General features: G+C 65.5%; 54 protein-coding genes, 5 tRNA genes and 1 pseudogene (1 of these 60 only partly in view). 36 read left to right on the top strand and 24 right to left on the bottom strand.

Annotated features, from left to right (window positions below):
- The 10 genes from ACV22V_RS28510 to ACV22V_RS28465 all read left to right on the top strand — a co-directional run.
- Nucleotides 1-1320, top strand: partial view of a type II and III secretion system protein family protein gene (locus ACV22V_RS28510; RefSeq protein ID WP_448016171.1) — the 3' portion only. The gene continues 12 nt to the left of window position 1, outside the view; only the last 1320 of its 1332 coding nucleotides appear in the window; the start codon falls outside the window, past its left edge; its stop codon occupies nucleotides 1318-1320.
- 60 nt (nucleotides 1321-1380) lie between these two features.
- Nucleotides 1381-2655 carry a fimbrial protein gene (locus ACV22V_RS28505; protein WP_059533120.1) on the top strand — a complete coding sequence of 425 codons (1275 nt, stop codon included), beginning with the start codon at nucleotides 1381-1383 and terminating at the stop codon, nucleotides 2653-2655.
- Nucleotides 2656-2658: 3 nt separating this feature from the next.
- Nucleotides 2659-4026, top strand: a complete 1368-nt coding sequence (locus ACV22V_RS28500) for a CpaF family protein (protein ID WP_448016170.1) — start codon at nucleotides 2659-2661, stop codon at nucleotides 4024-4026.
- Nucleotides 4019-5011, top strand: coding sequence for a type II secretion system F family protein (locus tag ACV22V_RS28495; RefSeq protein WP_059532993.1), 993 nt, complete (start codon nucleotides 4019-4021; stop codon nucleotides 5009-5011). The genes ACV22V_RS28500 and ACV22V_RS28495 overlap by 8 nt, the downstream gene beginning before the upstream one ends.
- 4 nt (nucleotides 5012-5015) lie before the next feature.
- Nucleotides 5016-6011 (top strand): type II secretion system F family protein, encoded by a 996-nt coding sequence (locus ACV22V_RS28490; protein WP_448016169.1) that lies wholly within the window; start codon nucleotides 5016-5018, stop codon nucleotides 6009-6011.
- Nucleotides 6012-6029: 18 nt separating this feature from the next.
- On the top strand, nucleotides 6030-6872 hold the full coding sequence (locus ACV22V_RS28485) for a pilus assembly protein (protein ID WP_448016168.1): 843 nt from the start codon (nucleotides 6030-6032) through the stop codon (nucleotides 6870-6872).
- A gap of 26 nt (nucleotides 6873-6898) precedes the next feature.
- Nucleotides 6899-7225 (top strand): DUF3613 domain-containing protein, encoded by a 327-nt coding sequence (locus ACV22V_RS28480; RefSeq protein ID WP_059691800.1) that lies wholly within the window; start codon nucleotides 6899-6901, stop codon nucleotides 7223-7225.
- Between the two features lie 11 nt (nucleotides 7226-7236).
- Nucleotides 7237-9276: a pilus assembly protein TadG-related protein gene (locus ACV22V_RS28475; RefSeq protein WP_448016167.1), complete on the top strand. Its 2040-nt coding sequence runs from the start codon at nucleotides 7237-7239 to the stop codon at nucleotides 9274-9276.
- Between the two features lie 110 nt (nucleotides 9277-9386).
- Nucleotides 9387-10778, top strand: a complete 1392-nt coding sequence (locus ACV22V_RS28470) for a sigma 54-interacting transcriptional regulator (RefSeq protein ID WP_059532978.1) — start codon at nucleotides 9387-9389, stop codon at nucleotides 10776-10778.
- A gap of 55 nt (nucleotides 10779-10833) precedes the next feature.
- Nucleotides 10834-11541 (top strand): DUF2968 domain-containing protein, encoded by a 708-nt coding sequence (locus ACV22V_RS28465; RefSeq protein ID WP_059691798.1) that lies wholly within the window; start codon nucleotides 10834-10836, stop codon nucleotides 11539-11541.
- An 83-nt stretch (nucleotides 11542-11624) separates the two neighbouring features.
- On the opposite strand, the gene hfq is transcribed toward ACV22V_RS28465, so the two are convergent.
- A complete protein-coding gene (hfq, locus tag ACV22V_RS28460) occupies nucleotides 11625-12218 on the bottom strand; it encodes an RNA chaperone Hfq (protein WP_059701435.1) in 594 nt (197 codons plus the stop codon).
- Nucleotides 12219-12511: 293 nt separating this feature from the next.
- Between hfq and ACV22V_RS28455 the strand changes: the two genes are divergently transcribed.
- Nucleotides 12512-12793, top strand: a complete 282-nt coding sequence (locus tag ACV22V_RS28455; RefSeq protein WP_059533118.1) for a PXPV repeat protein — start codon at nucleotides 12512-12514, stop codon at nucleotides 12791-12793.
- 27 nt (nucleotides 12794-12820) lie between these two features.
- Here the strand turns inward: ACV22V_RS28455 and ACV22V_RS28450 are convergent, their stop codons facing one another.
- The 4 genes from ACV22V_RS28450 to ACV22V_RS28435 all read right to left on the bottom strand — a co-directional run bounded on the left by ACV22V_RS28450 (nucleotide 12821) and on the right by ACV22V_RS28435 (nucleotide 18008).
- Nucleotides 12821-13735, bottom strand: coding sequence for a DUF1571 domain-containing protein (locus ACV22V_RS28450; protein WP_059691838.1), 915 nt, complete (start codon nucleotides 13733-13735; stop codon nucleotides 12821-12823).
- A 28-nt stretch (nucleotides 13736-13763) separates the two neighbouring features.
- The gene (locus tag ACV22V_RS28445) at nucleotides 13764-15518 is read right to left on the bottom strand and encodes an AMP-binding protein (protein ID WP_059532966.1); all 1755 of its coding nucleotides are present in this window, start codon (nucleotides 15516-15518) and stop codon (nucleotides 13764-13766) included.
- 233 nt (nucleotides 15519-15751) lie between these two features.
- A complete protein-coding gene (locus tag ACV22V_RS28440) occupies nucleotides 15752-16570 on the bottom strand; it encodes a TetR/AcrR family transcriptional regulator (protein WP_059691795.1) in 819 nt (272 codons plus the stop codon).
- 217 nt (nucleotides 16571-16787) lie between these two features.
- Nucleotides 16788-18008 carry an MFS transporter gene (locus tag ACV22V_RS28435; RefSeq protein ID WP_059701433.1) on the bottom strand — a complete coding sequence of 407 codons (1221 nt, stop codon included), beginning with the start codon at nucleotides 18006-18008 and terminating at the stop codon, nucleotides 16788-16790.
- 281 nt (nucleotides 18009-18289) lie between these two features.
- Here ACV22V_RS28435 and ACV22V_RS28430 point away from each other — a divergent pair, with 281 nt between their 5' ends.
- The 3 genes from ACV22V_RS28430 to ACV22V_RS28420 all read left to right on the top strand — a co-directional run bounded on the left by ACV22V_RS28430 (nucleotide 18290) and on the right by ACV22V_RS28420 (nucleotide 21326).
- Entirely contained in the window at nucleotides 18290-18832 is a 543-nt protein-coding gene (locus tag ACV22V_RS28430) for a GNAT family N-acetyltransferase (RefSeq protein WP_448016166.1), read from the top strand.
- A gap of 115 nt (nucleotides 18833-18947) precedes the next feature.
- On the top strand, nucleotides 18948-19574 hold the full coding sequence (locus ACV22V_RS28425) for a ParB-like protein (RefSeq protein ID WP_059691792.1): 627 nt from the start codon (nucleotides 18948-18950) through the stop codon (nucleotides 19572-19574).
- 24 nt (nucleotides 19575-19598) lie between these two features.
- Complete coding sequence (locus ACV22V_RS28420; RefSeq protein WP_059691791.1) at nucleotides 19599-21326, top strand: SulP family inorganic anion transporter; 1728 nt, start codon at nucleotides 19599-19601, stop codon at nucleotides 21324-21326.
- 42 nt (nucleotides 21327-21368) lie between these two features.
- Here ACV22V_RS28420 and ACV22V_RS28415 read toward each other — a convergent pair whose 3' ends face one another.
- The 6 genes from ACV22V_RS28415 to ACV22V_RS28390 all read right to left on the bottom strand — a co-directional run bounded on the left by ACV22V_RS28415 (nucleotide 21369) and on the right by ACV22V_RS28390 (nucleotide 27757).
- A complete protein-coding gene (locus ACV22V_RS28415) occupies nucleotides 21369-22319 on the bottom strand; it encodes a carbohydrate kinase family protein (RefSeq protein ID WP_448016165.1) in 951 nt (316 codons plus the stop codon).
- A 128-nt stretch (nucleotides 22320-22447) separates the two neighbouring features.
- Nucleotides 22448-23392, bottom strand: a complete 945-nt coding sequence (locus tag ACV22V_RS28410; RefSeq protein WP_059701426.1) for an ABC transporter substrate-binding protein — start codon at nucleotides 23390-23392, stop codon at nucleotides 22448-22450.
- 86 nt (nucleotides 23393-23478) lie between these two features.
- Nucleotides 23479-24516 (bottom strand): ABC transporter permease subunit, encoded by a 1038-nt coding sequence (locus ACV22V_RS28405; protein WP_448016164.1) that lies wholly within the window; start codon nucleotides 24514-24516, stop codon nucleotides 23479-23481.
- 40 nt (nucleotides 24517-24556) lie between these two features.
- Nucleotides 24557-26110, bottom strand: coding sequence for a sugar ABC transporter ATP-binding protein (locus ACV22V_RS28400; RefSeq protein ID WP_448016163.1), 1554 nt, complete (start codon nucleotides 26108-26110; stop codon nucleotides 24557-24559).
- Complete coding sequence (locus tag ACV22V_RS28395; RefSeq protein WP_059691837.1) at nucleotides 26097-27344, bottom strand: ROK family protein; 1248 nt, start codon at nucleotides 27342-27344, stop codon at nucleotides 26097-26099. Before ACV22V_RS28395 ends, ACV22V_RS28400 begins: the two co-directional genes overlap by 14 nt.
- Nucleotides 27345-27670: 326 nt before the next feature.
- Nucleotides 27671-27757, bottom strand: a tRNA-Leu gene (locus tag ACV22V_RS28390).
- A 434-nt stretch (nucleotides 27758-28191) separates the two neighbouring features.
- On the opposite strand from ACV22V_RS28390, the gene ACV22V_RS28385 reads away from it, so the two are divergent.
- On the top strand, nucleotides 28192-28755 hold the full coding sequence (locus ACV22V_RS28385; RefSeq protein ID WP_059532936.1) for a flavodoxin family protein: 564 nt from the start codon (nucleotides 28192-28194) through the stop codon (nucleotides 28753-28755).
- Between the two features lie 290 nt (nucleotides 28756-29045).
- Here ACV22V_RS28385 and ACV22V_RS28380 read toward each other — a convergent pair.
- Both ACV22V_RS28380 and ACV22V_RS28375 read right to left on the bottom strand, forming a co-directional pair.
- Nucleotides 29046-29132 (bottom strand) — tRNA-Leu (locus tag ACV22V_RS28380).
- 558 nt (nucleotides 29133-29690) lie between these two features.
- A tRNA-Leu gene (locus tag ACV22V_RS28375) sits at nucleotides 29691-29777 on the bottom strand.
- Nucleotides 29778-30026: 249 nt separating this feature from the next.
- Here ACV22V_RS28375 and rnr point away from each other — a divergent pair.
- The 6 genes from rnr (at nucleotide 30027) to ACV22V_RS28345 (ending at nucleotide 37248) form a co-directional block, all read left to right on the top strand.
- Nucleotides 30027-32489, top strand: a complete 2463-nt coding sequence (gene rnr / locus ACV22V_RS28370) for a ribonuclease R (protein WP_059532933.1) — start codon at nucleotides 30027-30029, stop codon at nucleotides 32487-32489.
- 151 nt (nucleotides 32490-32640) lie between these two features.
- Nucleotides 32641-33384: a 23S rRNA (guanosine(2251)-2'-O)-methyltransferase RlmB gene (rlmB, locus tag ACV22V_RS28365; RefSeq protein ID WP_059467602.1), complete on the top strand. Its 744-nt coding sequence runs from the start codon at nucleotides 32641-32643 to the stop codon at nucleotides 33382-33384.
- Between the two features lie 103 nt (nucleotides 33385-33487).
- Nucleotides 33488-34360 (top strand): N-acetylmuramoyl-L-alanine amidase, encoded by an 873-nt coding sequence (locus tag ACV22V_RS28360; protein WP_448016162.1) that lies wholly within the window; start codon nucleotides 33488-33490, stop codon nucleotides 34358-34360.
- Between the two features lie 107 nt (nucleotides 34361-34467).
- Nucleotides 34468-35160 (top strand): ribose-5-phosphate isomerase RpiA, encoded by a 693-nt coding sequence (gene rpiA, locus ACV22V_RS28355; protein ID WP_448016161.1) that lies wholly within the window; start codon nucleotides 34468-34470, stop codon nucleotides 35158-35160.
- Between the two features lie 283 nt (nucleotides 35161-35443).
- The gene (locus ACV22V_RS28350) at nucleotides 35444-36160 is read left to right on the top strand and encodes a FadR/GntR family transcriptional regulator (protein ID WP_059532924.1); all 717 of its coding nucleotides are present in this window, start codon (nucleotides 35444-35446) and stop codon (nucleotides 36158-36160) included.
- A 101-nt stretch (nucleotides 36161-36261) separates the two neighbouring features.
- A complete protein-coding gene (locus ACV22V_RS28345; protein ID WP_448016160.1) occupies nucleotides 36262-37248 on the top strand; it encodes a Gfo/Idh/MocA family protein in 987 nt (328 codons plus the stop codon).
- Nucleotides 37249-37310: 62 nt separating this feature from the next.
- Here ACV22V_RS28345 and ACV22V_RS28340 read toward each other — a convergent pair whose 3' ends face one another.
- The 7 genes from ACV22V_RS28340 to ACV22V_RS28310 all read right to left on the bottom strand — a co-directional run bounded on the left by ACV22V_RS28340 (nucleotide 37311) and on the right by ACV22V_RS28310 (nucleotide 42674).
- A complete protein-coding gene (locus tag ACV22V_RS28340; RefSeq protein WP_009695834.1) occupies nucleotides 37311-38003 on the bottom strand; it encodes an amino acid ABC transporter permease in 693 nt (230 codons plus the stop codon).
- Nucleotides 38004-38125: 122 nt separating this feature from the next.
- Nucleotides 38126-38920, bottom strand: coding sequence for a cystine ABC transporter substrate-binding protein (locus tag ACV22V_RS28335; protein ID WP_448016159.1), 795 nt, complete (start codon nucleotides 38918-38920; stop codon nucleotides 38126-38128).
- A 102-nt stretch (nucleotides 38921-39022) separates the two neighbouring features.
- Nucleotides 39023-40060, bottom strand: coding sequence for a quinone-dependent dihydroorotate dehydrogenase (locus ACV22V_RS28330; protein WP_448016158.1), 1038 nt, complete (start codon nucleotides 40058-40060; stop codon nucleotides 39023-39025).
- A gap of 179 nt (nucleotides 40061-40239) precedes the next feature.
- Nucleotides 40240-41070, bottom strand: coding sequence for an arginyltransferase (locus ACV22V_RS28325; RefSeq protein ID WP_059532913.1), 831 nt, complete (start codon nucleotides 41068-41070; stop codon nucleotides 40240-40242).
- 33 nt (nucleotides 41071-41103) lie between these two features.
- A complete protein-coding gene (gene aat, locus ACV22V_RS28320; RefSeq protein WP_059532910.1) occupies nucleotides 41104-41868 on the bottom strand; it encodes a leucyl/phenylalanyl-tRNA--protein transferase in 765 nt (254 codons plus the stop codon).
- Nucleotides 41869-41879: 11 nt separating this feature from the next.
- Nucleotides 41880-42425, bottom strand: coding sequence for an NUDIX hydrolase (locus ACV22V_RS28315; protein WP_059532907.1), 546 nt, complete (start codon nucleotides 42423-42425; stop codon nucleotides 41880-41882).
- 172 nt (nucleotides 42426-42597) lie between these two features.
- Nucleotides 42598-42674, bottom strand: a tRNA-Met gene (locus ACV22V_RS28310).
- 215 nt (nucleotides 42675-42889) lie between these two features.
- Here ACV22V_RS28310 and ACV22V_RS28305 point away from each other — a divergent pair.
- Genes ACV22V_RS28305 through ACV22V_RS28295 form a run of 3 tightly spaced genes read left to right on the top strand, consistent with a single transcriptional unit; the run spans nucleotide 42890 to nucleotide 44909 of the window.
- Nucleotides 42890-43387 (top strand): heme-degrading domain-containing protein, encoded by a 498-nt coding sequence (locus ACV22V_RS28305; protein WP_059524536.1) that lies wholly within the window; start codon nucleotides 42890-42892, stop codon nucleotides 43385-43387.
- Nucleotides 43388-43390: 3 nt separating this feature from the next.
- On the top strand, nucleotides 43391-43729 hold the full coding sequence (locus ACV22V_RS28300) for a DMT family transporter (protein WP_034186989.1): 339 nt from the start codon (nucleotides 43391-43393) through the stop codon (nucleotides 43727-43729).
- Nucleotides 43730-43760: 31 nt separating this feature from the next.
- Nucleotides 43761-44909 (top strand): enoyl-CoA hydratase/isomerase family protein, encoded by a 1149-nt coding sequence (locus ACV22V_RS28295; RefSeq protein WP_448016156.1) that lies wholly within the window; start codon nucleotides 43761-43763, stop codon nucleotides 44907-44909.
- Between the two features lie 125 nt (nucleotides 44910-45034).
- On the opposite strand, the gene ACV22V_RS28290 is transcribed toward ACV22V_RS28295, so the two are convergent.
- Nucleotides 45035-45463: a hypothetical protein gene (locus ACV22V_RS28290; RefSeq protein WP_059524561.1), complete on the bottom strand. Its 429-nt coding sequence runs from the start codon at nucleotides 45461-45463 to the stop codon at nucleotides 45035-45037.
- Nucleotides 45464-45804: 341 nt separating this feature from the next.
- Here ACV22V_RS28290 and ssuD point away from each other — a divergent pair, with 341 nt between their 5' ends.
- From ssuD to ACV22V_RS28235, 11 genes are all read left to right on the top strand, one after another.
- On the top strand, nucleotides 45805-46962 hold the full coding sequence (ssuD, locus tag ACV22V_RS28285) for an FMNH2-dependent alkanesulfonate monooxygenase (RefSeq protein WP_059818122.1): 1158 nt from the start codon (nucleotides 45805-45807) through the stop codon (nucleotides 46960-46962).
- Between the two features lie 16 nt (nucleotides 46963-46978).
- Nucleotides 46979-47791, top strand: coding sequence for an aliphatic sulfonate ABC transporter permease SsuC (gene ssuC, locus ACV22V_RS28280; protein ID WP_059691777.1), 813 nt, complete (start codon nucleotides 46979-46981; stop codon nucleotides 47789-47791).
- Nucleotides 47788-48747 carry an ATP-binding cassette domain-containing protein gene (locus ACV22V_RS28275; protein WP_059524528.1) on the top strand — a complete coding sequence of 320 codons (960 nt, stop codon included), beginning with the start codon at nucleotides 47788-47790 and terminating at the stop codon, nucleotides 48745-48747. Before ssuC ends, ACV22V_RS28275 begins: the two co-directional genes overlap by 4 nt.
- A gap of 57 nt (nucleotides 48748-48804) precedes the next feature.
- Nucleotides 48805-49020 carry a TOBE domain-containing protein gene (locus ACV22V_RS28270; RefSeq protein WP_006400187.1) on the top strand — a complete coding sequence of 72 codons (216 nt, stop codon included), beginning with the start codon at nucleotides 48805-48807 and terminating at the stop codon, nucleotides 49018-49020.
- A gap of 140 nt (nucleotides 49021-49160) precedes the next feature.
- Entirely contained in the window at nucleotides 49161-49358 is a 198-nt protein-coding gene (locus ACV22V_RS28265; protein ID WP_059467585.1) for a hypothetical protein, read from the top strand.
- A 54-nt stretch (nucleotides 49359-49412) separates the two neighbouring features.
- On the top strand, nucleotides 49413-49667 hold the full coding sequence (locus ACV22V_RS28260) for a hypothetical protein (RefSeq protein WP_059524526.1): 255 nt from the start codon (nucleotides 49413-49415) through the stop codon (nucleotides 49665-49667).
- A gap of 126 nt (nucleotides 49668-49793) precedes the next feature.
- Complete coding sequence (gene dusA / locus ACV22V_RS28255; RefSeq protein ID WP_059691775.1) at nucleotides 49794-50780, top strand: tRNA dihydrouridine(20/20a) synthase DusA; 987 nt, start codon at nucleotides 49794-49796, stop codon at nucleotides 50778-50780.
- A 59-nt stretch (nucleotides 50781-50839) separates the two neighbouring features.
- A tRNA-His gene (locus tag ACV22V_RS28250) sits at nucleotides 50840-50915 on the top strand.
- Nucleotides 50916-51169: 254 nt separating this feature from the next.
- Nucleotides 51170-51658 (top strand): hypothetical protein, encoded by a 489-nt coding sequence (locus tag ACV22V_RS28245; protein ID WP_448016154.1) that lies wholly within the window; start codon nucleotides 51170-51172, stop codon nucleotides 51656-51658.
- A 37-nt stretch (nucleotides 51659-51695) separates the two neighbouring features.
- A complete protein-coding gene (locus tag ACV22V_RS28240; protein ID WP_448016153.1) occupies nucleotides 51696-52070 on the top strand; it encodes a hypothetical protein in 375 nt (124 codons plus the stop codon).
- 7 nt (nucleotides 52071-52077) lie between these two features.
- Nucleotides 52078-52614 (top strand): hypothetical protein, encoded by a 537-nt coding sequence (locus tag ACV22V_RS28235; RefSeq protein WP_448016152.1) that lies wholly within the window; start codon nucleotides 52078-52080, stop codon nucleotides 52612-52614.
- 42 nt (nucleotides 52615-52656) lie between these two features.
- Here the strand turns inward: ACV22V_RS28235 and ACV22V_RS28230 are convergent, their stop codons facing one another.
- The 3 genes and pseudogenes from ACV22V_RS28230 to ACV22V_RS28220 all read right to left on the bottom strand — a co-directional run.
- Nucleotides 52657-53778, bottom strand: coding sequence for a hypothetical protein (locus tag ACV22V_RS28230; RefSeq protein WP_448016151.1), 1122 nt, complete (start codon nucleotides 53776-53778; stop codon nucleotides 52657-52659).
- Nucleotides 53775-54020: a DUF4224 domain-containing protein gene (locus tag ACV22V_RS28225; protein ID WP_448016150.1), complete on the bottom strand. Its 246-nt coding sequence runs from the start codon at nucleotides 54018-54020 to the stop codon at nucleotides 53775-53777. Before ACV22V_RS28225 ends, ACV22V_RS28230 begins: the two co-directional genes overlap by 4 nt.
- Nucleotides 54017-54289: pseudogene (locus ACV22V_RS28220) on the bottom strand (hypothetical protein); the annotation flags it as partial. The pseudogene ACV22V_RS28220 and the gene ACV22V_RS28225, both read right to left, overlap by 4 nt.
- Nucleotides 54290-54360: 71 nt before the next feature.
- Here ACV22V_RS28220 and ACV22V_RS28215 point away from each other — a divergent pair.
- Nucleotides 54361-54660 carry an H-NS histone family protein gene (locus ACV22V_RS28215; protein ID WP_448016149.1) on the top strand — a complete coding sequence of 100 codons (300 nt, stop codon included), beginning with the start codon at nucleotides 54361-54363 and terminating at the stop codon, nucleotides 54658-54660.
- Nucleotides 54661-54963: the final 303 nt, after the last annotated feature.

Genomic DNA, 54963 nt, shown 5'->3' with positions numbered 1-54963 from the left:
CTGATTGCATTCGCGATTGCGCTCTGGACCCTGACATTCGCCTCCATTGCAAGCGCGAGCGGCACGATCGAGCTCGCCGTCGGCGCGCAGCGGCAGATTTCCGCCGGCCACGCGCTGCAGCGGGTCGCCGTCGGCGATCCGGCAATCGCCGATGTGCTGATCATGAAGGGCAGTCGTTCCGGTTCGGTGCTGCTGACCGCGAAAGCGCCGGGTGCGACGAACGTGATGTTGTGGGAGCGCGGTCGCGACGAGCCGACGGTGTGGAGCGTGGAAGTCGTCGACGCGGCGGCGCAAGCGGTACTCGACGGTTCTACGCCGCAGGTGAAGGCGTACGGCGGGACGTCGGTGCTGCGGGGAACGTCGGCATCGCTCGATGCTCACGATCGGGCCGCAGCGGTCGCCAAAAACATGAGCCCCAAAGGCACGGTGATCGATCGCTCGACGCTGGCCGGCAAGAACGTCGTGCAGGTCGATGTGCGGGTGGTGGAATTCAGCCGTTCGGTGCTCAAGCAGATCGGCTTCAATTTCTTCAAGCAGAGCAACGGCTTTTCGTTCGGTTCGTTCGCACCGGGCGGCGTGCAATCGTATAACGGCGCAGCGGGCCCGGGCACGGGCTCATACATTCCGACGCTTGGCGCGCCGGTCGCGTCAGCGTTCAACCTGGTTGTGAACGCAGCAGGACGAGGCATCTTCGCCGACCTGTCGCTGCTCGAAGCGAACAACATGGCGCGCGTGCTCGCGGAGCCGACGCTCGTCGCGCTGTCCGGTCAGAGCGCCAGCTTCCTCGCGGGCGGCGAGATTCCGGTGCCGGCGCCGCAGGGACTCGGCTCGACCGCGATCCAGTGGAAGCAATACGGCGTCGGGCTGTCGCTGACCCCGACGGTGTTGAGCCCGAGCCGGATCGCGCTGAAGGTCGCACCGGAATCGAGCCAGCTCGATTTCGTGAACAGCGTGACGATCAGCGGCGTCGCCGTGCCGGGGATCACGACGCGTCGTGCCGATACGACGGTCGAACTCGGTGACGGCGAGAGCTTCGTGATCGGCGGACTGATCGATCGCCAGACATTGTCGAACGTGAGCAAGGTGCCGCTGCTCGGCGACCTGCCGATCATCGGCACGTTCTTCAAGAACCTGAACTACCAGCAGAACGACAAGGAATTGCTGATCATCGTGACACCGCATCTCGTCGCGCCGATTGCGAAGGGGGCGGTATTGCCTGCGACGCCCGGCGAGTTGTCGGAGCAGCGTGACGGGCCGGTGTGGCGATCCTATCTGGGCGGTGCGGCGTCGCCGGATGCGGCACCGGGGTTTTCGAAATGAATCTGAAGCATTGCGCGTCGCGGCACATCGCTACGCCATGCGTAATCGGGGGTGTTCGACATGAATGCACGAACCCAATCATTGTGTGAACCCGCCGTGACCGACTACTTCGTTTGTGCGTCGACAAAGGAAGCGCATGTGCGCTGGTTGGCCGATACGCTGGTTTCGGCCGGTGCGGTCGAGGCCGCGTCGCTGGAACCGGGTGTGCTGGCACAGCGCATCACCGGGCTCAATCCGGCCCTTGTGTTCATCGACTTCTCCGAACGCAGCGAAGCGGCGAGCGTCGCCGCGGCCACGGTGCGTGCGGCGCATCCGGGGTTGCCGATCGTCGCGCTCGGCTCGCTCACCCAGCCGGAGAGCACGCTCGCCGCACTGCGCGCGGGCGTGCGCGACTTCATCGACGTGTCGGCATCGGCCGAGGACGCGCTGCGAACGACGCGTGGCTTGCTGTCCCACGTCGGCGAGCCGACGAGCCGCCACGGCAAGGTCGTCGCGTTGCTCGGCGCGCGCGCGGGCATGGGCGTCAGCACGCTTGCCGCGAATCTCGCGGTCTGGCTGCAGAAGCGGGCGCTCGGCCCGGGCGCGACGGGCGGCCCGGACGGCGGCGTGCCGGCCGGTCGCCAGACCGCGCTGATCGACCTGGGATTGCCGGCCGGCGACGGCGCGCTGTTCCTGAACACGCGCTGCGAATTCCACTTTATCGATGCCGTGCAGAATCTGCGCCGCATCGATCGCACGTTCGTGAACACCGCGCTCACGCGACACCAGAGCGGCGTCGCACTGACGACGCTGCCGCCGGACCTCGGCGGATTGCGCGACGTGTCCTATGCGTCGTGCATCGGATTGCTGAACCGTTTCCGTGCATTCTTCGACCAGCAGGTCGTCGATCTCGGCGGGTTCTCGAATCGGGAGTTCGTCACGCAGATCGCGGCATCGGCCGACGAGGCGTGGCTTGTCTGCGACCAGGGCGTCGCGTCGATCGTTTCGGCCGCCGACCTGCTCACCGGGCTGCGCGATGCGGGCGTCGATACCGATCGCGTCAAGCTCGTGGTCAACCAGTACGATTCCGCGCTGGACCTGATGCCCGGACAGATCGCCGAGCGTCTCGGGTTGTCGCTGGTCGGCACCTTGCCGGCACGTCGCGTCGCGATCGGCCATGCGGCAAACCAGGGGCGGCTCATCATCGACGCGGCGGAGCGCGATCCGTATGTGCGCGCACTCGAATCCCTCGCCACGCGGCTGCCCGGCGTATCGGGCGTGGCGGGCGCGTCGCGCGCGGCGCCCGGCCTGTCGGCGCTCAAACGCTTCATTCAACCCTCGTCCAAGCGGTCATAACCGATGGCACACGACATTCAATTCGCCGACGGCGCAGCGCCGTTCTCCCAGACGCAGCAATTCCACGACATCAAGAATGCGGCGCACGAGCATCTGCTGACGCGTATCGAGGAACTGGGCGCCGAGTTCGGCCGATGGTCGCGCCAGGCGATCAATCAGTTCGTCGATCTCGAGATCGACAGCTTCGTCCGCCTGCGCCGCATTCCGCTCAACGAGAACGAGGTGCGGGCGATCGCCGAGGCGCTGACGAAGGAACTCGCCGGCTTCGGGCCGATCGAGGACCTGCTCGCGGATCCGGCAGTCGAGGACATCCTGATCAACGGCTACAACGACGTGTACGTGTCGCGGCACGGGATTCTCGCGAAGCTGCCGGTGCGTTTCACCGATAACGCGCACTTGCTGCGGATCGTGCGCCGGATCCTCGCGCCGATCGGGCGTCGTCTCGACGAATCGAACCCGATGGTCGACGCGCGACTGCCCGATGGCGGCCGCGTGAACGTCGTGATCGAGCCGCTGTCGATCGACGGCCCGATCGTGTCGATCCGCAAATTCCGCAAGGATCCGCTCAAGCCCTCGGACCTGCTCGGCAACGGCACGTACAACGACGAGATCGGCGCGCTGCTCGAGGCGGCGGTCGAGGCACGCTGCAACGTGCTCGTGTCGGGCGGCACGAGTTCGGGCAAGACGTCGCTGCTCAACGCGCTCGCATTCCACATTCCGGAGGCCGAGCGCGTCGTGACGATCGAGGATACGGCGGAGCTGTCGCTGAACCACCCGCACGTCGTGCGGCTCGAAAGCCGCCCCGGCGGATTCGACGGCAACGGTGTCGTGACGATTCGCGACCTGCTGCGCAACACGTTGCGGATGCGTCCGGACCGGATCATCGTCGGCGAAGTGCGCGGCGGTGAAGTGCTCGAAATGCTGCAGGCGATGAACACGGGCCACGACGGCTCGATGGGCACCGTGCACGCGAGTTCGCCGCGCGAGTGCCTGTACCGTCTCGAGATGCTCGCCGGGTTCGCCGGCTTCCAGGGGACCGAGTCGAGCTTGCGTCGCCAGATCGCGAACGCGATCGATTTCATCGTGCAGATCGGCCGGCTGTCGAATGGACGCCGCCGGATTCTGTCGATCACCGAGGTGACCGGGCTGTCCGACAACATCATCGCGACGCAGGAGCTGTATCGCTACGAAGCGCGCGTGACGCCGGAAGGCGAGGAAATCGATCACTGGGAATCGCTCGGCATCCATCCGCATTCGCCGAAGCTCGCGCGCTTCCGCCAGACGCTGACGAACAGCGCGATGGGCGGGGGCGGTTTCGGTGGCGGCTTTGGCGGCGGCGGGTTCGGCCGCGGCGGGGGCTTCAATGTATAGCGCGATGATCTGGGTGCTCGCGGTCGCGATGCTGTGCGTGGCATCGGCACTGATGCTGTGGCGACATGCGGAAACCCGGCGCGTGCGCACCGATGCGAAGCGCTTCATCGACAGTCGGCTCGAACCCGGCGTGCGCGTGGCGGCACCGGCTGCACGATCGGCGGCATCCGCCGCGTCGCGGGCCGTGTCGTCGTCCGGTGGCGCGCACAATGCCGCGTCTCGTGCGTTCTGGGCGCACTGGTATGCGCTCGCAACGGAGTATCTGACCAACCTCGTGAACCGTGCGGGGATCGAAGGCGCACGCGGCAAGGCGATCGTCGCGCTGGCCGCTCTCGCCGCGGTGGCGGCAATCGCGGGCAGCCGCGGCGGCGTGCTTGCGTGTTTCGCGGCGCTTGCGTGCGGCGGCGCGATCTTCGGCGTCTGGCTCACGTCGCGAATCCAGAAGCGGCGACTGAAAATCGTCCGGCAGATCCCGTCGTTTCTCGACGGGATCGTGCGACTGGTGACGCTCGGCAACAGCGTGCCGGCCGCATTCCAGGCAGCGCTGCTGACGACGGAGGAGCCGCTGCGGGGGTGTCTCGATCACGTGTCCCGGATGCTGCGCTCGGGTGTCGAGATCGATCGCGCGATGCTTCACATCGCCAAGATCTACCGGACCGAGGAGTTCGAATTGCTCGGCTCGGTACTGCGGTTGTCGGTCAAGTACGGCGGTCGCGCGGACGTCATGCTGGAGCGGATGGCCGTCTTCATGCGCGACCTCGAGCAAGCGGAGCGCGAGCTGACGGCGATGTCGGCGGAAACGCGGCTGTCGGCATTCGTGCTCGTGATGTTGCCGATCGGGATCGGCAGCTTTGTCGTGATGACCAACCCGAAATACCTGGAAGGGATGTGGAACGATCCGAGCGGGCAAATGCTCCTCATGTTCGCGTTCCTGGCACAGGTTGCGGGCAGCGTATGGCTGTATCGAATGGCTCGACTCAGGTGATGCGATGACAGCAACTCAGATCGGATCGGTCGCACTGGCACTTGGCGCGCTGGGCGTGCTGTTGTTTGGAATGATCGCGTTGTTGCGTGCGAGTGCCGCGTCGCGTGCAGAACGTGCGCTGGCCGATGCGCTCGATCAGCGCATGGCGGCGCTGGAGGCAGCCAAGGCGCGGACCACGGCGGACGAGGTTCCATCCGCGAAACCGGATACGCGCGGGCGCGAGCGCATCGAGCGCATGCTTGCGCGATTCTCGGCAACAGGGATGCGCTGGCTCGATACCGGGTTCGGCAAGCACATCGTCGCGGAAGAGGACCGTCGTCTGCTCGAGCAATGCGGTTACGTCGACGCGCGTACGCGCGGGCTGTTCCTGATCGCGCGAATTGCATGCGGGATCGCGTTGCCGTTGCTGTTCGCGATATTCGCGAGCGGGCGAACGACGAGAGGATTCTGGATGATCGGCATGTTCGCCGCATTCGGGTTCGGCTTCATGCTGCCGAAGCTCTACCTGCAGCGTCGTGCCGCCGCGCGGCGCCAGAGTGTCATCGACGAGCTGCCGTTGCTCGTCGACATGCTGCGCTTGTTGCAGGGCGTCGGATTGTCACTGGATCAAAGCCTGCAGGTCGTGACGAACGATTTCCGCGGGATGATGCCGGTGCTGTCGTCGGAGGTCGGAATCGCGCAGCGTCAATTCGCAGCGGGCCGCACGCGCGAGCAGTCGATGCAACGGTTGTCGAGCGGATTCGACAACGAGGACTTGCGCGCGATCGCGCGGCTGATGGTGCAGGTCGACAAGCACGGCGGCGCGGTTCAGGAGCCGCTCAAGCAGTTCGGCGACCGGCTTCGGGAAACGCGCCGCGCGATGCTGCGCGACCGGATCGGTCGGCTGACCGTAAAGATGACCGGTGTGATGGTGGTGACATTGCTGCCCGCACTGCTGATCGTGACGGCCGGACCGGGGTTGTTGGCCGTGATGCGTGCGCTGACGGCGCATCATCATTGACGGACGGAAGGAAATACGATGAAGCGGATCGGCGGAATGGCGAGGCACGCTGGCGTGGTGGCGGTGGTAGCGCTGCTCGGCGCATGTGCGACCAAGGAGGGCGGGTACGGCGTGAACGCGCAGGCAGAACGCGCGGCGCTGATTCAGGCGGCCGACCAGAAGCAGGCGGTGCCGGATACGCCTGCGATGTATCTCGGTCTGATCCAGCGGATGCAGGCGCAGGGCCTCTATTACGCGTCGCTCGCGCACATCGACGCTTACGACAAGGCCTACGGCGTGTCGCCGGACACGATTCTGCTGCGCGCGGACGCGCTGCGGATGACCGACCAGCCGGCTGCCGGCGCGGCTGCGTATACGCAGTTGCTGAAGACGCCGCTGGCCTCGCGTGGTTACCGCGGGCTGGGGTTGATCGCCGGTGCGGCCGGCGATTTCGGTCTGGCTGTACAGGCACTGACGCAGGCGTCGGAGCTTGCGCCGACCGACGCGTCGCTGCTGTCCGATCTCGCTTATGCGAAATTGCGTAACGGCGATGTGGTCGGCGCGCGGGTGCCGTTGATGAAGGCAGCGGAACTGGATCAACGCAATCCGAAGATCGTCAGCAACCTCGCACTGTATCTGCTCGCGTCCGGGCGCACGCAGGATGCGCAGCGACTGATGAATCAGCAGCGTCTACCGGCGGATATCCGCAAGGACATTCTTGGCGATGCCGCAAGGATTACGGCCGCGGCGCGTGCACAGCAGCGTGCGGTCGCAACGCCGCCGGTGGTGTCGCGGCACGCCGCGACCGCGCCGATCACGCCGATGGCGAACAATTTCGGCTATGACCAGACCGTGCCGCTGCTGCAACGGTTTGCACAATGAACAGAACGAACAGGCGGGGGAACGACATGAACAACAATGATCGTCGGAACATGCATGCGGGGCGCGTTGCGATGCTGGCGGCGGTTGCCTGCATGGCGCTGGGAACCGTCACCGCATACGCACAGCAGGATGCGGCACCGGTGGCGTCCGACGTGGGGCGCTCGACCAGGGACTGGCTCACGATGCAGGGCGAAAATCGGGCGGCAGCGCCGACGCAACCGTTGCTTGGCGACGTCGCGTCGTTGATCTACCAGCGTTATCTCGATTCGTTCAAGAACAAGATTCCTGAGTCGATGAGCACGCAGCTCGGTTCGTCAGGTGGCATGTCGGGTAACGGACAGGGTGCGCAGTAAGCGAAATGGCGATGCGCGCGGATCAATCACGGGTGGGGCGGCGACACGGTACTGACGGGCCGGCGGGGCAGCGTCAGCGCGGCTCCATCGCGATCATGGCGGCGATCTGGCTGTCGGTTGCCGTCATCGTACTCAGCGGAATCGACATCGGCCGCTTTTATTCCGAACGACGCCATATGCAGGCGGCTGCCGATCTGGCCGCGCTCTCGTCGGTCATGAAAGCCAGCGCGGATACGACCTGTTCGGCGGCGAAGACGGCGGCCCAGCAGGTCGCGAGCCCTTCGGCGAATTCCGTACCGGCAAACGCCACCATTTCCGTAACGTGCGGCGTGTGGACTGCGCCTCAGACCAGTGGCGGTGCCGCGCTGTTTACGCCGACCGCGGGCGACCCGATGAACGGTCAATGCGGCGGCTTGTCGGCAGGGCCGGCCGGATCAACGACCGGCCAGTCGGCCAACGCCGTGTGCGTGAGCGTTTCCGAACCGGTGACGGGCTTTTTCCGCGGCGTGAAGTCGATCAGTGCGTCGGCCATGGCGAAGAGCACGCCGACCGATACCTTTACGCTGACCACGTCGCTCGCCGCGTTGAATGGCGGGCTGGCCAATCAATTGCTCCAGACGCTGACCGGGTCGCCCAAAACGTTGAGCCTCAACGCTGTCGATTATCAGGGGCTGGCGCAGGTCAACCTGAAGCTGGCAGGCATTCTCGCCAATCTGCCGGTCGGCTCGAGCACGGCCGTACTGAACGGCTCCGTGACCCTTGGTCAGTTGGCCAACGCGGTGGTGCAGGCGGCGACCCAACAGAACCTGGTGGGCGCGAACCTGAACGTGCTGAATGCGATCGTCGTCGCGCTTTGTTCCGGCAGCGTCTGCGGCGGGCCGCAGATCGCGCTTAACCAGCTGGTTTCGGCCGCGGTGGCCAACGGCAGCTCTGCAGTCGACGCCAGCGTCAACGCGCTCGGACTGTTGTCGACCGCGCTACAGGTCGCGAACGGCACGAATGCCGTTGCCATCCCGAGCATCACGGTCCAGACGCCGACCGCGCTCGCGCCGCTGCTGAACGCGACAGTGTCGGGTTCCGTATCACTCGCCGGAACGCCGCCGGCCACCGCAAGCGGGCCGCCCGGACCGTCGAATTGCGGGACGTCGAATTGCTTGACCAATACGTCGACAGCGCAAGGGAACGTGTTCCTGAATACGTCGATATCGCTGCTGTCGACGTGCTCGAACGGATCGCTGGTCTATCCGGGAGGCACCTGCCCGTCAGGCAATGCGACGCCGCTGGCCGTCGTGCGACTGCCGATTACCGCGTATGTCGCGCCGGCGAAGGCCGGGCTCGCCTCCGTCACCTGTTCCGCGAACGGCACGAAGAGCGCGACGGTGAACGTGCAGACCGGCGTGGTCGCCGTCTATATCGGTGGGACGGCGAATACGCCGATCAACCTCAATGCGTCCAGCGGTTATGTTCCGAACGGCGGCGCATCGCCGATCACGTTGGTGTCCGTCAACTTGCAGAGCCTGCTGAATCTGCTCAACCTCGGCGGCTTGACATCGGCGCTGACAACGTTGCTCAGCGTCGCCACGCTCGGGCTCCTCAACGTGAACGACATCTCGGTCAACGTCAATTTGCAGCCCGGCCAGTTGACGGTTCCGGTCGCCAATCAAAATCCGACGTCGCTGGTGTTCACCTATCCTGGGCCTGGATCATCCGCGTCGCCGAGTCCGGCATCGCCGTACATGCTTTCCGTGGGAACCGATCAGTTCCTGTCGCCCGCGGTTCAGGGTATCGCCAACGGTGGTCTGACGCTGTCGCTGTCTGCCCCACAGGGCAGTCTGGCAGGATTGCTGGCCGGTATATTGAATCCGGTGGTGAGCCTCATCACCGGCCCGCTTCTGACCGCACTGGCGAGCACACTCGTTCCGCTCCTGCTGCAACCGATCGATTCGCTGCTGACTTCGGTCACCGGCTTGCTCGGCTTGAGTCTGGGGAACGCCTATGTCACAAATACACCGGACTCGATCAAATGCGGCAATCCGATGCTCGTGCAATGAAAACCGCGGCGTCCACTTGCGTCGGGAGCGCGGGCAGCGCTTCGGCCCATGCCCCGCGCCTGACCCGCAGTGCCGCATCACTCGTCAATAACCGTAGCCGCACCTGAATCATGAGAACCACCTCCGCAATCGCAGAACTCGACCTGTACGTCTGGGAAGGCAAGGCGGACATCGTCGACCGCGTTGCCCGCTGCATGGCGAGCTTCGACGTCGAAGTGATCCGCGCCGACAATGCGGAAATCTCGCCGGAGCGCGCCGCGTTGCGGCCGTCGCTCGCGATCATCAGCGTGACGATGATCGAAACCGGCGCGGCATTCCTGCGCGACTGGCAGGCCAACATCGGCATGCCGGTCGTCTGGGTCGGCGCGGCGCGCGACCACGACGCGTCGCAGTATCCGCCCGACTATTCGCACATCCTGCCGCTCGACTTCACCTGCGCCGAACTGCGCGGGATGATCGGCAAGCTCGTCACGCAGCTGCGCGCGCACGCGGCCGATACGCTGCAGCCGTCCGAACTCGTCGCGCACTCGGAGTCGATGCAGGCGCTGCTGCACGAGGTCGATACGTTCGCCGACTGCGACACCAACGTGTTGCTGCACGGCGAAACCGGCGTCGGCAAGGAACGTATCGCGCAATTGCTCCACGAAAAGCATTCGCGCTACCGGACCGGCGAATTCGTGCCGGTCAACTGCGGCGCGATTCCGGACGGCCTGTTCGAATCGCTGTTCTTCGGGCACGCGAAAGGCTCGTTCACCGGCGCGGTTGTTGCGCATAAAGGCTATTTCGAGCAGGCGGCGGGCGGCACGTTGTTCCTCGACGAAGTCGGCGACCTGCCGTTGTACCAGCAAGTCAAGCTGCTGCGCGTGCTGGAGGACGGCGCCGTGCTGCGGGTCGGCGCGACGACGCCGATCAAGGTCGATTTCCGTCTCGTCGCGGCCAGTAACAAGAAGCTGCCGCAGCTCGTGAAGGATGGCCTGTTCCGCGCGGATCTTTACTATCGGCTCGCGGTGATCGAGCTGAGCATTCCGTCGCTGGAAGAGCGGGGCGCGGTCGACAAGATCGCGCTGTTCAAGTCGTTCGTCGCGGAGGTTGTGGGCGACGAGCGGCTCGCGCAATTGTCCGACCTGCCTTACTGGCTCGCGGACGCGGTAGCGGACAGCTATTTCCCCGGCAACGTGCGCGAACTGCGCAACCTTGCGGAGCGCGTCGGGGTGACGGTGCGGCAAACGGGCGGCTGGGATGCCGCGCGACTGCAGCGGCTGGTCGCACATGCACGCAATTCGGCGCAGCCGGTGCCGGTGGAGAGTGCGGCAGAGGTCTTCGTCGACCGCAGCAAGTGGGACATGAACGAGCGCAGCCGCGTGATCGCCGCCCTCGACGCAAACGGTTGGCGGCGTCAGGATACGGCGCAGCAGCTCGGCATCAGCCGGAAAGTCCTGTGGGAAAAGATGCGCAAGTATCAGATATTCGACGAAGAGCCCGAGACTCGCGAAAGCGAATAATTAATGAGATAAAATCGCGCTGAATTACAACGACACGGGCGGGGAATCGAAATTCATGAGCCATATGACGGGGTTGGGGCGGGCGTGTGTGTTGCTCGCCATGATGGGAGGCATGCAGGGCGCGTTCGCGCAGGGGTTGGCCGGCAACGCATCGCCGGCGGTGCAGCAGGCGTCGGCGCCGGTGGCGACGATTCCGGTGATCGATCAGCAGGTTCAGACGTCGGTACAGCCGCAGGCGGGCGAGACGACCGGGCAGAGCACGGTCGACGAACTGCAGCGCCAGATCCAGGCGCATTCGCTGACGGAAATGCGCACCAGCTATAACGGCAGCTACGGCGCGAGCCTGCTGTTCAGCGTGAAGGACGGTTCCTATTTCGTCGCGCTGTTCCAGCAGAAGGCGTTCTGGCGGGTGATCAAGACTTACGACGAAACGCGGGCCGAGACGATCTATCGCGATTTCTCGCGTCAGGCGGAACGGCTGGCCGTCAACGAACTGCGTGCGGCGAAGCTGGAATCGCAAAAGGCGCGGATGGACCGGCAGATCGAAGTCACGCAGGAACGGGCGCGGCGTCTGCAGGCGGACATCTCGATCGCACGCGAGCAGCAGGCAGCGGTCGCGGATCGCCAGAAGAGCGTCCGCACCGAAACGGCGGCGTTGCAGGCGCAGCAGGCGCAGCTTCAGTCGCAACTGCGCGCATTGCAGCAGCAGGTGCGTTCGCTGCAGCGCGAGGCCGACGCAGGCTTGCCGACGACGGCGCACTGAGCGATCACGGCACGGCCGGTGCGGCGACATGCCGCGCCGACCCACCAGAAAAAAGGGCAAGCCGCTTGGCTTGCCCTTTCGTTTTACTGGCCGTCCGGCACGATTCGCCGGCGGCGCGTGACGATCACCGGCCCGTTGCCGCCGCGTGCGTCGGACGGCGACGTGTTGCCCGATGCGTCGCCGGCGTCGCGCGGTGCGCCGTAGCTTTCGCGCGGGGCGCTGTAGCCTTCGCGGGGTTCGCGCGGCGCGCCATAACCCTCGCGCGGTTCGCGCGAGCCATAGCCTTCGCGCGGTTCACGGGAACCGTAACCTTCACGCGGTTCGCGCGAGCCGTAGCCGCCGCCGTCGCCGCGCGATTCGCGGGCGCCGCCGTGCGAGCCGTACGGGCTGTGCCCGCCGCCTTCGCGGCCGCCCGGCCGACCGCCGGTACGCGGGCCGCGGGGGCCGCCGCCGCCCGGGCGCGAGCCGCCCGTGTCGAGCTGGATCGTGGAAATCGCACGCTTGTAGATGCCTTGCAGACCCACGGGGGTGCGCAGCATCACCAGGTACTGGTCGAACGACTCGATACACCCCGTCAGACGAATGCCGTTGACGAGATAGATTTCAACACGCTTACGTTCCTTGCGCGCCGAATTGATGAAGTCGTTTTGCGGATGGGATTCTGCGGGATTGGCCATTGAGGTGCGGCAGGAGCCTGCGTCAGAGAATATGTTGTGCGTGTGTGGCGTGGTTGCCCACCAAGTGTTTGGCGGGATTTTACCCTGTTCGTTCCACCAGTGCGCAGTCGCGATTGTGTCGAACCGTAACCCACTATAGACGTTCCCGTGCATTTTCGCGATTCGGTCGAATGGCTAATGCCGTTTCGTTACGTCGCGTTACGACTCTCGCAACGGCGTAGCACCTGGCGGCGCGCGGCGCGATTACATTCGACGCGCGTGCCGGGCTGGCCGGCGGATCCGGGAAGGGGAACATGAACAAGAGGGGATTGGCGGTGTGGATCGGGAGTGTGGCGTTGCTCGCTTCCGGCAGTGCAATGGCGGGGCACGTCGACTTGTCGGTGGGCATCGGCGTGCCGGTCGCGCCGGTCTATGTCGAGCCGGCGCCGGTCTATGTGGCGCCGCAGCCGGCGGTGGTCGCCTATCCGGGTTACGGATACGGCTACTACGGCGAAGAGGACGACGACGGTTACCGGAAATGGCGCAAGCACTATTACAAGCATTGGCGCAAGCATCACGACGATGACGACGATTGAGCGCGACCTGCGCGGCGCCGGTGACGTTCAGAACGCGTAATCCGGATTCTTCGGGTCGAACGCGGATTCGTCGAGCGTCACCGGCGCGATTTTCTCGATGACGATCCGTTCGAAGATCTTGCCGTCGTTGTCATACGATTCGACGGTCCTGAAGTACGGCGCGTGCAGGTCGAGCCCGAGGGTTTCCTTCTTCGCGTAGAACTGCGGGCGGCCGGTCGGCGTCTCGTAGGTGAGCGCGACGACGCGCACGCCGCCGATCGTCTTCGCTTCCACCTGCGTCGGCCGCTGCACGCCGGCTTCCTGGTATTTCTTTCCTTCGGTCAGGTACAGGTTCGTGATGAACTCGGTGCCGAGATCCTTCACCTGGTGATTCGACTGGGCGCGTGCGAGTGCGCCGTCGAGCGCCGTCCACAGCGGAATCTTGCCGAGCAGGCCGCCGAGATGGCCGTACATCTCGTCCTTGCGCTGGGTCGTGTCATAGATCGTCTCCTGTCCGGCATGCGCGCCGCCCGGCAGCCATTTCGCGTACACCCGCAACGGTTCGCGGGTCGTCTTCACGAGCATGCGGTCGGGCGTGTCGGACCATTTCCCGCTGATGCGCTCCTGGCGCACCATCGTGAACTGGTACGACGGATAGCCATTGGGACCGTTGCGGATATAGAGCGGGACGGCGAGCGGATCGAGTGTCTTGAACAGCGCCGTGAGCGTCGCGTCGTCAAGTTGTGCGAGCGTGCCGCGCTGGGCGGCCGTGCGCAGCCAGCGCGCCTGCTGCGCGACCGGCTCGCGCGTGACCTTCGCCAGGTCCGCCGGCAGTGCGGCCTCCTGGGCCGCGCTCGCGGCGGCGGCGGTTTCCTGCGCATGCAGGCCGGCTTGCGCGAGCGACAGCATGCACGCGACGGCCGCGGCCGCGTGCCGCGTGCGGCGCTTCGTTCCTTCGTTCATCGACAGCATCTCCGGGGCGATGGATCGTTCAGCCTTGCTTCGCGGCCTTGAGCTTGGCGAGTTCCTCGTCGCGCAGCGCGCGGCGCAGGATCTTGCCGACGTTCGTCTGCGGCAGCGCGTCGCGGAATTCGACGAACTTCGGCATCTTGTAACCGGTCAGGTTTTTGCGGCAATGCGCGAGCACGTCGTCGACCGTCAGCGTCGGGTCGCGGCGCACGACGAAGACCTTGATCCGTTCGCCCTGGACTTCGTCCGGGATGCCGATCGCGGCGGCTTCGCTGATGCCCGGATGCATGACCAGCACTTCCTCGATCTCGTTCGGATACACGTTGAAGCCCGAGACGAGGATCATGTCCTTCTTGCGGTCGATCAGGCGGATGAAGCCGCGCTCGTCCATCACGCCGATGTCGCCGGTGCCGAGCCAGCCGTCGGCGTCGATCACCTTCGCGGTCTCGTCGGGCCGCTGCCAGTAGCCGCGCATCACCTGCGGGCCGTGCACGCACAGCTCGCCCGGCTCGCCGACGGCGGCCCAGGTGCCGTCCTCGCGCCGGAAGCGCACGAGCGTCGACGGGGCGGGCAGGCCGATCGAGCCGCTGAACGCGGCCATGTCGGTCAGATCCACCGGATTCATCGTGACGATCGGCGAGCATTCGGTGAGCCCGTAGCCTTCGACGACCGGCCGCCCCGTGACCGCCTGAAAGCGCTCCGCGACCGCGCGCTGCATCGCCATGCCGCCCGCCATCGCGAGCTTGAGCTTCGAGAAGTCGCGCTTGCGGAATTCCTCGTTGTCGAGGAACGCGTTGTACAGCGTGTTGATCCCGGTGATTCCGGTGAACGTCTCGTTGCGGATGATCTTCATCACCATGTTCATGTCGCGCGGATTCGCGATCAGGATGTTGCGCCCGCCGAGCCCCATGAAGATGAACGCGTTCACCGTCAGCGAATAGATGTGATAAAGCGGCAGCGGCGTCAGCACGGTCTCGACGTCGCCCGAGACCTGGTCGGCGATCCACGCCTTGGCCTGCAGCAGGTTCGCGATCAGGTTGCCGTGCGTGAGCATCGCGCCTTTCGCGACGCCGGTCGTGCCGCCCGTGTATTGCAGGAACGCGAGATCGTCGCGCGTCGTCTGCACCGGTTGCGGTTTGCCGCGTGCGCCGAGCGCGAGGGCGGCGCGCAGCCGGATCGCCTGCGGCAGGCTGTAGGCCGGCACGAGCTTTTTCACGTGCTTCAGCACGAAATTGATCAGGCGTCCTTTTGCATTGAAGCCGTCGGCGAGCAGGTCGCCGAGCGCGGTGACGACGATGTTCTTCACCTGCGTTTCCGGCAACGCGTCCTGCAGCGTGCGCGCGAAGTTCTCGAATACGACGATCGTCTGCGCGCCGCTGTCCTTCAGTTGGTGCGCGAGTTCGCGCGCGGTATAGAGCGGGTTGACGTTGACGACGATCGCGCCGGCCTTCAGCGTCCCGAACAGCGCGACCGGGTACTGGAACGTATTCGGCAGCATGATGGCGACGCGGTCGCCTGGCTTCACGCCGGTGCTTTGCAGATACGACGCGAACGCATCGACTTTTTGCGCGAGCGTGCGATAGGTCATCGATGCGCCTGCGCTCACGTAGGCGACGCGCTCGGCGAAGCGCGAGGTGCATTCGTCGAAGAATTGCACGAGCGATGCGTATTGCGTGACGTCGATTTCGTGCGGCACGCCGGGCGGATACGAGGCGTACCAGATGCCGTCGGTGTTCGGCGGGAGTTGGGCCGCTGCGGTTGCTGCGGATGAGGACATGATGTGTCTCCGGTGTCGACGAGCGTTAGCGCTTCAGCGCTTACGCTCGTCCCATGCTTCGCGGTCGACAAGAGTTGGCGCTTCAGCGCTAACTCTCGTCCCATGCTTTTTCGTCGACGAGCGCAAGCCAGCCCTGGCTCCCGCCGCATGACATTCGTTCGGCCCGGGCCAGCGTGTCAACGCCGGCCCGGGCCGCCAAAATCGTGAATCGCCGCCTGCGCGGCCTCGTGCGATCAGCTCGCCGAATGCACCGTCGCCGGATCGGCGGCCGGCGCGCTCGCGGGCAGCCCGAACGCTTCGCTCGCACCCGCATCGTCGAGCACGGCCGCGAAGATTGACAGCTGCGCGCTGTCGGGCATCGGCGCCTTCAGCGCGGCGACGATCAGCGAGGACAACCGCGCGATCATCTGCACGTCGTTCATCGTGCGGCCTTGCGAGAATTCGTCGATGAGGCTTTCGGTTTCGGCCCCGGCCAGCGCACCGGACAGCGCACCGATCGCGAAGTGCAGCCGCCAGCCGAGCTCCGTGCGCGGCAGGTGCGGCAGCGCGCGCTGGAATGCGTCGAAGAAGCGGCCCGCGACGCTCGCGTAGTGCGCGGTCAGGAAGTTGCGCACGAATGGCGACGGGTCGGTGTACGCGCGGCCGATCAGCCGCAGGAACGCGGGGCCGCCGCGCTCGGGGTCGCGCGACGCCTTCAGCGCGGGAATGAACATCGCGCCGAGCACGTGTTCGCAGGTGATGTGTGCACCGAGCTGCGCATCGAAGCGGTCGAGAATGCCGAGACGTTCCTGGTTGAGCTGATCGAGCCGACGCGACAGCATCGCGTGGATCAACGCTTCCTTGCTGCCGAAGTGATAGTTGACCGCGGCGAGGTTCACCGCCGCGCGCGACGTGATCTGCCGCATCGACATCGCTTCGAAGCCATGTTCGATGAACAGGTCCTCGGCCGCATCGAGAATGCGCGCCTTCGTCCCGCCGGTCTGCCGATTTCCGGATGACCGCGTCCCGGACGGCCGTCCCGCCGACGGTCGCCCCTCCTGACTGACTGCCATGTCCCGCCTCCCAATGCCGGTCGCCCGGCCGCGAACAGGTGATTTGATTATCTGATTCAAACAGCCGTTTTTATTAAGATAAAAAAACGCGGGCGGCGCGGGCAAGCGCGGAATCTGGACAAATTCCTCTAGTTCGATGTGCGAATGCGGAAAGTCTGTCGCGCGGCCCCGGCGGGGATAGGGCGCGCGCGATGGTGCGATGCGGCAATGCGCAGGTTCAGCCGACGGTGCTACGCGTATTGACCGATTGCGTCATGTCGATGCCGCGCCGTTCGCGGCTGAACAGGATCAGCACGGCGATCACGACGGCCACGATGCCGGCCACGAGCGCCAGCGCGAAACCGTAGTTGTCGCCCTGGGAAACCGCGAGCGACGCCTGCATCGTCGCGTTGCCGGACGCGAGCAGGTTGCCGAGCTGGTAGACGACGCCGGGGAACGTCGCACGAATCTCGTCGGGCGAGATCTCGTTCAGGTGGACGGGGATCACGCCCCACGCACCCTGTACGGAGATCTGCATCAGGAACGCGCCGGCGGCGAGCGCGACCGGGCCGCTCGAGAACGCCCACAGCGGCAGCACCGGCAGCGCGATCAGCGCGGCGACGAAGATCGCGCGACGGCGGCCGATCTTCTCCGAGATCGCGCCGAACGACAGGCCGCCGACGATCGCGCCGATGTTCAGCACGATCGTGATCCACGACACGGTATGCGGATCGAAGTGATGCTGTTCGCGCAGGAAGGTGGGGTAGAGGTCCTGCGTGCCGTGCGAGAAGAAGTTGAACGCGGTCATCAGCACGATCGCGTAGATCGTGAGTTTCCAGTTCTGCTGGATCGTGGTCGCGAGACTCGGCCGCGGACGCTTTTCCATCTGCTTCCAGGCCGGCGATTCGGGCACGTGCGTGCGCACATACAGCACGAGCAGCGCGGGCAGCACGCCGACCATGAACATGCCGCGCCAGCCGATGTACTGGTAGAACAGGCCGAACACGACGGACGCGAGCAGGTAGCCGCTCGGATAGCCGGCCTGCAGCAAGCCCGACACGAAGCCGCGCGCGTGGGTCGGCACGGTTTCCATCGTCAGCGCGGAGCCGACGCCCCATTCACCGCCCATCGCGATGCCGAACAGCGCGCGCAGCGCCAGCAGCGCGGCGAGGCTCGGCGCGAAGCCCGACGCGAGTTCGAGCAGCGAATAGCACGCGATGTTGACCATCAGCGTCGGACGGCGGCCGAACCGGTCGGCGAGCCGGCCGAAGATCAGCGCGCCGATCGGGCGCATCGCGAGCGTGAGCGTCAGCGCGAACGCGACCGCGGGAATCGTCGACGCGAATTCGGCGGCGATGTCCTTCAGCACGAAGACCATCAGGAAAAAATCGAACGCGTCGAGTGTCCAGCCCAGGTAGGCGGCGATCGTGACGTTGCGTTGTTCGCGGGTCCAGCTCATGTCCGAGGTCTCCTCGTAGGCTTGCGCGCTCACGATCCGCTGGCGGATGCCGGCCCGGCTTGCGCGCGGTGCGGGGGCATGGATCGAGTGTAGGCCGCGGCTCCGTGCGACGTGGGGTGCGATAACCGCGAATCGGGAATAATCCCTATGAAATGGATTGTTGAGAAAATGGAAATGAGCGTGCGCGAGACGGGCGACAGGCGTCTGTATCATTCCGGAAGGCTTTTTGTATCAGTCATGTAATGTGCGCGACGCGCATCGCCACCGAATCAGGAGTCCAGATGACCGAACCATCCGTTGCCGCGTTGCCCGTCCTGGAGACCGGGCGGTTGTGGCTGCGCCCGCGCGTGCTGGCCGATCTCGACGCGAGCATCGAGATGGATCGCGATCCCGAGGTCACGCGCTACATCGCGGGCCCGTGGCACGACCCGGACGAACATCGCCGCTTCGTCACGCATCGGATCACGCGCGCGTATCCGCCGGGCCTCGGCTACTGGTCGATCTTCGAGAAGGCCGCGCCCGATGCGTTCATCGGATGGATCCTGCTGATTCCCGACTATGCGGGCGGCGCGCGCGACGTCGAGATCGGCTGGCGGCTCATGCGCGCGGCGTGGGGGCGCGGCATCGCATGCGAGGCTGCCGCGGCCGTCGTGCGTCATGCGTTCGACACCGTGCGGCTGCCGCGCGTGATCGCCGATATCGCCGAGGCGAACACGGGTTCGCTGAACGTCGCACGCAAGCTCGGGATGCGCCGCGTGAGCGTCGTTCACGACGGGATTCCTTACGTGCGCCACCGTCTCGAGCGCGACGACCTGCGTGCATAGTGTTGCGTCCGGTTGTCAGAGATGGTCAAGCACAGGCATATCGAGGCCGTGACGTATTAACGGCTCGTCAGATCAGGAGTATCGTTGCCGGAAATTCGTAACATGGGGTACGACCATGGCACTCGGCAACGACGTTCATCTCATTCCCGTCCGGCTCGACGCACTGCGTCCGACGCAAATGACGGTCGGCTATCGCGAAGTGAAAGCGAAGCGCAAGCACTGGAAGACGCTCGACAAGCGCGCGCGCAAGGCCGCGATCGAGTCGCACTGGTTTCCGGCCGTCCTCGGCCCGGGCGGGCTGCACTACATCACCGATCATCACCACCTCGGCCTCGCGCTGATCGAGGAAGGGGAGACGCGTGTGAACGCGATGCTGCTGAAGGATCTGTCCTGGCTCGACGACACGATCTTCTGGCGGATGATGGAACACAACCAGTGGGTGCATCCGTTCGGCGCGGACGGTTCGCGTCGCGACTACGCACATCTGCCGAAGGCGCTGACGGGGCTCGAGGACGATCCGTACCGGAGCCTTGCGGGCGAGCTGCGCACGGCCGGCGGCTACGCGAAGGATGCGACGCCGTTCAGCGAATTCCTGTGGGCCGACTACCTGCGCCAGCACGTGACGCTCGACCAGATCCGCAAGAACTTCTCGAAGGCGCTCGACCTCTCGCTGCGCCGTGCGCACGAGCAGGACGCGCGCTATCTGCCCGGCTGGTCGGGCGTCATTGCCGTCAAGCCCTGATACGCGCCCGGTGCCTGCCACTTCATGACGACCGTCCCGCCCCGTCCGGATGCCGGCCCGCAGCATCCCGAGCATTTCGCTGCACTCGATGCGGCAACGTCGCCGCCCATGCGGCGCATCGGCCTCGACGCGCTGGCCGGCGTATCGATCGCCGGGCTGCTGATTCCCGAGGCGGTCGCGTACGCGGGTCTCGCCAATCTGCCGCCGCAGGCCGGTCTCATCGCGCTGCTGTCGGGGCTCGTCGTCTATGCGCTGACCGGCAGCAGTCGCTTTGCGATCGTGTCGTCGACGTCGTCGTCGGCGGCCGTGCTCGCCGCGACCGTGCTGGCCGAGTCCGGGATGGCGCTTGCCGCGCAACTCGCGCTCGCGGCCGCGCTCGTCGCGATGACCGGCGTGCTGTTCATCCTGGCGGGCGCCGCGCGACTGGGCGGCATGTCGGATTTCGTCGCGCGTCCGGTCCTGCGCGGTTTCACGTTCGGCCTGGCGCTGACGATCGTCATCAAGCAGTTGCCGAAGATTCTCGCGATCTCCGTGCAGCACAGCGACGCGCCGCATGTCGCGCTCGAGCTCGTCGCCGGCGCGCCGCATGCGAACCTCGCGAGCGTCGCGCTCGGCGCGACCGCGCTCGCGTTGCTGTTCGTGCTCGGCCGGCGCTCGCGCGTGCCCGCGACACTGGTCGTGATCGTGCTGTCGATCGCGGCCGGGTATATGGTCGACTGGCAGCACTACGGAATCGCGATCGTCGGGCACATCGATTTCCGGCACATCGAATTCGGCCTGCCGCATCTCGACCGCAATGCATGGATGCAGACGGTCGAACTTGCTTTCGCGCTGATGCTGATCCTGTATGCGGAGTCGTACGGATCGATTCGCAACTTCGCGCTGAAGCACGGCGACAGCGTGTCGCCGAACCGCGACCTCGTCGCGCTCGGCTGCGCGAACCTCGTGTCGGGGCTGCTGCACGGGATGCCGGTCGGCGCCGGCTATTCGGCGACGTCCGCGAACGAGGCGGCCGGTGCGCGGTCGCGTTTCGCGGGCTTGTGGGCGGCCGGCGTGGTCGCGCTGATCGTGTGGCTGCTGTTGCCGCAGCTTGCGCGCACGCCGGAGCCCGTGCTCGCGGCGATCGTGATCTTTGCGGTCAGCCACTCGCTGCATCCGACGGTGTTCCGGCCGTACTGGGTCTGGCATCGCGACCGGCTCGTCGTGATCGCCGCGTTGCTCGCGGTGCTCGTGCTCGGCGTGCTGCACGGCCTGCTCGCGGCCATCGGCGTGAGCCTGCTGCTGACGCTGCGCAAGTTGTCGGAGCCGAACGTGAGCGTGCTCGGCCGGTTGCGCGACGGGCACGACTTCGTCGACGTCGCGAACCATGCCGATGCGACGCCGGTACCCGGCGTGCTGATCGTGCGGCCCGAGGCGCAGCTGTTCTTCGCGAACGCGGACCGGATGCTCAATCGCGTGCGTGCGCTGATGAAGGCCGCGCCCGATACGCGTACCGTGCTGCTGAGTCTCGAGGAAACGCCGGACGTGGACGGCACGACGATCGAGTCGTTGCGCACGTTCGCGGCGGAATGCGCGGCGCGCGGGCTGCAGTTCGCGATCGTGCGGCTCAAGGAGCACGCGCTGCATGCGCTGCGCCGCGCGGCCGACGAGACGCTGCGCGACGACGCGATGTCCGAACTGAGTGTCGACGAGAGCCTGCAACTGCTGCAGGCGCGCGGTAATGGCGGGAAGGGCGCGCAGGGCGGTGCGTGACGATGCGAGGCGAACGCGCCGTCCTGCGCGTTCCGGTGCCGCCTAGTGCGACAGCGCGGCGTCGGCCGCTTCGGCGGTCGCGGGGTTGGCCATCACCTCTACCACCTCGGCCGCCGTCGGCGCATATGCGCCCGCATGCGCACAGGCGACCGCCGCACAGGCGGCCGCATAGCGCAGATGATCGGCGGCCGATGCGCCGGGGCGCGTGAGCTGGCTGGCGAGCCAGCCACCGATGCTGGCGTCGCCGCAGCCGACGGTATCGGCGACCTCGGTCGCGAACGCCGGTTGGAACAGCGCGGAATCGCGATGCAGGAGCTGCATGCCGGCCGCGCCGCGCGTGACGAGCACGCTCGCATCGGGCGCCCACGCGCGCAATTGCGCGAGCGCGGCGGTTTCGTCGCGCTCGGGGAACAGGCCGCGCAGATCTTCGTCGGAGACCTTGATCCAGTCGGCGAGACTTGCCAGCCGCCGCAGGGTGGCGCGATACGACGGCGCGGCCATCGGCGCGCGATAGTTCGGATCGAACGAGATTCGTTTGCCGGCGGCGCGTGCAGCCTGCACGACGTCGATCAGGCGCGATGCAAGCGGCTCGCGCACGACGCCGAGCGAGCCGACGTGCACGATCTCGGCCGCGTCGAGCGCGCCGTCGGGCAAGTCGGCCGGATCGAACGCGAGATCGGCGCTGTTTTCGCCGATGAAGAAATAGTCGGGCGGCTGTTTCGACACGACCATCGCAAGCAGCGGCGCACGATCGACCTGCCGGATGAAGCGCGGGTCGAGCCCGGCATCGGCGCTCCTGCGCATCAATTCGTCGCCGAAGATGTCGCGGCTGACCGTGCCGGCGAAGGCGGTCGGCACGCCGAGCCGCGCGCCGACGCGCGCCACGTTCCAGCACGAGCCGCCGGCGACGCTGCGCCAGTGCTGCGCGTCGTCGCGGATGAAATCGGTCAGCGCTTCGCCGAATACGATCAGGCGGGGGAACGTCGTCGTCATGTCGAAACCTTGTGCCGTGGCGTGTCGCGCGGCGGTGCAGCGGTTGAGGTGAGCGGACGGGCGGGGCCGGGCGCCGCGCGCGGCGACGCTGCCCGGCACCGCCCGGGATCGCGGGTGGCGTCGCGCGATCAGCGCGGGCTGCTCCAGCCCTTGTAGCCCTTCACGTTGTCGCGCGTGACGAGCGTCGGCTCGATCAGGATCATCGGATTGGCCGGCTTCTGGCCGTTCATGATCCCGTAGCCGACGTTGACGGCCTGTTGCGCCATCGCCCACGGGTCCTGGCTCGACGACGCCTGCACGAGCGTGTTGGACTTCAGCGCCACCTCGATATCCGGCGCGCCGTCGACCGACGTGATCACGATGTTCGGGCGATTCAGCTGCTTCGCCGCGAGATCGCTGCCGATCGCCTGCGGGTCGTTGATCGTGAACACGCCGTCGAGCTTCGGAAAGCGCGTCAGGTAGCCCTGCATCGCGTTCATCCCGCCTTCGCGCGAGCCCTTGCCGTCCTGGTCGCTCGACAGCAGCTTGATGCCCGGGTTTTTCGCGAGCACGGTCTTGCAGCCGTTCACGCGATCGATCACGGCCGACACCTGCGGGCCGTTCTCGATGATCACGTTGCCCTTGCCGCTGAGCTTCTTCGCGAGGTAGTCGCACGCCAGCTCGCCGGCCTTCACGTTGTTGGTCTGCACGGTCGCATTCGCGCCGGCTGCCGCGACGTCCACCGCGACGACCGTGATGCCGGCCGCCTGCGCCTTCTTCACCGCCGGCTCGATCGCCTTCGGATCGGTCGCGTTGAGCAGGATCATGTCGACGTGTGCGGAGATGAAGTTGTCGATCTGGGTGAACTGCTTGTTCAGGTCGTAATCGGCGGAAACCGCGGTGACCTTCGCGTTCGGGTTGAGCTGTTTGGCGCGTGCTTCGGCGCCCTTCACGATCGTGACGAAGTACGGGTTGCCGAGCGACCCGACCGTGACGCCGATCGATTTCAGCGGCTTGTCGGCTGCGTGGGCGGCGGCGGCGCCGAAGGCGAGCGCGCAGGCGATGGCGGTCAGGGCGGCTTTGTGCTTGAACATGTCGTTGTGTCTCCGGAAGGTCCGTTGGCGGACGGGCGCAGGAGGACCTGCCTGCGCCCTGATGGTTGAATGGTGAGGAGTGCGTGTCAGGTACGGGCCGAGTCGCGCTGGCGATAGCGGTCGAGCGCGACGGCGCCGATGATCACGAGCCCCTTGATGATGTATTGCCAGATGTCGGACACGCCGAGCAGCACGAGACCGTTGGTCAGAACCGCGATGATTAGCGCACCGATCAGCGTGCCGACGATCGAGCCGACGCCGCCGACGAAGCTCGTGCCGCCGAGGATCACCGCGGCGATCGCATCGAGTTCGTACGACTGGCCGAGCTGCAGGCCGTTGGCCGCATAGAGCCGCGCGGCCGACATCACCGCGCCGAGACCCGCGAGCAGACCCGACGCGGCATACACGAACAGCTGGATCGCCCGCACGTTGATGCCCGACAGGCGCGCGGCTTCGGGGTTGCCGCCGACCGAATAGATCCGCATCCCGAGCACCGTGCGGCGCAGGATGAACCAGGACAGCGCGATCACCGCGCACGCGATCACGACGAGCCAGGGCACGCCGAGGATCGTGCCGTTGCCGATGAACGCGAACGGCAGTTGCGGGTTGAAGACGGTCGTGTCGTTGCCGATCAGGCGGGCGACCCCGCGCACGGCCGTCATCGCGCCGAGCGTGACGATGAACGGCGGCAGGCGCAGGAACGAGATCAGGCCGCCGTTGATCGCGCCGAACACGAGGCCGACCGCGAGCGCGATCGGCACGCCGAGCCAGCCCCAGCCGGGGATGGTCGACGCGAGCAGCGCGGCGACGGCCGATGCGGCGAGCACCGAACCGACCGACAGGTCGATGCCGCCCGTCAGGATCACGAAGGTCATGCCGGCGGCGAGCACGATGTTGATCGAGGCCTGCTGCGTGACGATCGACAGGTTCTGCAGCGTGAAGAAGCCGTCGGTCAGGAATCCGAAGCCGATGCACAGAACCAGCAGCGCCGGCAGCATGCCGGCGGTGCGCATCAGCGATTGCATGCGCGCGCGATGATCGGCGCCGCGCATCAGCGGCGTACGGTTGGCCACCGGATGGGCCGTCGCGGAAGCGAGGTTCCGCTGCTTGGTCGGGTTGATCATGTCGGTACCTGGACGTAATAGGGAGATGAAGGGGCCGTGGTCAGTGCGCGTCGGCGAGTTCGGCCTGCGAGCCGGTGGCGAGCGCGATGATCGCTTCCTGCGTGATGGGCGTGTGCATGTGGCCGCCGAGTTGGCCGGCGATCTCGCCTTCGCGCATCACGAGCACGCGATCGGCGACACCGATGATTTCCGGCAGCTCGCTCGAGATCACGATCACGCCGACGCCCGCACGGGCCAGTTCGTTGATGATCCGGTAGATCTCGGATTTCGCGCCGATGTCGACGCCGCGCGTCGGTTCGTCGAGGATCAGCACGCGCGGCTTCGTCTCGAGCAGGCGCGACAGCAGCACTTTCTGCTGGTTGCCGCCCGACAGCGCGCCGACGTTCACGTTCGCGTTCGGCACGCGGATCGACAGCGAGGCGATCGCGTCGCGCGCGCGTTCGGCGCCGCGTGCGAGATCGAGCGCGCCGAGTCGTGCGTCGCGGTTGCACACGGAGATGTTGATGTTGTCGCGCACGCTCATGTCCAGGAACAGGCCCTGGCGCTTGCGGTCTTCCGTCAGGTAGACGAGGCCCGCGTCGATCGCGTCGCGCGGCGAATGGGCGCCGAACGTCCGATCGCCCAGCTTCACGTCGCCGCGCGTGCGCGGTTCCGCGCCGAAGATCAGCCGCGCAAGCTCGGTGCGGCCCGCGCCGACGAGCCCGGCGATGCCGAGCACCTCGCCCGCATGCAGGTCGAGGCTGCAGCCGCGCACGCGGTCGCCGTCGGCGATGTCGCGTACCGACAGCAGCAGGTGGCCGGGGTCGTACGGCGCATGTTCCTTCTTGTAGAAGCCGGAGATGTCGCGGCCCACCATCATCGCGACGAGCCGCTCGGCCGACAGCGATTCGCGCTCGAGCGTGCCGACGTACGATCCGTCGCGCAGCACCGACACGCGGTCGGACAATTCATAGATCTCGGCCATCCGGTGGCTGATGTAGATGATCGCGAGACCTTCCTCGCGCAGCTGGCGAATCAGGCCGAACAGGTGCTCGGTCTCGCGCGACGACAGCGGTGTCGTCGGTTCGTCCATCACGAGGATGCGTGCGCGGGTGTGCACGGCGCGCGCGATTTCGACGAGTTGCTGCTCGGCGATCGACAGCGTGCCGACGAGCGTGTCGGGCCCGAACGGGGCGCCGAGACGCGTGAGCACGTCCTGGCAGCCGCGCGCCATCGCCGCGCGGTCGATGGTGCCCCAGCGGCGGTTGCCGCGCCGCAGTTCGCGGCCGACGTAGATGTTTTCCGCCACCGTCAGGTTCGGCGCGAGGCACAGCTCCTGATAGATCACCGCGACGCCCGCATCGCGCGCGGCAAGCGGGCCGTCGACGTCGATGCGCTCGCCGTCGATCAGGATTTCGCCGCCGGCGTCGGAGCGGTACGCACCCGACAGGATCTTCATCAGCGTCGATTTGCCCGCGCCGTTCTCGCCCATCAGCGAGTGGATCTCGCCCGGATAGACGGTCAGGCTGACGTTGTCGAGCGCGCGCACGGCCGGGAACGTCTTGCTGATCCGGCGCATCTCGAGCAGCGGCCGGGGCGACTCAGAACGCGACATGGTTGACCTCCTGCGATTCGGTGCGGGCGCCCTTGAGGATGCCGGCCCGCGGGGAGAAGTTGAAGAACATCGGCAGCGTCGCGGCGCCGATCGCGCCGGCGTCGGCGCCGAACGTGCCGCGCACGAGCGTCGGCGTGCCGCGCGCTTCCGGCGCGGTGGCGACGAGCGCCGCGCGCAGGCGGGTCGTCAGCGCATCGAGCAGGCCGGCGTCGGTATCGGCATCGAGCACGACCACCGGCGCATCGACGACGCACAGCACCGCGCGCAATGCCGGGGCGAGTGCGTCGACGCAGTCGTCGATCCATTCGTCGACCGCCGGCAGGCCGCGCGCGATGCAGGCTTCGAGATCGGCGCGGTTCTCGACCGTCTCGCCGTGATGGCGCAGGTGGCGCACCAGCGCATGCAGCGATGCGCGGGCGAGCAGGATGTCCCACGGGCCGCGCGGCGGCGGCGCGGAGGCCAGCCGGCTCGGCGGGACGGGAATCACGGCGATGTCGCCGGCATTGCCGGTCACGCCGCGCAGGCAGTCGCCGTCGATCGCGATGCCGCCGCCGATCGCCGGACCGATGAACAGGTAGACGAAGTCGTCGCACTGCCGGCCGTACCCGTAGAACAGTTCGGCGATCGCTGCCGCGTTGCCGTCGTTTTCGCCGAACACGGGCAGCGACAGCGTGCGCCCGAGGTCGCTCGCGAAGTCGACGTCTTCCCATGCGCGGAACGTGTCGGGCGCGAGGCCGAGCTCGCGCATCCATGCGCCGAGGTTGTACGGCTGCGCGACGCCGACGCCCGCCAGGCGCGCGCGCTCATGCGCGGGAAGCAGATCCTGCATCGCATCGATGTCGCGTCGCACGATGTCGAGCACGTCGGCGGGCGGGGGGAGCAGCATGTCGTGGGAGCGGCGGCCGAGCACGTCGCCCGCGAAATTGACGAGCGCCGTCTCGATGCGCATCCGGTCGAGATGGACGCCGATGCCGAACGCGCCGCGCGGATCGAGGCGGATCAGCGATGCCGGCTGGCCGCGCTGGCCTTCGGTGCGGCCGGCGAACGCGATCAGCTTCGCATCGGCGAGCGACGCGATGATGCTGCCGACCGCCGTGCCCGTCATGTTCGCGAGACGGGCGAGGTCGGCCTTCGATGCGCTACCCGCACGGCGCAGCGTCTTCAACAGCAGGCGCTCGTTGTAACGGCGCACGTTGGCCGAGTTGCTTCCCTGGCCGATGTGCGGGCTTCTCATGGCGTCTCCTTCCATGGGGCGCGTCGGTTGCGACGCATTAAATAAATCACGTTGATTTATTTAACCGCGTGAGCGGCGGCGTGTCAGCCTAGGGAAATCCCGGTTTTGCCTCTGGGTGGGGATGGATGCTGGTGGGCAAGGGTGAGGCGAATCACGTATGGCGAAGTGATTGTCCCCACGCACGAGGGCGGGCGTGGATTCGGCACTCGGTGCGTGTTGGCGGGCTGGGGGAGTTGCGCTGCGGCCGCGGCGAAAGCGCGCCCGCAGGGATTCTGGAGCCGGAAATGAAAAAAGGCCGGCATAAAGCCGACCTTTTCAAAAACAGATGGTGCCCAGGAGAGGACTCGAACCTCCACGATGTTGCCACCGCTAGGACCTGAACCTAGTGCGTCTACCAATTCCGCCACCTGGGCACGTTTCGCTTTGCTGCATCGCGAAAGACCGCAATTATAGCGCGACTGAAGGGCGTGTCAACAGATTTTTGCGCGATCGTTTGGATCGGTGAGAAAAAGGGCGCGCCTGGTTCGTCGCGTCTGAACACATTGACCCGTCGATGCCGGCGCGAGGAATTACTGCCGGAAAGGATCGAGCGAATTTCCTGAATGCGCATTCACGTTTGTCGCCGGAGAAATTATTCTCGACGACATCCTGTCGTGCGGGCTGCCCCCGCGGCTTCAGGATGCGATCGCAACAATTGCCCGCTGGCCCGGCGGGCCGTGTGCTTCGCGCAACGCCGACACGCAATGGCGCGTGCGGCACCTGTGGGTGAAGTCGCTTGTATCGCGACTTTTTATGTTACTGTGACGGTAACGTTTATTGCGGAACGGTCCGCGTCAAGGAGTTCGTCATGTCTGAAATTGCAGTGGTTTTTCACAGCGGCTACGGCCACGCAGCCGTTATTGCGGACGCAGTTGCTCGCGGCGTCGAGAAAGTCGACGGCGCGTCGGTCAAGTTGATCCCCGTCGACGCGATCGACGAACACTGGGAGTACCTGGAGCGCGATGCGAAGGCGATCATCTTTGGCTCGCCGACCTACATGGGCAGTGCGTCCGCTCAGTTCAAGGGCTTCATGGACGCATCGTCGAAGCATTGGGGCAAGTGGCGTGACAAGCTGGCAGCCGGTTTCACGGTGTCGGCTTCGCAAAGCGGCGACAAGCTGTCGACACTGCAACAACTGGCGGTCTTCGCTGCCCAGCATCAGATGCTGTGGGTCAGCCTCGGCCTGATGCCCGGCAACAACAGCAGTGCGGGTTCGGTCAACGATCTGAATCGGCTCGGGTCGTTCCTCGGTGCGATGGCGCAGGCAAATGCGGACGAGGGCGGCGATGCGATTCTCGAGAGCGATCGCAAGACGGCGGAAGTGCTGGGCGAGCGTGTCGCGATTGCCGCGAAACGCTGGAACGGCGCCTGACATCGACAGCCGGGGCGGGTCTTGATGGGGCGTTCGGCTGCTGAATCGGTGAAGGGGCGAGGTGTGCGTCGCGTATCCATCGAGTTCGCCGGGCATCTCGAAATTCGCGCGCCCGATTCCGCGTCGTTGCTTGAGTCGGAGATGACAGAAGGCCGGGATAGGCCGCCCGTTTCTGGAAAGCGGAGGGGGCTTGGTAACGCGGGCGCGTGCCCCGAGCTGCGCTTGCAAGCGCAGCGCTTTGCGCCTGAAAAAGAAAAAGGCCGGCTAAAAGCCGGCCTTTCTTAAATAAGTGGTGCCCAGGAGAGGACTCGAACCTCCACGGTGTTGCCACCGCTAGGACCTGAACCTAGTGCGTCTACCAATTCCGCCACCTGGGCACGTTTCGCTTGCTGCGATGCGAAGACCGCTATTCTAGCGTGTCTTGAAAGTCTGTCAATACAATTTGTGCGACGGCCATAAAAATTTCGCGCGTCGCATATTCAGGGCGTCACGCGCGGATCGGATTCGCACGCGTTGCCGCGAAATTCCTGCGCAGCGCATCAGCTGTGTCGACGCAGGTCTGCAGCAAACCAGCTGCGCGAAACGTATCGGCGTTCTTCTGCTGCTCACCGACGTTCTGAGGGACTACGGAAGCCTCACGGCGGGATTCGTGTCGACCGATGCGCGTCGTGGATGGCGAGTTCTCGGCGTGCGCCGGGATGCCGGCGGCCGGCATCGCACATGCGAACGTGCGGCGGATGCATCGACGTCATGGATCGTGTTCCTCGCCGGATTCGTCGAAAGCAAAGCGGCTAACGTACCAACGGGGAGGGCAATCTTTCACCGATCAATTCTGCTATCGATCGGCGTGACGGGCATATGGCGCGGCCAGCGCGCGTAATGCGAGGCTTGAAATGAAAAAAGGCCGGCATAAAGCCGACCTTTTCAAAAACAGATGGTGCCCAGGAGAGGACTCGAACCTCCACGATGTTGCCACCGCTAGGACCTGAACCTAGTGCGTCTACCAATTCCGCCACCTGGGCACGTTTTGCAGTAGCTGCTTGCTGCAAAGAAGCGAAATTATAGCGCCCCAATTAATCGTGTCAACACTTTTTTGCGATGCACCGCAAACCGGCCGCTGCGGCGCCCGCGCGCGGCATTCGCGTCATTTGGCGGCACAGGCGGGTGATAGAATGATCCGCCGCCGTCACTATAGAACTGTCTGACGGACACTTCTATGTTGATGCCGTGCACCATCAGTCAACGCAACGAGAACAATCATCGACAAACCCTTGAGCAAATATCCGTACCCCATTCCGAGCCGTGAAGAAATTCTCGGCGTGCTGCGTACGAGCGACGCGCCGCTGGCAGCCAACGACATCGCCGAAGCGTTGTCGATCAAGCGCCAGGAGCGCGAAGGGTTCTTCCGGCGTGTCGCCGCGATGGAACGCGACGGCCAGATCCGCCTCGACAAGCGCGGCCACTATCAGCTTACCCATCCGTCGAATTTCGTCGCCGGCCGCGTGCAGGGGCATCGCGACGGCTACGGGTTCGTGATCCGCGACGACGGCCAGGACGACCTGTTCCTGCCGAACGGCGAAATGCAGAAGGTCATGCACAACGACCGCGTGCTCGCGCGGATCGTCGGCTACGATCGCCGCGGCCGCCCGGAAGGCCATGTCGTCGAAGTCACCGAGCGCGCGAACAAGCGCGTGATCGGCCGTCTGCTCAACGAGAACGGCGCGCTGATCGTCGCACCCGAAGACAAGCGCATCGGCCACGACATCCTGATCACGCAGAACGTGAAGAAGGCAAAGGTTGGGCAGGTCGTCGTCGTCGAATTGACCGATTTCCCGAGCCGCCATTCGCAACCGCTCGGCCGCGTCGTCGAAGTGCTCGGCGACATCGACGATCCGGGCATGGAAATCGAGATCGCGGTGCGCAAGTACGGCGTGCCGCATGAATTCAGCCAGCCGGCGCTCGATGAAGCCGCCGCGCTGCCCGACAAGGTGCGGCCGGCCGACCTGCGGTTCCGCGTCGATCTGCGCGACGTGCCGCTCGTGACGATCGACGGCGAGGACGCGCGCGACTTCGACGATGCCGTCTACTGCGAGCCGACCAAGGTCGGTCGCGGCGACGGCTACCGCCTGATCGTCGCGATCGCCGACGTGTCGCACTACGTGCAGCCGGGCAACGGCCTCGATGCCGACGCACTGGAACGCAGCACGTCGGTCTATTTCCCGCGCCGCGTGATCCCGATGCTGCCGGAGAAGCTGTCGAACGGGCTGTGCTCGCTGAATCCGCAGGTCGACCGCTGCGTGCTCGCGTGCGACATGGTGATTACGGCGCGCGGCGAGATCAAGGCGTACCAGTTCTACCCGGCCGTGATCCATTCGGCTGCGCGCCTGACGTACACCGAAGTCGCCGCCGTGCTGTCGAACACGAAGGGGCCGGAGGCCGCGCGCCGCGCGGACCTGCTGCCGCACCTGCAGGATCTGTACGGCGTCTACAAGGCGCTGTTCGCCGCCCGCCAGAAGCGCGGCGCGATCGACTTCGACACGACCGAGACGTACATCGTCTGCAACTCGCAGGGCAAGATCGAACAGATCGTGCCGCGTCAGCGCAACGATGCGCACAAGCTGATCGAGGAATGCATGCTGGCCGCGAACGTCTGCGCGGCCGACTTCCTGAAGCGCAACAAGCACCCGGGCCTGTACCGCGTGCATGCGGGCCCGACGCCGGAGAAGCTCGAAAACCTGCGCGCGTTCCTGCGCGGCATGGGCCTGTCGCTCGGCGGCGGCGACAAGCCGCATGCGAGCGACTACGCCGCGCTGATGGCGCAGATCCGCGACCGGCCCGACGCGCAGATGCTGCAGCCGATGCTGCTGCGCTCGATGCAGCAGGCCGTCTACAGTCCGGACAACATCGGTCACTTCGGTCTCGCGTATGAGGCGTATGCGCACTTCACGAGCCCGATCCGCCGCTATCCCGACCTGCTCACGCACCGCGCGATCTACTCGATCCTGTCGGGCAAGAAGTACGTGCCGAAGGCACCGGAAGGCTTCGAGCTGAACACCGCGCTGTCGCCGCGCGCCCGCGCGATGCAGCAGGCCGACGACGAAGCGCGCGGCCGTTCGCGATCGAACACCGCGATCTGGGAAGAACTCGGCCTGCACTGCTCGGCGAACGAGCGCCGTGCCGACGAAGCGTCGCGCGACGTCGAGGCCTGGCTCAAGTGCTACTTCATGCGCGACAAGCTCGGCGAGGAGTACGGCGGGATGGTGAACGGCGTCACGTCGTTCGGCATCTTCGTGCAGCTCGATACGCTGTTCATCGAAGGGCTCGTGCACGTCACGGAACTCGGCTCGGATTACTTCCAGTACGACGAGATCAAGAACGAGCTGCGCGGCGAGCGCACGGGCATCCGCTATCGCTTGTCCGATCGTGTGCGCGTGCAGGTGAGCCGCGTCGATCTCGACGCGCGCAAGATCGATTTCCGCCTCGTGCGCGACACGCCGGTGAAGGCGCCGCGTACGGTACCGGCGCCGGCTGTGGCCGGTAACGGTAACGATCGCGGTGGCCCGCGCGTGCGCTCGTTGCCGCCGGTGGAGGAAGCCGCGCCGCGCCGCAAGAAGGCGGCGAGCGCGCCGACCGTCGCGGTGAAGGAGGCGCGTGCGGCGCGTGCCGCGAAGAAGAAGGGCGGCGTGGCGGCGAAGACCGCCGCGAAGAAGGTTCACGCCCGCAAGAAGTATTGAGCGTTCGGGGCGGTGCATGCGCACGCCCTTGCAGTATCGAGAGACGCCGCGTTCTACCGGTCACCGGCCGGCAACGCGGCGCTTTCCTTTTCCATGAATCGCGGCTGCGCCCATCGCGCGGCCGCACGTTTGATCGAAGGTTGTTCCAGTCATGTCACGTCTGAAGGTTCTTTACGGTTTTCACGCGGTGACCGCACGTTTGCGGCACGATGCGTCGACGGTTGCGGAGGTGCTGTACGACCAGACGCGCCGCGACCGCCGCATGCAGGACTTCCTGCACGCCGCGAAGGAAGCGGGCGTGCGGCTGATCGCAGCCGACGAAACCCGCCTGTGGGGCCTCGCGCATACCGAGCGCCACCAGGGCGTCGTCGCGCGCGTCGAGGACGTTCCGCTCGCGCAGAACCTGTCCGAGCTGCTCGACGGCATCCAGGGCCCGGCGCTGCTGCTGGTGCTCGACGGCGTCACCGATCCGCACAACCTCGGCGCGTGCCTGCGCGTCGCCGATTCGGCCGGCGCGCATGCGGTGATCGCGCCGCGTGACCGCGCGGTCGGCCTGAACGCGACCGCGGCGAAGGTCGCGAGCGGCGCGGCCGACACGGTGCCGTACATCACGGTGACGAACCTCGCCCGCGCGCTGCGCGAGCTGAAGGAGGCAGGCGTGTGGATCATCGGCACGTCGGACGAGGCGCCGGGCACGCTGTACGACACGAAGCTCGACGGCCCCGTCGCCATCGTCATGGGTGCGGAGGGCGAAGGCATGCGCCGGCTCACGCGCGACACCTGCGACGAAGTGATGAGCATCCCGATGGCCGGCAGCGTCGAAAGCCTGAACGTGTCGGTCGCGAGCGGCGTGTGCCTGTACGAAGCGGTGCGGCAGCGGCGCGTGAAGGGCTGACCCGGGCTGACGCACGCGGGCTCGCGCGATGCGCGGGCCGTCACGACCCGAACGACGCGTGCCGCGACTGCGCGCGGCACGCGGCTCCCGGAACTCGCGGACCATGACCCTGTTTCGCCTCGGCGCATCGTGCGCCATCCTCGGCCTGCTGGCCGCCTGCACATCGCCGTCGCTGGTCGGGCGCGGCACCTACTACGCCGATACGAGCCTGCAAGCGCACGGCGCCGATTCGCGGATCCGCTTTCTCGTGATGCATTACACCGAAAGCGACGAAGCGAAATCGCTGCGCACGCTGACGGGCGACTCGGTCAGCGCGCACTACGTCGTGCCGCCGCAACCACGCGTCGAACACGGGATGCCGGTCGTCTACCAGCTCGTTCCCGAATCGAAACGCGCATGGCATGCGGGTATCAGCGAATGGCAGGGCACGACCGAGCTCAACGCGGCGTCGATCGGCATCGAGAACGTGAATCGCGGCCCGCTCGATCCGCAAAACCGCACGTGGCAGCCGTATCCGCCCGAACAGGTCGATGCGCTGATCCGCCTGTCGAAGGACATCGTCGCGCGCTACGGAATTCCGCCAACGCGCGTGGTCGGGCACAGCGACATCGCGCCACAACGCAAGATCGATCCGGGGCCGCTGTTCCCGTGGCATGCGCTCGCGCAAGCCGGCGTCGGCGCGTGGCCGGACGATGCGACCGTGGCTGCGCGACTGGGCGGCCGCGATCCGCACGCGCTCGTCGACGTGCGGGAATTGCAGCTGAAGCTTGCACGCTACGGCTATGACGTGCCGACCGACGGCGTGCTCGACGCGCGCACGCAACGCGTTTTCGCGGCGTTTCAGATGCATTTCCGACCATCCGACTATGCGGGCAACCCGGACGCCGGGACCGATGCGATCGCGCAAGCGCTGCTCGACAAGTATTTTCCCGGCACGCCGCCGGCCGAGGACGGAGCCGCAACCGGCGCGCCCTGACGATCGATCGGCGCGCGAGGCGCCGCAATACGCGCCGAAAAAGCCCGGGTCGTCATCCGAGTCCGGTAAACTGCCGGTTTTCCGCAATCCCGCTGTATTCCCACCCCATGACTCAAGACGAACTCAAACGCCTCGTCGGCCAGGCAGCCGCCGATTATGTGATCCAGAACGTGCCGGAAGGCGCCGTGATCGGCGTCGGCACCGGCTCGACGGCCAACTGCTTCATCGACGCGCTCGCGGCCGTCAAATCGCGCTACCGCGGCGCCGTGTCGAGCTCCATCGCGACGACCGAACGCCTCAAATCCCACGGCATCAAGGTGTTCGACCTGAACGAAGTCGAATCGCTGCAGGTGTACGTCGACGGTGCCGACGAGATCGACGCAAGCGGCGCGATGATCAAGGGTGGCGGCGGTGCGCTGACGCGCGAGAAGATCGTCGCGTCCGTGGCCGATACGTTCGTCTGCATCGCGGATGGCAGCAAGCGCGTGCCGGTGCTCGGCGCATTCCCGCTGCCGATCGAAGTCGTGCCGATGGCGCGCACGGCGATCGGCCGGCGCGTGACCGCGCTGGGCGGCGTGCCGGTGCTGCGCGTGACGAAGGACGGCACGCCGTACATCACCGACAACGGCAACGAAATCATCGACGTGAAGGGGCTGCAGATCGTCGATCCGCGCGGTTTCGAAGCGCAGGTCAACGCATGGCCGGGCGTCGTGACGGTCGGCCTGTTCGCCGAGCGCGGCGCGAATCTGTGTCTGCTCGGCACGGCAAACGGCGTTGAGACGATCGTTTATCCCGATTAATCGAAACTGAATGAGAAGCAGTCCGTAATGGCGTCAGGATGCCGTAATGGATTGCATCTTCAAACTCGACGGAAAGCCCGGCCCGGCAAGCGCAGCGCGCTTCCCGGGCTTTTTTTGAAGCCGTATAAATCACCACGTCAAAAAGAGGGATAACCCTGTCAGGTGTTTACCAGATAGCGAAATATCCCCGAACTCATCAACTTATAGATCATAAGAACAGTCGTAACCAGGGCCGGCGGAACTGCGGAGCAGGTGTTCGCAAATCGACGCACGGGGAGGTGTCATGGAGCAGGGCAAAGACCGGTCACTGGTCGCCAAAGTGATGGATGGGCTTGTCACGGGTATCGTCGAGGACAAGTACGGCGGCATTTTGCCGCCGCAGGACGTGCTGTCGAAAGAGTTCGACGTGAGCCGGACGGTGATGCGCGAAGCATTGTCGATGTTGCTTGCGCGCGACATGCTCGACGTGCGTCCGAAAGTCGGTACGCGCGTTCGACCGATGCGCGACTGGCGCATGATCGATGAAGACGTGGTGAGCTGGCGGTTTCGTGCGAAGCCGGATCCGCAGTTCATGCGCGACGTCATCGAATTCCGGATGCTGATCGAACCGCGCGCGACCGCGCAGGCGGCCGTTCGTGCGACGGCGGTCGACATCGCGGGCATTCGCGAGGCATTCGAAGCGTTCAAGGTGTTGCAACCGGGCGACCCCGGATACGACACGGCGGACGAGCTGCTGCACACGCGGATCGTTCAGGCGAGCGGCAACCAGTTCTTCCAGCAGATGGCGGCCATCGTGCGCGGTGCGGTGCGTCTCGTGAATCCGCGCGTCGCGCAGAAGGACGGTGCGCACGACGTCGCGGTGAAGGCGCATGCACGCGTCGTCGACGCGATCGAACGCCGCGATCCGCGCGAAGCCGAAGCGGCATCGCTCGCGCTGATCGATTTCAGCGCCGACGAGATTTCGCGCGATTTCTCCGTGGACGTGCCCGTGCGCGCCTGAATCGGCAAGTGTCGCTTATCCGTGCGCCGGCGAGCCGTTTATCATGACGGCCGGCCGGCAGCGTGCCGGCCCCCGTCATACGACCGACACGGAAGATCCGGATGAACGACCTCGACAACCGCCCGGTGCGCTTCGGCATCGTCGGCGCAGGCAGCATCGCACGCCGATTCGCGCAAAGCCTCGCCCACGTGCCGGGTGCCACGCTCGCCGGCGTATGGGCCCGCCGCGCCGACGCGGCAACCGCCTTCTGCGACAGCTGCGGCGGCACGCCTGCCGCCAGCCTCGACGCGCTCCTCGCGAGCGACATCGACGCGATTTATATCGCGACACTCCACGACAGTCACGCGCACTACGCGCAAGCGGCGCTCGCCGCCGGCAAGGCCGTGCTGTGCGAAAAACCCGCGACGCTGAACGCGACGCAACTCGACGCCGTGCTGGATGCGGCACGCGCTGCCGGACGGCTCTTCATGGAAGCGATGAAGCCGCCGTTCTTTCCGCTGTATCGTCAGTTGCGCGCGCACCTGCACGACGACCCGATCGGCGAAATCCGGCTCGTGCGCGCGGGCTGCGCATCGTCGTCGGTGCCGGACGATCATTCCGTCTATCGACTCGACCGCGCCGGCGGCGCGCTGCTCGACATCGGGATCTACGAAGCGTTTCTCGCGGTCGACTGGCTCGGCGCCGCAGTCGACGTGCAGACGCTCGGCCGTATCGGCGCGACGGGTGTCGACGTGTTCGCGAGCCTGAACAGCCGTCACGCGAACGGCGGCATCGCGCAGCTCTTTTGCGGGCTCGACGTGATGGGCCGCGGTGACGCGCTGATCGCCGCCGCAGGCGGGCACGTGACGATTCACGAGAAGTGGTGGAACCCCGCGCGGGCGACGATCCGCTACGCGGACGGGCGCACGGTCGAACTCGATGCACCGGTCGAAGGCGGCGGCCTGAACTACGAGACCGCGCATTTCTGCGACTTGTTGCGCGCGGGCGAACGCGAGAGCCCGATCATGACGCACGACCACTCGCGCCGGATCATCGCGATGACCGACGCAGCACGTGCGGCACTCGGCGTGCGCTATTCGGGCGAATAGGCGGGAAGGAAGGGAAGGCGGGAGCCGGGCGCGCGACCGCGGCCCGGCGGGAGATTCCGCGCTCAGTGCCGCGCGGGCAGCGACAGGCGCTTTTCGTACCAGCGCTGGACCCATTCGAGGATCTGGCACAGCACCCAGTAGACAGCGGCGGCGGCCAGGTACAGCGGCAGCGGCTGGTAGGTCGCCGCGATCATTTCCTGCGCGCTGCGCAGCAGTTCGGTCACGGTGATCACCGACACGAGCGACGTGTCCTTGATCAGGCTGATCAGGCTGTTCGACAGGCTCGGCACCGCGATGCGCAATGCCTGCGGTCCGATCACGTAGCGCAGCGTCTGCCCCCACGACAGCCCGAGGCTGTATGCGGCCAGCCATTGGCCGCGGGCAATCCCGTTGATCGCGCCGCGCATGCTTTCCGACATGTAGGCGGCGACGTTCGCGGACAGCGCGATCACGCCGGCGGGCGTCGGATCGAGCGAGATGCCGAGGCTCGGCAGCCCGTAATAGATGACGAAGATCTGCACGAGCAGCGGCGTGCCGCGCATCAGGCTCACGTATGCGCGCGCGAGCCACGCGAGTGCGTTGACCCAGATGCGTTCGAAGCCTTCGAGCGCCTCGCTTTGCCGGATGCCCATCATCGCGAGCACGACGGCGCCGAGCAGGCCGAACACCATCGACAGCACGGCGAACTTGACGGTCAGCACGGCACCCTGGGCGAGCACTGGCAGCGATTGGACGAGCAGGGACGTTGTCGACATGGAATACGAAGCGAATGCGTGCGCGAAAGCGCAATCATAAACCGGACCGATAAAACAAAGGGCGGCATCGTTTCGGATGCCGCCCTTTCCGGCCCGCCGTCAGGCGGGAAACAGAGGCGTGCTTACTTGATCGGCTTCGTCACGTCAATGCCGAACCACTTGTCCGAGATCTTCGTGAACGTGCCGTCGGCTGCGAGTTGCGTCATCGCGTCGTCGATCGCCTTCTGGAACTTCGGGTTGCCCTTCTTGAACGGGATGCCCGACGGGTTCGCCGAACCGACGTTCGCGCCCGGGCGCAGCGGCAGCTGCGAGTTCTTCGTCAGGTACGCGAGCATCAGGCGGTCGTTCAGCGCCGCGTCGAGACGGCCGGCCGCGAGGTCGCGCAGGTACTCGGGCGCGCCCGGGTACGTCTTCACGTCGACGCCGGGCACCGACTTCGCCATGTCCATGTAGTTCGTGCCGAGCGCGACGCCGAGCTTCTTGCCCTTCAGGTCCTCGAGTGACTTGAACTCGCGCGCGTCGTCCTTGCGCTGGATCAGCTGCGCGGACGAGTACGTGTACGCGGGCGAGAAGTCGAGCGTTTCCTTGCGCTTGTCGGTGATGCCGACCTGGTTGGCGATCACGTCGAACTTGCCGGCCTGCAGGCCCGCGATGATGCCGCTCCATTCGGTCGTGACGAACTCGGCCTTCACGCCGAGCTTCGCGGCGACGGCCTTCGCGATGTCGACGTCGAAGCCGACGAGTTCGCCTTGCGGGTTCTTCGAGTTGAACGGCGGGAACGTACCTTCGAGGCCGACGCGCAGCGTGCCGCGTTGCTTCACCTGGTCGAGGAGGTCGGCCGCATGCGCGGTGGCGGCAGCGAACGACGTACCGATCAGGCCGGCGACCAGCAGCTTCTTCAGCAGCGAAATTTTCATCGTGTGGGCTTCCTTGCCCCAGCGGGGCGCTTGATTCTGAATGTGAGGCCGATCATAGCAAAAATACAATCGACCGCTAAATATCGTTTGTTTATGGCTATATTACGAGGCGCGATCGCGTGCGATCGCCTTCACGCATTCGGCGACGAGCGCGGGGCCGCGATAGATGAAGCCCGTGTACAGCTGGACGAGCGACGCGCCGGCCGCGAGCTTCGCGCGTGCGTCCTCGCCCGAGAAGATGCCGCCGACGCCGATGATCGGCACCGCGCTGCCGACTTCGGCATGCAGCTTGCGGATCACTTCGTTCGATGCGTCGAACACCGGGCGGCCGGACAGGCCGCCGGCCTCGTCGGCGTGCGGCAGGCCCTGCACGGCTGCGCGCGACAGCGTCGTGTTGGTGGCGATGACCGCTTCGATCTTGTGGCGCAGCAGCGTGTCGGCGATTTCCTTGACCTGTTCGTCGTCGAGATCGGGCGCGATCTTCAGCGCGAGCGGCACGAGCTTGCCGTGCAGGTCGGCGAGGCGCTGCTGCTTGTCCTTCAGCGCGGCGAGCAGCGCATCGAGCTCGCCCGCGCCCTGCAATTGGCGCAGGTTCTTCGTGTTCGGCGACGAAATGTTGATCGTCACGTAGCTCGCGAACGGATACACGCGCTCGAGGCAGTAAAGATAGTCTTCCGCCGCGCGTTCGATCGGCGTGTCGGCATTCTTGCCGATGTTCAGGCCGAGGATGCCGCGATAGCGGGCCGCCTGGACGTTCTTCACGAACTGGTCGACGCCGTGGTTGTTGAAGCCCATCCGGTTGATCAGCGCTTCCGCCTGCGGCAGACGGAACATCCGCGGGCGCGGGTTGCCCGGCTGCGGGCGCGGCGTGACCGTGCCGACCTCGATGAAGCCGAAGCCGAGCGCCGCGAGGCCGTCGATGGCCGCGCCGTCCTTGTCGAGGCCGGCGGCGAGGCCGACCGGATTGCGGAACGTGAGCCCCATCACGGTGCGCGGCGCATCGGGCACGCGGGACGACAGCGCGCAGGCGAGGCCCGTGCGGCCGGCCGCGCCGAGCGCGCGCAGCGTGAGGTGGTGAGCGTCTTCCGCATCCATTTTGAACAGGGATGCGCGGGCCAACGGGTAGAGGGAACTGAACACGGGAATTGGGCGGACAGCCGGAATGAATGACAACCCGCTATTTTACCGGGAGTTGCGCGGCACGGGCGGGCTTCGCTTCGCAGCGGCCCGCGGCGACGGTTGCCGCGCCGCGCGTCGGCCGCTTCACGACTGGGACGGACGCTCGCCGCTCGCGAGCAACCGCGCCGGTGACGTTCGCGTCAGCCCGACCCGGAATGTCCGCCGGGTAGAGGCGCGCGGGCGAGTGCCGCGTCGACCGGCGGCAGGTCGACCCGATCCGGATCGAGTACTTTCCAGCGGCCGTCGAGCAACCCTTCCAGCGGATGGAAGTTTGCCTTGTAGGCCATCTTCGGGCTCTCGCGGATCCAGTAGCCGAGATACACGTACGGCAGGCCGAGGCTCTTCGCCTGCTCGATCTGCCACAGGATGTTGTACGTGCCGTAGCTCGTGTGCTGCTCGTCCGGCTCGAAGAACGTGTAGACCGACGACAGCCCGTCGCCGAGGATGTCGATCATGCTGACCATGCGCAGCTTGCCGGGCTCGCCGCCCGGCGCGTCGAGATCGCGGAATTCGACGAGGCGCGAATTGATCCGGCTCTGCAGCAGGAACTGCTCGTACTGGTCGCGGCTGTCGCGATCCATGCCGCCGCCGGCGTGGCGCGCCGACTGGTAGCGCATGTAGAGCGCGTAGTGCTCCTCGTCGTAGTGCAGCGGCGAGACCGTCGCGACGAGCGCGCGGTGCCGCTTCCACATCCGGCGTTGCGTGCGCGACGGCGTGAACGCGCCGACCGGCACGCGCACCGGCACGCAGGCGCGGCAGCCGTCGCAGTATGGACGATAGGTGAACACGCCCGAGCGCCGGAAGCCGGCCTTCACGAGTTCGGTATAGATGTCGGAATTGATCAGGTGGCTCGGCGTCGCGACTTGCGAGCGCGCGACGCGGCCGTCCAGATAGCTGCACGGATAGGGCGCCGTTGCATAGAATTGCAGCGCCGAAAGCGGTGAAAGCGGCAGCTCAGTCGGGTGAGTCATGGGCAGCTCTCGATGCAGGGAGGGAGTGCCGCGCTAGCGCTCGATCCCGGAGGGGGCGGCCGGTTCCGCAGGGCCCGTCAGCGCGGCGAGCGCGCGCTTGTCGAACTGCCACGGAATCGGCGGTTCGGCTACCGCGCGGCGCACGTGAGCGACAAAGGCCTTGCGTGCGATCTCGCGGCCGCCGAGCGACGCTAGATGCGACGTATTCTGCTGGCAGTCTATCATCTCCAGCCCCTGCTCGCGAAGATGGGCGACGAGCGTCGCCAGCGCGATCTTCGACGCATCGGTGGCATCCGCGTACATCGATTCGCCGAAAAACATTCGTCCGAACGCGACGCCGTAGAGGCCGCCGACGCGGCGCCCGTCATGCCACGTCTCGATGCTGTGCGCGTTGCCGGAACGATAGAGCGAGGTATACGCGTCGATGATTTCGGCCGTGATCCAGGTGCCGCGCTGCCCGCGACGCGGCGCCTGCGCGCACGCGCGCATCACACCCGGAAAGTCGTGGTCGACGCGCACTTCCCATGCGGGGTCGCGCAGCACGCGCCGGAGTGTCTTGCGCAGCGACGGGGACACCTTGAATTCGGCTGGCACGAGGACCATCCGCGGGTCGGGGCTCCACCACAGCACGGGTTGACCGTCCGAATACCACGGGAAGATGCCGCGCAGGTAGGCCTCGATCAGGCGCGACGGCAGCAGGTCGGCGCTCGCGGCGAGCAGCCCCGGCGCGCCGGTCGCCGGACCGAGCGCGCGTTCGATGGGCGGAAACGGATCGTCCGGGCCGAGCCAGGGGACCATGGGGCGCGGGCTCAGCCGTTGCGCAGCGAGCGGAAGATATCGCCGGTATGGACGCCGTAGTCGCCGGCGGCGCGATCGGCGAAAAAGAAGCGCAGCGTCTGGCTGACGGTCGGGAACGCGATTTCGTCCCACGGAATGTCGGCTTCGTCGAACAGCTTGACTTCGAGGCTTTCCTCGCCGGCCTCGTAAGCCGGATCGGTGAGCCGCGCCAGATAGAACAGGTGGACCTGGTGCACGTGCGGCACGTTCAGCAGCGTGAACAGGTTCTGCACCTCGACGCGTGCGCCGGCCTCCTCGAGCGTTTCGCGCGCGGCGGCCTCGGCCGTCGTCTCGCCCATCTCCATGAAGCCCGCCGGCAGCGTCCAGAAGCCGTAGCGCGGTTCGATCGCGCGGCGGCACAGCAGCACCTGATCGCCCCAGACCGGCACCGTGCCGACCACGTTACGCGGATTCTGGTAATGGATCGTGCCGCAGTGATCGCAGACGAAGCGCTCACGGTTGTCGCCCTGAGGAATGCGCGCGATGACTTCGTGACCGCAGACGGAGCAGAATTTCATGTCGAGTGGAAGGGACGAGGTGATGCGAGTGTATCACCGGGGCGGGGCATTCTTGAACGCGCGCGCATGCGCGCGGCGTGCGGCGCGAAGCGCAACGTGCGATGCGCGGCATCGGGCGCCGAAAAACAAAAAGCCCGACGTTGAGCCGGGCTTTTTGCATGAATCGGGACGTTGGTTGCGGGGGTAGGATTTGAACCTACGACCTTCGGGTTATGAGCCCGACGAGCTGCCAGACTGCTCCACCCCGCGTCCGTCGAAGAAATGAATTATATGGACTAACCAGAATGCTTGCAAGCACTTTCTGACAATCGCGTCGCAATCGCCGGCGGGGCGCTTGCAGGGTCGGTACGGCAGGCGCGTGAGCTAGAATCGAGCGGTTTGCTTGTGTCGTTCATTCCTGCAGCGGAGTCGCGCGCGAATTGCGTCGGTGCCGTTGCAACACTCACTACTGCATCGACGGATTCATGGACATCGCTCACGATCTGCAATCGATCGGCGCGCAGGAACAGGCGCTCGTGTTTCCCCATTTCGACCCGGCTCGCGCCTGGGCGCTCGGCAACCGGATGCATGCGCTCGCGACGTCGCGCGGCCATGCGATCGCGATCGACATCGTCACGTTCGGCCAGCCGCTGTTCTATGCGGCGCTCGCCGGTGCGACGCCCGACAACGCCGATTGGGTGCGCCGCAAGCGCAACGTCGTCGCGCATTTCCGCCGCAGCTCGTATGCGATCGGCCTGCGCATGCAGCAAGCCGGCGCCACGCTCGCCGACAAGCACGGACTGCCGATTTCGGAATATTCGCCGCACGGCGGCGCGTTTCCGCTGACCGTCGCGGGGGCCGGCGTGATCGGCTCGATCACCGCATCGGGCCTGCCGCAGCGCGCGGATCACGAGTTCGTCGTCGAAGCGCTGTGCGCCGAGCTTGGGCAGAACTATGCCGTGCTGGCACTTGCAAGGAGCTGAGCGATGCAGCTTCCGGGTTACGCATGGCTCGCGATCGCGATCGTCGCGGAAGTGGTCGGCACGTCCGCGCTGCGCGCGGCGGACGGCTTCACGCGCTTCTGGCCGTCGGCGCTCGTCGTGGCCGGTTACGGCATCGCGTTCTACTGTCTGTCCCTCACGTTGCGCACGATGCCCGTCGGCATCATCTATGCCGTGTGGTCGGGTGCCGGCATCGTGCTGATCACGCTCGTCGCGATGCTGCTCTATCGCCAGGTGCCGGACCTGCCGGCCGTGATCGGCCTCGGGCTGATCATCTCGGGCGTCGTGGTGCTGAACCTGTTCTCGAAGATGCAGGCGCACTGAGCGTGCGCCTGCGATACGCCGGATGGCTCACATGACCGATTCCATTTCCGCTTCCGCGGAATCCGCCCAGCCCGACGTTCGCGCGTATGTCGCGAACCGCATCGGCTATCTCGAACTGAACCGGCCGAAGGCGCTGAATGCGCTGTCGGTGGGAATGATCCGGCTGATGCAGCAGGCGCTCGATGCATGGCGCGACGACGCCGACGTGGTCGCCGTCGTCGTGCACAGCCCGCATCCTCGCGCGTTCTGTGCGGGCGGCGACGTGCGCTTCTTCCACGACGCGTGGCAGCGCGGCGACCGCGATGCGGTCGACACGTTCTTCATCGAGGAATACACGCTCAACCATACGATCTTCACCTATCCGAAACCGTACATCGCGTTGATGCACGGTGTCGTGATGGGCGGCGGCATGGGCATTTCGCAGGCGGCACGGCATACGGGCGGCCTGCGTGTGGTCACCGACTCGACGAAGATGGCGATGCCCGAAACGCGCATCGGCCTGTTCCCCGATGTCGGGATGAGCTGGTTCCTCGCGCGCGCGCCGGGTGCGATCGGCCGCTATCTCGCGGTGACCGGCGCGACGCTCGACGCGGCCGGCGCACTGTATGCACAGCTCGCCGACGTGTACCTGCCCGACGCCGCGCTGCCGGCACTGCTCGATACGCTGCGCAGCGCACGCATCGACAGCGGCGCGCAGGCCGTCGCGTGCGTGGCCGACGCGGCCGCGTCGCACAAGGTCGTGCCGACGCCCGACACGTCGGCACTGGCCGACGCGCGCGCCGGGATCGATCGTCATTTCGCGCAAGCCGATATCGGCGCGATCCTCGCATCGCTCGACGCCGAGCAGGATTGCGCCGCGGTCGACGGATGGGTCGAGAAGGCGACCCATGCGATGCGCAGCCAGCTGTCGCCGCTGTCGATGGCCGTGTCGCTCGAAGTCGTCGAACGGGCGCGCGGGGCGACGATGGCCGATTGCCTGCGGCGCGACCTCGACCTCACGCGTTCGACGTTCGCGCACGGCGACGTGATCGAGGGCGTGCGCGCGCTGATCGTCGACAAGGACCATCAGCCGGCCTGGCGCTTCAAGTCGATCGCCGATATCGACCGCGCCGACGTGCTCGCGATGTTCGACAGCCCGTGGACGCCCGACATGCATCCGCTGCGCAATCTGAAGGACTGACGCGCCGCGGTTTCGACGCGAAAAGCAAAAAGGCCGCCTGCATTGTGTGCGGGCGGCCTTTTCATTCGAGGATGCCGATCCGGCTCGGCGGGCAGTGAGGCGGAGGCCTCGCGGCAAGACGTGCGTTATTCGTCGCCGGCGTCGTCCGACATGAACGCGCGCATGAACACGAGCGCGCCGAAGCCCCAGACCGCGTTCGCTGCGAAACCGGCGGCGAGCACCGGCATCATGTTGCCCGACGGCCAGATCCCGCGCAGCGGATCGATCGCGAACACGCGGGCGGCCGTCAGCACGATGCCGCCGAACACCAGCGCGCCGATCCACGGCGCCTCGCGATCCGGCGTCACGCGCAGCAGCCACGCCATCGGAATTGCGCAGCACGCGCTGATCAATGCGTTCGCAACAAATTCAGGAATGCCGAGCGGCGCGAACGGTTGCGTGGAAAACCCGGCGGCGGCGATCAGGTCGGCCGTATGCAGGAGCGCGAGCGTCGCTTCGCGAAAGAAGAGGGCGGCCAGGAAGCCGGACAGGAACGGCAGGATGACTTTCTGCATCGATGAGTGCATTGCAGGCGCGGCCGGCCGGGGCCGTCCGCGCGAAGTTATTCGGATAGGTGCGTCATTATAGGGCCCGGCCGACGCGATATTCGCTGGAGCGTCGTGCTAATCACGAAAGCGGAAAACCTAAGCTCAAAAAAATCGTTCCAAAGCCCTGCAGCGATCCATAGACTGATTTCCCAGAAACAGCCGTGCAATCGCGTACTCGCCCGCGGCACGGCCTGACCGGCGAGCCATCCCGATTCGAACGCACACCATGCATGCGTCGCTCATTCGCGACGCGAGCAGGGCCTCGTTTTGTCCAGATTCCGGCAAGAACAGTCAAGCAGGAGCAGCAGATGAATGTTTTCTGGTTTATTCCCACGCACGGCGACAGCCGCTACCTCGGCACCGCCGAAGGCGCGCGCGCGGCGGATTACGATTATTTCAAGCAGATCGCCGTCGCGGCCGACACGCTCGGCTATGAAGGCGTGCTGCTGCCGACCGGCCGTTCCTGCGAGGATGCGTGGGTCGTCGCGTCGAGCCTGATTCCGGCGACGCAGCGCCTGAAGTTCCTGGTCGCCGTGCGTCCCGGCATCGCATCGCCCGGCCTTGCGGCACGGATGGCCGCGACGTTCGACCGTCTGTCGGGCGGGCGTCTGCTGATCAACGTCGTGACCGGTGGCGATGCCGCCGAGCTCGAAGGCGACGGACTGTTCGCCGACCACGACACGCGCTACGAAATCACCGACGACTTCCTGAACATCTGGCGCGGGCTGCTGTCCGCATCGCACGACAACGGCGGGTTCGACTACATCGGCAAGCACCTTCAATCGAAGGGCGGCAAGGCGCTGTATCCGCCCGTGCAGCGCCCGCATCCGCCGTTGTGGTTCGGCGGATCGTCGCCGGCCGCGCACGCGATCGCAGCCGATCACATCGACACCTATCTGACCTGGGGCGAGCCGCCCGAGGCCGTCGCGAAGAAGATCGCCGACATTCGCGCCCGCGCCGAGGCGCGCGGCCGCAAGATCAAGTTCGGCATCCGCCTGCACGTGATCGTGCGCGAGACCGAGGACGAAGCCTGGCGCGATGCCGAGCGCCTGATCAGCCGCCTCGACGACGAGACGATCGCGCGTGCGCAGAAGGCATTCGCGAACATGGATTCGGAAGGCCAGCGCCGGATGGCCGCGCTGCACGGCGGCAAACGCGGCGGCCGCGAGGCGCTCGAGGTGTATCCCAACCTGTGGGCCGGTGTCGGTCTCGTGCGCGGCGGCGCGGGTACCGCGCTCGTCGGCAACCCCGAGCAGGTCGCGGAACGCATGCGCGAATACGCGGATCTCGGCATCGAGACGTTCATCCTGTCCGGCTATCCGCACCTCGAGGAGTCGTACCGTTTCGCCGAGCTCGTGTTCCCGCTGATCAAGGGCAAGGGTGCGGCGCGGGCGTCCGGTCCGCTGTCGGGTCCGTTCGGCGAGATCGTCGGCAACAACTACCTGCCGAAGGCGAGCCAGAGCTGAGCGAAGGAGGCGTGTGATGACAACGAAAACGTCGACGACCGGCGCGGCCGTGGCCGCCCGCGCCTGGCGCGGCATCGCGCCGTGGCTCGTGCCGCTCGCGCTGCTGGCCGCATGGGAGGTCGGCGCGCGCGTCGGTTGGCTGTCGACCCGCGTGCTGCCCGAGCCGGTGGCGGTCGTGCGTGCCGCGTGGTCGCTCGTGACGTCGGGCGAGATGTGGGCGAACGTCAAGGTCAGTACCTGGCGCGCGCTGTTCGGCTTTGCGATCGGCGGCGGCGTCGGCCTGGCGCTCGGGCTCGCGACCGGCTTGTCGAAAGCAGCGGAGGTCGCGCTCGATTCGACGATCCAGATGATCCGCAACATTCCCGCGCTCGCGATGATTCCGCTCGTGATCCTGTGGTTCGGCATCGACGAGAAGGCGAAGCTGTTTCTGGTCGCGCTCGGCGTGTTCTTTCCGGTCTACATCAACACGTATCACGGGATCCGCTCGGTCGACGCGAACCTGATCGAGATGGCGAAGAGTTACGGCGTGCGCGGCTTCGCGCTGTATCGCGACGTGATCCTGCCCGGCGCATTGCCGTCGATTCTCGTCGGCGTGCGCTTCGCGCTCGGGCTGATGTGGGTGATGCTGATCGTCGCGGAAACGATCTCCGCGCAGTCGGGCATCGGCTACATGACGATGAACGCGCGCGAATTCCTGCAAACCGATGTGGTGGTGGTCGGCATCCTGCTGTATGCGGTGCTCGGCAAGCTGGCCGACGTGCTGGCGAAATGGATCGAGCGCGTGACGCTGCGCTGGCACCCCGCTTATCAATCTGGAGCAAAGGCATGAATGCGACGACTTCGGCGGCCGCCTACGGCCCGCTCGCCGGCGCAGACCTCGAGGCCGAACTGGCGCAGGCACGCGTGACGGACGACGACGCACGTCATGCGGCGATCGTCGATCGGGACGGCGGCGCATCCGTCGTTCCGCTTGCCCGGCGGCGCACGGGCGGCCCGATACAGGACGACGCGGTGACGCTGTCGGGCGTCAGCAAGCGCTTCGGCGCGCGCACCGTGCTCGACAACGTCGAACTCGGCATCGCGCGCGGCAGCTTCGTCGCGATCGTCGGCCGCAGCGGCTGCGGGAAATCCACGCTGCTGCGCCTCGTCGCGGGACTCGAGGCGCCGAGCAGCGGTGCGCTCGTGACGCGCGGCGAGGGGGGCGGCACGCTCGACACGCGAATCATGTACCAGGATGCGCGATTGCTGCCGTGGAAGACCGTGCTGCAGAACGTGATGCTGGGCCTGGGGCGCGGGGCACGCGATCGGGCGCGCGCGGTGCTCGACGAAGTCGGGCTCCTCGAGCGCGCGAACGACTGGCCCGCGCAGTTGTCGGGCGGCCAGCGACAGCGTGTCGCGCTCGCCCGGGCGCTCGTGCACCGACCGCAACTGCTGCTGCTCGACGAGCCGCTCGGTGCGCTCGACGCGCTGACCCGTATCGAGATGCATGCGCTGATCGAGCGTTTGTGGCGCGAGCACCGGTTCACCGCGCTGCTCGTCACGCACGACGTGCAGGAAGCCGTCGCCCTCGGCGACCGGATCCTGTTGATCGAGCAAGGTCGCGTCGCTCTCGATCAGCCGGTGCCGCTCGACCGGCCGCGTGCACGCGCGTCGGCCGCGTTCGCGGCGCTCGAAGATCGCGTACTGCAACGCGTGCTCGCCGGCGGGCAAGGTGGCGCCGAGCAGGACGCGGCACATGAGGTCGATCACGTACGACCGGTCGGGCAGATTCGCTGGGCCGTTTAAATCCGGGCGGCACCGGCCGCCCGCTCTCAGACTTTTTTCTTCGGAGCGATCAACCCGATGAGCATCACTGCAATCAACGTGCGTAACCAGTTCAAAGGCAAGGTGAAGGAGATCATTCGCGGGCCTGTGGTCTCCGAGGTCGACGTCGAGACGCCGTTCGGCATCGTCACGTCGGTGATCACGACGCGTTCGGTCGACGAACTTGAACTGAAGGTGGGCGCGGAAGTCGTCGCGCTCGTGAAATCCACCGAAGTGTCGATCGCGCGCCTCTGAGCGTGTCTCCGATGCCGGGCGCCGCGGACGGGCCATCCGGCCATCCGTCGCGCCCGGCATTTTCGTCGCGTGTTTGCCTCGGTATTCGCCGTCCGGACGAAGTGCTAGGATGGAACGACACCGACGCCGGAGGCCAACGCATGACCCCCATCCTTTCTCCCGAAGCCATCGAGGCGCTGAAGTGGATCGACCAGTTCGGCGACACCCGGCCGGTTCCCGCCGCGTTCGACGACGTCGTCTATGCGTTGCTGAACGAAGGGCTGATCTATCAGGCGGCGGCCGACCGCGTCGACCTGACCGCCGACGGCAAATCCGTTTTGTCCAACGAATACGATTGAGCGCACGGCGCCGGCCGCCGAGGCGGCCCGGCGTGCGTCGCCACGGAGCGAGCGATGGAACCGAGAGGCAGCGATCTCGGCGATTTCAGCGAGCCGTACCGCGGCTACGAGATCGAAGTGAAGACCGAGCAGGTGTGGGACGGCGAGCATGCGCACTACCGCGTGCTGCAGGGCGCGGCCGTGCGGATTGACTGGCGGCTCGTGAAAGTCGACGGAATGTTGCTGACAGAACGCCGCGTGATCGAGCGTGTACTCGAGGAGGCGCGGCGGGCCGTCGACGCCGAACTGGGCGAGGGCGGGCCGGTCTAGTCAGGCTGCCGGGCCGGCCTGGTCGCGTTGCGGTAAAATCTCGGGTTGTTTCCCGCGCCGCTTGCTGCCCCGAATTCCATGTCCGCTTCGTCCTCGCTTCCTCCCCGCCGCGTTTCCGTGGCGCCCATGCTCGACTGGACCGACCGTCATTGCCGGTCGTTCCATCGCACGCTGACGCGCGACACGTGGCTGTATACGGAAATGATCACGACGGGCGCGCTGCTGTTCGGCGACGCCCAGCGGCATCTCGCGTTCACGCCGAACGAATCGCCGGTCGCGCTGCAGCTGGGCGGCAGCGAACGGGACGATCTCGCGCGTGCCGCGAAACTCGGCGAGCAGTGGGGCTATGACGAGATCAATCTGAATTGCGGCTGTCCGTCCGAGCGCGTGCAGCGCGGTGCGTTCGGCGCGTGCCTGATGAACGAGCCGCAACTCGTTGCCGATTGCGTGAAGGCGATGCGCGATGTGGTGTCGGTGCCGGTCACGGTCAAGCATCGGATCGGGGTCGACGCGGTCGAGGACTATGCGTTCGTGCGGGACTTCGTCGGCACGGTGGCTGAGGCCGGCTGCGAGACGTTCGTCGTGCACGCGCGCAACGCGATCCTGAAGGGGCTGTCTCCGAAGGAGAACCGCGAGATTCCGCCGCTCAAGTACGACTATGCGTATCAGCTGAAGCGCGATTTCCCGTCGCTGGAGATCGTGATCAATGGCGGGATCAAGACGCTCGACGAAGTCGCGCAGCATCTCGAACATGTGGACGGCGTGATGCTCGGCCGCGAGGCATATCACAACCCGTACGTGCTCGCGGGCGTCGATGCGCGCTTCTATGGGTCGACAGCGGCGATGCCGACGCGCGAGGAGGCCGAGGCGAAACTGATCGAATACTGTGCGGCGGAACTGAAGCGCGGCACGTATCTCGGCGCGATCGTCCGGCACGCACTCGGGCTGTATCGCGGCGTCGCGGGGGCACGCGGCTGGCGTCGCGTGCTGTCGGACAACAAGAAGCTCGCGCGCGGCGATCTGGCGGTGTTCGACGAGGCGCGCACGCATCTGAACGACGCTCTCGAAAATTTTGAAAAAAATGCTTTGCAAGACGGAAAAGTCTTCGTATAATCTTGTTCTTCGCTGCTGAACACGAAACGAAACAGCGAAGAAACAAAGCAGTATCAGTGGTGGCTGTAGCTCAGTTGGTAGAGTCCAGGATTGTGATTCCTGTTGTCGTGGGTTCGAGTCCCATCAGCCACCCCAAAAAATTCAAGCACTTGCAGCAAAACCAAGCTGACGTGTTACAGGTTTTGGAAGATGAGATTCCAAAATTTGGAAGATAGATCGAGAAAGGCCCGCCATTGAGCGGGCCTTTTGACGTTTGGGGCTTACGTATACGCGGAGAATCTGATTTGTAAGGGGCTTTCGGTGAAGCACAGTCCTGCTGTAGCATGGACGCCGCGAACGCACTGCGCGAGAGAGTCAACAATAAGAAGGGACCAGACCGAGATATTCAGATGAAGTATTTTCTATACGAGGTTGTGCTGCCGTTGCTGCTCGTCGTGCTCGTGTACTTTCCGGGCGGGGTGACAGTGCTGCGCAACGAAATTCACCTTTTCGAAAAAGTTTTCTCCAGCGGTGACTTACTCGGCATCGGCGTACTGATTCTCATTAACAGTTACGTCGAACTTGACAAAGCTGAGAGGGAGAGGGGATTGGACGCTTTCGGCTTTGCTAAAGGCGTGATCCTCGTATCAGCGATTGTTATTTTCACGACGTATCTTTTTATCAAAGTTGCTGCATTGCATTTTAACTACGATGAGGCGCAATTGCCATCGTACATTACTAGTGACGCGTATACGAGTATGGCATGCCTCATCTACACTGCTCTAATTGGTGCTTTGTCGCGATGGTTGACTTATCGACTGAACAATTCAATTAAATCTACTCAGGCTCTATCTGGTGGATCTGTAAACGCAATTGCTTCGAGTGGTCAGAAGCCGTAAATTAATATGCGAAGAGAATTGAATTCAGGGTGGTAATATGATTAATCCGGAACTTCTCGAATCGACGGCTCCCTTTATTTCGAAGGCAATTATTGGATTGCTGGTCGCCCTCGGCGCTGCGTTTGCTGCGTCTGCGGTGAAATCCGTGAAATCCATCGCTTCGACTATTGCAAGTCGTAATGGTCGACAAGCTGATTTGGCTTTAGCGAAATTGAAAGCCAAGCTCGCGGAAACTGCTTCTCTTAATTTCGCTCCAGATGCCTCGGCCGTTAGTCGTTCACTAGGTACCATCAATGCTCAGACTCCCGTGAATCCGGGTGGTGCCGTTGCAGTGTTGTCGCCCGAGTCCGTGAATAATGTTCAGCGTGAGGCCGACGCAATCAATCGAGCCGTCGCTTCGATTAGGCAGTAAATTACTTATGCAAAATAATTCGGAAGATATTTCCACTAATGTCGGATTGGTGCGTAAGGTCTTAGGTGATATGGGGTTGATCATATCCCCGTCTCGGCCTTCCGAACTCCCGGCCGGAATGAACAATGTGGTCCTGCGATTTCGGGATCCCACATGGACATGCGTTTTGTTCACGCATGAAGATGAGGCGCTTGTTCGTATATATGCCGGTATTGCAGAATTGGGCGGTGCAACACGTGCGCGCGTGTTGGAGGCGGTCAACTATGCGAATTATCGCTTCCTCATTGACTATTTAATGGAACTCGATTTGGAGCAAAACAATATCCGGCTCCGCTCAAACTACCGCGGTGCGGGCGCACATTTTGCCCCCAGCGATCTAAAGGATGCGCTGACTAAAAGCTTAGCGGTATGCCGTTATTGGGCATGCACGATGCCACTCGTACTGGCTTCGAATCTTCCTATGGGCGAGGCATTTAATCAGGCGCGTGCTGAATCGGCTTCCCGAAACAATCTGCCTCCGAATATCCCACTCCCTAACATGTAATTCCAAGGAAGGAGATGCGACTTTCTCGAAATATTTTTATGCTCATCGAGTGGCGCGCACCTTCCTTTGTCTACGCCGATCATATGTTTTTCGCACCATGCGTTCGTCGGCATGGCCCGTCGCATCGATGAGCCGGTCATCGCCTTCCTCCTGCCGATCGGTCACGGCCGCTGGTCGCATATCGCGCAGCGCGAACCGTTCGAACGGTTCGCCGCGCGCCTGCGCCTCCTTTTCGCAGTATCCCATCAGGCGGGACCAGTTTGTATTCCAGCCGCTGCGCGTATACACCTGGCCGGCCGTATTACCGAAGACGTGAACGCTCGTCGTGCGCTGCAATGCGAGCGCTTCGTCGATCACGGCCTTCAGCTCTGGCGACCAGCGCACGAGTTTCACGCGCTGCTGCTCGCCGGCCTTTCGCTTTCCGATCGGCACCTCGACGCCGTCGGGCCGGATACTATGGCGGTGCAACTCGCGCATCTCGGTCGGCCGGCTGACAGTCAGATAAGCTGCCTTCACGCATAGGGCGAGGATGAGGTACGCGGAACTCGGATGCTGGTCACCAACGCTTCGGCGCGACCTCGCGACCTCCACCGCGAGATCGATCTCGTCCTGACGCACGTAGCGCTGGCGGGGACGCGTCGGGTTGTACTCGATGCCGCGGCATGGATTCGTTTCGACTTCCCCGCGACGCCGGCCGAATTCCAGAATAGCGGACAGGAGCGCGACTTCCTTGTTTGCCTTCGCCGGCGCTCCCATCTGCGCGCGCTTGTCGAGGTACCCGTACACGTGCTTCGGCTTGATAGCGGACGGCGACATCTTGCCGAAGACCGCGACGAGGCGTTTCAGCTCGTTGCGGTTTTCGTCGAGGGTGATCTGCGCCTTCCTGCGTTCGTCGGTGTGTGGCAGACCCTCTTGCCAGTCGAAATAGGCATCGGCGAGCGCCTCGAACGTGCCAGGCTCGACAGCGTCGCCGTTGAGCGCTTCCGCGCGCTCGATCGCTTGCTTGCGGATCTCGGCGATCGCATCCTTGTGGCGTGCAGGTGCCGAGAGGCGGAACGCCCAGCGTCCGTTCGGCAGCTTGTAGCCGAAGCTAACCTTGTGCTTCCCGTAGTTTGCGTAGAGCCGGAACGGCAATCCGTCCGGCCGCTTGCGGCGTCCGATCATGCTGTGAGGGCTGCGAAATTTGGTTCATCTGATGCGGCGGCGCGGGGCCGGCGCGCGGGGGCGGGCAGTGCGGTTCCGTTCATTCGGGACTCGTAGTAGGCGCGGGCGACGAGCGGGACGCCCGCGATGTTGACCGCGTACGGCCAGTGGTTCCGCTCCAACCAGCGTTTCATGCAGGCCAGGCTGCGCGGCCGGCAGCCGACGAGCTCGGCCAACTCGACCGTTGAGAGGTAGAGGCTCACGTTTCAATCCTCCTGAATTCGACAACCCAGATCCACGGGTTCGCGTCCCAGCCGTGCCCGCGCGCGGCGTTCAGGCTGTCCCACAGGTCATGGAAGGCGCGGATGCTCGGCGGCGGGTGCTCGCCGGCGCAGTATCCGACTGTGTGCCGGTCCTCGATCGTGACTCCTTCAGCGCGCGCATCCGACTCGCTGATGCTCTGGAGGCGCTCGACGCGCACGCCGGTGATCTCAAGTGTGATGCGCGACGCTCGCCGTGGCATATGGATGCTAGCCCCTGGCTGGCGTGCATTCGTAGTTCAGGACAGATATCCTGTGCGCAACACAACAATTGGAGGAATGCATGGCGACGTACAAGGAACTGAAAGCCCGAGCGGAGGCATTGGCCGAGAAAGCAGAGGCTGCGCGCCTGGCTGAGATCCAATCCACTATTGACGACATCCGTGCCAAGGTCGCGGAGTACGGTATTACCGAGAAGGACATCTTCGGTGGGCGTCGTGGCAATTCAGCAAAGCAAACGAAGGCGCCGGTGGAGGCGAAGTACCGCGATCCGAAGACTGGCACGACTTGGTCGGGCCGCGGCCGCGCGCCGGCTTGGATCAAGGATGCCAAGAATCGGAATCGCTTCCTGATCGAAGGGTAAATCTCATTGGCAATATGGGGTTGTAAACTCGCTCGCTTTTCGTTATATTGACGAGGTCGGGCGCGAGGTGCGCCCAAGCGAAGCCCGCAAGCGAAAGCAAGCGGGCTTTTTGCTTTGTGCCATCGCGTGATCGAGTTGCGTTTGAGGCGGGGTGCAAGTTACAGACCGAAGATGACTCGAGAGGCTTGCCTGGTTGGCTGGGCATTGGCCCGAGTTGGTACGGCCGCCCGACCATGTCGGCTGGATTTGTTAGTTCGAATCTCATCACCCGACCATTTATAGAAGCCCGCAAGGTGAAAGTGG

The organism is Burkholderia sp. AW33-5 (assembly GCF_053427615.1).
Note: the sequence above shows the minus strand (reverse complement) of the source record. Positions and strands in the feature narration are given on the sequence as shown.

Excerpts from the sequence above, each read along its gene's own strand:
- ACV22V_RS28505 (WP_059533120.1), top strand. The coding sequence starts at position 1,381 with ATGAATGCACGAACCCAATCATTGTGTGAACCCGCCGTGACCGACTAC.
- ACV22V_RS28500 (WP_448016170.1), top strand. The coding sequence starts at position 2,659 with ATGGCACACGACATTCAATTCGCCGACGGCGCAGCGCCGTTCTCCCAG.
- ACV22V_RS28495 (WP_059532993.1), top strand. The coding sequence starts at position 4,019 with ATGTATAGCGCGATGATCTGGGTGCTCGCGGTCGCGATGCTGTGCGTG.
- ACV22V_RS28490 (WP_448016169.1), top strand. The coding sequence starts at position 5,016 with ATGACAGCAACTCAGATCGGATCGGTCGCACTGGCACTTGGCGCGCTG.
- ACV22V_RS28485 (WP_448016168.1), top strand. The coding sequence starts at position 6,030 with ATGAAGCGGATCGGCGGAATGGCGAGGCACGCTGGCGTGGTGGCGGTG.
- ACV22V_RS28480 (WP_059691800.1), top strand. The coding sequence starts at position 6,899 with ATGAACAACAATGATCGTCGGAACATGCATGCGGGGCGCGTTGCGATG.
- ACV22V_RS28475 (WP_448016167.1), top strand. The coding sequence starts at position 7,237 with ATGCGCGCGGATCAATCACGGGTGGGGCGGCGACACGGTACTGACGGG.
- ACV22V_RS28470 (WP_059532978.1), top strand. The coding sequence starts at position 9,387 with ATGAGAACCACCTCCGCAATCGCAGAACTCGACCTGTACGTCTGGGAA.
- ACV22V_RS28465 (WP_059691798.1), top strand. The coding sequence starts at position 10,834 with ATGAGCCATATGACGGGGTTGGGGCGGGCGTGTGTGTTGCTCGCCATG.
- hfq (WP_059701435.1), bottom strand. The coding sequence starts at position 12,218 with ATGGCCAATCCCGCAGAATCCCATCCGCAAAACGACTTCATCAATTCG.
- ACV22V_RS28455 (WP_059533118.1), top strand. The coding sequence starts at position 12,512 with ATGAACAAGAGGGGATTGGCGGTGTGGATCGGGAGTGTGGCGTTGCTC.
- ACV22V_RS28450 (WP_059691838.1), bottom strand. The coding sequence starts at position 13,735 with ATGAACGAAGGAACGAAGCGCCGCACGCGGCACGCGGCCGCGGCCGTC.
- ACV22V_RS28445 (WP_059532966.1), bottom strand. The coding sequence starts at position 15,518 with ATGTCCTCATCCGCAGCAACCGCAGCGGCCCAACTCCCGCCGAACACC.
- ACV22V_RS28440 (WP_059691795.1), bottom strand. The coding sequence starts at position 16,570 with ATGGCAGTCAGTCAGGAGGGGCGACCGTCGGCGGGACGGCCGTCCGGG.
- ACV22V_RS28435 (WP_059701433.1), bottom strand. The coding sequence starts at position 18,008 with ATGAGCTGGACCCGCGAACAACGCAACGTCACGATCGCCGCCTACCTG.
- ACV22V_RS28430 (WP_448016166.1), top strand. The coding sequence starts at position 18,290 with ATGACCGAACCATCCGTTGCCGCGTTGCCCGTCCTGGAGACCGGGCGG.
- ACV22V_RS28425 (WP_059691792.1), top strand. The coding sequence starts at position 18,948 with ATGGCACTCGGCAACGACGTTCATCTCATTCCCGTCCGGCTCGACGCA.
- ACV22V_RS28420 (WP_059691791.1), top strand. The coding sequence starts at position 19,599 with ATGACGACCGTCCCGCCCCGTCCGGATGCCGGCCCGCAGCATCCCGAG.
- ACV22V_RS28415 (WP_448016165.1), bottom strand. The coding sequence starts at position 22,319 with ATGACGACGACGTTCCCCCGCCTGATCGTATTCGGCGAAGCGCTGACC.
- ACV22V_RS28410 (WP_059701426.1), bottom strand. The coding sequence starts at position 23,392 with ATGTTCAAGCACAAAGCCGCCCTGACCGCCATCGCCTGCGCGCTCGCC.
- ACV22V_RS28405 (WP_448016164.1), bottom strand. The coding sequence starts at position 24,516 with ATGATCAACCCGACCAAGCAGCGGAACCTCGCTTCCGCGACGGCCCAT.
- ACV22V_RS28400 (WP_448016163.1), bottom strand. The coding sequence starts at position 26,110 with ATGTCGCGTTCTGAGTCGCCCCGGCCGCTGCTCGAGATGCGCCGGATC.
- ACV22V_RS28395 (WP_059691837.1), bottom strand. The coding sequence starts at position 27,344 with ATGAGAAGCCCGCACATCGGCCAGGGAAGCAACTCGGCCAACGTGCGC.
- ACV22V_RS28385 (WP_059532936.1), top strand. The coding sequence starts at position 28,192 with ATGTCTGAAATTGCAGTGGTTTTTCACAGCGGCTACGGCCACGCAGCC.
- rlmB (WP_059467602.1), top strand. The coding sequence starts at position 32,641 with ATGTCACGTCTGAAGGTTCTTTACGGTTTTCACGCGGTGACCGCACGT.
- ACV22V_RS28360 (WP_448016162.1), top strand. The coding sequence starts at position 33,488 with ATGACCCTGTTTCGCCTCGGCGCATCGTGCGCCATCCTCGGCCTGCTG.
- rpiA (WP_448016161.1), top strand. The coding sequence starts at position 34,468 with ATGACTCAAGACGAACTCAAACGCCTCGTCGGCCAGGCAGCCGCCGAT.
- ACV22V_RS28350 (WP_059532924.1), top strand. The coding sequence starts at position 35,444 with ATGGAGCAGGGCAAAGACCGGTCACTGGTCGCCAAAGTGATGGATGGG.
- ACV22V_RS28345 (WP_448016160.1), top strand. The coding sequence starts at position 36,262 with ATGAACGACCTCGACAACCGCCCGGTGCGCTTCGGCATCGTCGGCGCA.
- ACV22V_RS28340 (WP_009695834.1), bottom strand. The coding sequence starts at position 38,003 with ATGTCGACAACGTCCCTGCTCGTCCAATCGCTGCCAGTGCTCGCCCAG.
- ACV22V_RS28335 (WP_448016159.1), bottom strand. The coding sequence starts at position 38,920 with ATGAAAATTTCGCTGCTGAAGAAGCTGCTGGTCGCCGGCCTGATCGGT.
- ACV22V_RS28325 (WP_059532913.1), bottom strand. The coding sequence starts at position 41,070 with ATGACTCACCCGACTGAGCTGCCGCTTTCACCGCTTTCGGCGCTGCAA.
- aat (WP_059532910.1), bottom strand. The coding sequence starts at position 41,868 with ATGGTCCCCTGGCTCGGCCCGGACGATCCGTTTCCGCCCATCGAACGC.
- ACV22V_RS28315 (WP_059532907.1), bottom strand. The coding sequence starts at position 42,425 with ATGAAATTCTGCTCCGTCTGCGGTCACGAAGTCATCGCGCGCATTCCT.
- ACV22V_RS28305 (WP_059524536.1), top strand. The coding sequence starts at position 42,890 with ATGGACATCGCTCACGATCTGCAATCGATCGGCGCGCAGGAACAGGCG.
- ACV22V_RS28300 (WP_034186989.1), top strand. The coding sequence starts at position 43,391 with ATGCAGCTTCCGGGTTACGCATGGCTCGCGATCGCGATCGTCGCGGAA.
- ACV22V_RS28295 (WP_448016156.1), top strand. The coding sequence starts at position 43,761 with ATGACCGATTCCATTTCCGCTTCCGCGGAATCCGCCCAGCCCGACGTT.
- ACV22V_RS28290 (WP_059524561.1), bottom strand. The coding sequence starts at position 45,463 with ATGCAGAAAGTCATCCTGCCGTTCCTGTCCGGCTTCCTGGCCGCCCTC.
- ssuD (WP_059818122.1), top strand. The coding sequence starts at position 45,805 with ATGAATGTTTTCTGGTTTATTCCCACGCACGGCGACAGCCGCTACCTC.
- ssuC (WP_059691777.1), top strand. The coding sequence starts at position 46,979 with ATGACAACGAAAACGTCGACGACCGGCGCGGCCGTGGCCGCCCGCGCC.
- ACV22V_RS28275 (WP_059524528.1), top strand. The coding sequence starts at position 47,788 with ATGAATGCGACGACTTCGGCGGCCGCCTACGGCCCGCTCGCCGGCGCA.
- ACV22V_RS28270 (WP_006400187.1), top strand. The coding sequence starts at position 48,805 with ATGAGCATCACTGCAATCAACGTGCGTAACCAGTTCAAAGGCAAGGTG.
- ACV22V_RS28265 (WP_059467585.1), top strand. The coding sequence starts at position 49,161 with ATGACCCCCATCCTTTCTCCCGAAGCCATCGAGGCGCTGAAGTGGATC.
- ACV22V_RS28260 (WP_059524526.1), top strand. The coding sequence starts at position 49,413 with ATGGAACCGAGAGGCAGCGATCTCGGCGATTTCAGCGAGCCGTACCGC.
- dusA (WP_059691775.1), top strand. The coding sequence starts at position 49,794 with ATGCTCGACTGGACCGACCGTCATTGCCGGTCGTTCCATCGCACGCTG.
- ACV22V_RS28245 (WP_448016154.1), top strand. The coding sequence starts at position 51,170 with ATGAAGTATTTTCTATACGAGGTTGTGCTGCCGTTGCTGCTCGTCGTG.
- ACV22V_RS28240 (WP_448016153.1), top strand. The coding sequence starts at position 51,696 with ATGATTAATCCGGAACTTCTCGAATCGACGGCTCCCTTTATTTCGAAG.
- ACV22V_RS28235 (WP_448016152.1), top strand. The coding sequence starts at position 52,078 with ATGCAAAATAATTCGGAAGATATTTCCACTAATGTCGGATTGGTGCGT.
- ACV22V_RS28230 (WP_448016151.1), bottom strand. The coding sequence starts at position 53,778 with ATGATCGGACGCCGCAAGCGGCCGGACGGATTGCCGTTCCGGCTCTAC.
- ACV22V_RS28215 (WP_448016149.1), top strand. The coding sequence starts at position 54,361 with ATGGCGACGTACAAGGAACTGAAAGCCCGAGCGGAGGCATTGGCCGAG.